The 57,671-nt window shown below is 58.9% G+C and carries 50 protein-coding genes, 1 pseudogene and 1 riboswitch (1 of these 52 running past the window's edge); of the genes and pseudogenes, 29 read left to right on the top strand and 22 right to left on the bottom strand.

The window, feature by feature from the left end:
* Positions 1-290: the 3' end of an IS110 family RNA-guided transposase gene (locus tag AC07UR_RS33690; protein WP_209793366.1), read on the top strand. Its footprint begins 823 nt before the window's first position; 290 of the gene's 1,113 nt are visible here — the last part of the coding sequence; its start codon lies off the left edge, out of view; it ends in the stop codon at positions 288-290.
* A gap of 468 nt (positions 291-758) precedes the next feature.
* The gene (locus AC07UR_RS33685) at positions 759-1,688 is read left to right on the top strand and encodes a nucleotidyltransferase and HEPN domain-containing protein (RefSeq protein ID WP_209793364.1); all 930 of its coding nucleotides are present in this window, start codon (positions 759-761) and stop codon (positions 1,686-1,688) included.
* Positions 1,689-1,824: 136 nt separating this feature from the next.
* On the opposite strand, the gene AC07UR_RS33680 is transcribed toward AC07UR_RS33685, so the two are convergent.
* From AC07UR_RS33680 to AC07UR_RS33600, 17 genes and pseudogenes are all read right to left on the bottom strand, one after another.
* On the bottom strand, positions 1,825-2,877 hold the full coding sequence (locus AC07UR_RS33680) for a sn-glycerol-3-phosphate import ATP-binding protein UgpC (protein WP_209793362.1): 1,053 nt from the start codon (positions 2,875-2,877) through the stop codon (positions 1,825-1,827).
* Positions 2,877-3,725: a sn-glycerol-3-phosphate ABC transporter permease UgpE gene (gene ugpE, locus AC07UR_RS33675; RefSeq protein WP_209793360.1), complete on the bottom strand. Its 849-nt coding sequence runs from the start codon at positions 3,723-3,725 to the stop codon at positions 2,877-2,879. Before ugpE ends, AC07UR_RS33680 begins: the two co-directional genes overlap by 1 nt.
* 9 nt (positions 3,726-3,734) lie before the next feature.
* Positions 3,735-4,616, bottom strand: a complete 882-nt coding sequence (ugpA, locus tag AC07UR_RS33670; RefSeq protein WP_209793358.1) for a sn-glycerol-3-phosphate ABC transporter permease UgpA — start codon at positions 4,614-4,616, stop codon at positions 3,735-3,737.
* A 72-nt stretch (positions 4,617-4,688) separates the two neighbouring features.
* Positions 4,689-5,996: a sn-glycerol-3-phosphate ABC transporter substrate-binding protein UgpB gene (gene ugpB / locus AC07UR_RS33665; RefSeq protein WP_234942097.1), complete on the bottom strand. Its 1,308-nt coding sequence runs from the start codon at positions 5,994-5,996 to the stop codon at positions 4,689-4,691.
* A 927-nt stretch (positions 5,997-6,923) separates the two neighbouring features.
* Positions 6,924-7,919 carry a HupE/UreJ family protein gene (locus AC07UR_RS33660; protein WP_209793355.1) on the bottom strand — a complete coding sequence of 332 codons (996 nt, stop codon included), beginning with the start codon at positions 7,917-7,919 and terminating at the stop codon, positions 6,924-6,926.
* A complete protein-coding gene (locus AC07UR_RS33655) occupies positions 7,916-8,731 on the bottom strand; it encodes a peptidyl-prolyl cis-trans isomerase (RefSeq protein WP_234942096.1) in 816 nt (271 codons plus the stop codon). Before AC07UR_RS33655 ends, AC07UR_RS33660 begins: the two co-directional genes overlap by 4 nt.
* Positions 8,732-8,841: 110 nt before the next feature.
* A complete protein-coding gene (locus tag AC07UR_RS33650; RefSeq protein WP_209793354.1) occupies positions 8,842-10,782 on the bottom strand; it encodes a DUF3604 domain-containing protein in 1,941 nt (646 codons plus the stop codon).
* Between the two features lie 644 nt (positions 10,783-11,426).
* Positions 11,427-11,624 (bottom strand): annotated as a pseudogene (locus AC07UR_RS33645) (hypothetical protein); the annotation flags it as partial.
* Between the two features lie 86 nt (positions 11,625-11,710).
* Entirely contained in the window at positions 11,711-12,328 is a 618-nt protein-coding gene (locus AC07UR_RS33640) for a thiamine phosphate synthase (RefSeq protein WP_209793353.1), read from the bottom strand.
* Positions 12,325-13,098 (bottom strand): thiazole synthase, encoded by a 774-nt coding sequence (locus AC07UR_RS33635; RefSeq protein ID WP_209793352.1) that lies wholly within the window; start codon positions 13,096-13,098, stop codon positions 12,325-12,327. Before AC07UR_RS33635 ends, AC07UR_RS33640 begins: the two co-directional genes overlap by 4 nt.
* A 2-nt stretch (positions 13,099-13,100) precedes the next feature.
* Positions 13,101-13,298: a sulfur carrier protein ThiS gene (thiS, locus tag AC07UR_RS33630; protein WP_115423152.1), complete on the bottom strand. Its 198-nt coding sequence runs from the start codon at positions 13,296-13,298 to the stop codon at positions 13,101-13,103.
* Positions 13,288-14,283, bottom strand: coding sequence for a glycine oxidase ThiO (thiO, locus tag AC07UR_RS33625; protein WP_209793351.1), 996 nt, complete (start codon positions 14,281-14,283; stop codon positions 13,288-13,290). The genes thiS and thiO overlap by 11 nt, the downstream gene beginning before the upstream one ends.
* 221 nt (positions 14,284-14,504) lie before the next feature.
* Positions 14,505-14,636: riboswitch (TPP riboswitch) on the bottom strand.
* Positions 14,637-14,794: 158 nt separating this feature from the next.
* Positions 14,795-14,971: a hypothetical protein gene (locus AC07UR_RS33620; protein WP_199566100.1), complete on the bottom strand. Its 177-nt coding sequence runs from the start codon at positions 14,969-14,971 to the stop codon at positions 14,795-14,797.
* A 594-nt stretch (positions 14,972-15,565) separates the two neighbouring features.
* The gene (locus AC07UR_RS33615) at positions 15,566-16,636 is read right to left on the bottom strand and encodes an ABC transporter substrate-binding protein (RefSeq protein WP_209793349.1); all 1,071 of its coding nucleotides are present in this window, start codon (positions 16,634-16,636) and stop codon (positions 15,566-15,568) included.
* A gap of 48 nt (positions 16,637-16,684) precedes the next feature.
* The gene (locus AC07UR_RS33610) at positions 16,685-17,452 is read right to left on the bottom strand and encodes an ABC transporter permease (protein ID WP_077499093.1); all 768 of its coding nucleotides are present in this window, start codon (positions 17,450-17,452) and stop codon (positions 16,685-16,687) included.
* An 85-nt stretch (positions 17,453-17,537) separates the two neighbouring features.
* Positions 17,538-18,437, bottom strand: a complete 900-nt coding sequence (locus tag AC07UR_RS33605; RefSeq protein WP_209793347.1) for an ABC transporter permease — start codon at positions 18,435-18,437, stop codon at positions 17,538-17,540.
* Positions 18,434-19,546, bottom strand: a complete 1,113-nt coding sequence (locus AC07UR_RS33600) for an ABC transporter ATP-binding protein (RefSeq protein WP_209793345.1) — start codon at positions 19,544-19,546, stop codon at positions 18,434-18,436. The genes AC07UR_RS33605 and AC07UR_RS33600 overlap by 4 nt, the downstream gene beginning before the upstream one ends.
* Positions 19,547-19,826: 280 nt before the next feature.
* On the opposite strand from AC07UR_RS33600, the gene AC07UR_RS33595 reads away from it, so the two are divergent.
* The 7 genes from AC07UR_RS33595 to AC07UR_RS33565 all read left to right on the top strand — a co-directional run bounded on the left by AC07UR_RS33595 (position 19,827) and on the right by AC07UR_RS33565 (position 26,773).
* Positions 19,827-20,525, top strand: a complete 699-nt coding sequence (locus tag AC07UR_RS33595; RefSeq protein ID WP_209793343.1) for a GntR family transcriptional regulator — start codon at positions 19,827-19,829, stop codon at positions 20,523-20,525.
* Between the two features lie 102 nt (positions 20,526-20,627).
* Positions 20,628-21,983: an aspartate aminotransferase family protein gene (locus AC07UR_RS33590; protein ID WP_209793341.1), complete on the top strand. Its 1,356-nt coding sequence runs from the start codon at positions 20,628-20,630 to the stop codon at positions 21,981-21,983.
* Positions 21,983-23,692 carry an acetolactate synthase catalytic subunit gene (locus AC07UR_RS33585; RefSeq protein WP_209793339.1) on the top strand — a complete coding sequence of 570 codons (1,710 nt, stop codon included), beginning with the start codon at positions 21,983-21,985 and terminating at the stop codon, positions 23,690-23,692. The genes AC07UR_RS33590 and AC07UR_RS33585 overlap by 1 nt, the downstream gene beginning before the upstream one ends.
* Complete coding sequence (locus tag AC07UR_RS33580) at positions 23,689-24,459, top strand: SDR family oxidoreductase (protein WP_209793336.1); 771 nt, start codon at positions 23,689-23,691, stop codon at positions 24,457-24,459. The genes AC07UR_RS33585 and AC07UR_RS33580 overlap by 4 nt, the downstream gene beginning before the upstream one ends.
* 38 nt (positions 24,460-24,497) lie before the next feature.
* Positions 24,498-25,193: a winged helix-turn-helix transcriptional regulator gene (locus tag AC07UR_RS33575; RefSeq protein WP_209793334.1), complete on the top strand. Its 696-nt coding sequence runs from the start codon at positions 24,498-24,500 to the stop codon at positions 25,191-25,193.
* A gap of 269 nt (positions 25,194-25,462) precedes the next feature.
* Positions 25,463-25,780, top strand: coding sequence for a hypothetical protein (locus AC07UR_RS33570; protein WP_234942095.1), 318 nt, complete (start codon positions 25,463-25,465; stop codon positions 25,778-25,780).
* Positions 25,781-26,422: 642 nt separating this feature from the next.
* Entirely contained in the window at positions 26,423-26,773 is a 351-nt protein-coding gene (locus tag AC07UR_RS33565; RefSeq protein ID WP_209793332.1) for a hypothetical protein, read from the top strand.
* A gap of 205 nt (positions 26,774-26,978) precedes the next feature.
* On the opposite strand, the gene AC07UR_RS33560 is transcribed toward AC07UR_RS33565, so the two are convergent.
* Complete coding sequence (locus AC07UR_RS33560; RefSeq protein ID WP_209793391.1) at positions 26,979-27,212, bottom strand: Y4oE-related protein; 234 nt, start codon at positions 27,210-27,212, stop codon at positions 26,979-26,981.
* A gap of 442 nt (positions 27,213-27,654) precedes the next feature.
* Between AC07UR_RS33560 and AC07UR_RS33555 the strand changes: the two genes are divergently transcribed.
* The 3 genes from AC07UR_RS33555 (at position 27,655) to AC07UR_RS33545 (ending at position 30,211) form a co-directional block, all read left to right on the top strand.
* Entirely contained in the window at positions 27,655-28,365 is a 711-nt protein-coding gene (locus AC07UR_RS33555) for a response regulator transcription factor (RefSeq protein WP_209793330.1), read from the top strand.
* Positions 28,366-28,551: 186 nt separating this feature from the next.
* Positions 28,552-29,829 carry an 8-amino-7-oxononanoate synthase family protein gene (locus tag AC07UR_RS33550; RefSeq protein ID WP_209793328.1) on the top strand — a complete coding sequence of 426 codons (1,278 nt, stop codon included), beginning with the start codon at positions 28,552-28,554 and terminating at the stop codon, positions 29,827-29,829.
* Positions 29,816-30,211: a hypothetical protein gene (locus tag AC07UR_RS33545; RefSeq protein WP_209793326.1), complete on the top strand. Its 396-nt coding sequence runs from the start codon at positions 29,816-29,818 to the stop codon at positions 30,209-30,211. The genes AC07UR_RS33550 and AC07UR_RS33545 overlap by 14 nt, the downstream gene beginning before the upstream one ends.
* 11 nt (positions 30,212-30,222) lie before the next feature.
* On the opposite strand, the gene AC07UR_RS33540 is transcribed toward AC07UR_RS33545, so the two are convergent.
* Positions 30,223-30,612: a MarR family transcriptional regulator gene (locus AC07UR_RS33540; protein WP_494701969.1), complete on the bottom strand. Its 390-nt coding sequence runs from the start codon at positions 30,610-30,612 to the stop codon at positions 30,223-30,225.
* Between the two features lie 104 nt (positions 30,613-30,716).
* Here AC07UR_RS33540 and AC07UR_RS33535 point away from each other — a divergent pair, with 104 nt between their 5' ends.
* The 15 genes from AC07UR_RS33535 (at position 30,717) to AC07UR_RS33465 (ending at position 42,865) form a co-directional block, all read left to right on the top strand.
* Positions 30,717-31,145: a hypothetical protein gene (locus AC07UR_RS33535; protein ID WP_412728437.1), complete on the top strand. Its 429-nt coding sequence runs from the start codon at positions 30,717-30,719 to the stop codon at positions 31,143-31,145.
* A 94-nt stretch (positions 31,146-31,239) separates the two neighbouring features.
* Positions 31,240-31,857: a lysozyme family protein gene (locus AC07UR_RS33530; RefSeq protein WP_327795904.1), complete on the top strand. Its 618-nt coding sequence runs from the start codon at positions 31,240-31,242 to the stop codon at positions 31,855-31,857.
* The gene (locus tag AC07UR_RS33525) at positions 31,854-32,150 is read left to right on the top strand and encodes a TrbC/VirB2 family protein (RefSeq protein ID WP_209793324.1); all 297 of its coding nucleotides are present in this window, start codon (positions 31,854-31,856) and stop codon (positions 32,148-32,150) included. The genes AC07UR_RS33530 and AC07UR_RS33525 overlap by 4 nt, the downstream gene beginning before the upstream one ends.
* Positions 32,147-32,494 (top strand): VirB3 family type IV secretion system protein, encoded by a 348-nt coding sequence (locus AC07UR_RS33520; protein WP_209793322.1) that lies wholly within the window; start codon positions 32,147-32,149, stop codon positions 32,492-32,494. The genes AC07UR_RS33525 and AC07UR_RS33520 overlap by 4 nt, the downstream gene beginning before the upstream one ends.
* Entirely contained in the window at positions 32,487-34,853 is a 2,367-nt protein-coding gene (locus AC07UR_RS33515; RefSeq protein WP_209793321.1) for a VirB4 family type IV secretion/conjugal transfer ATPase, read from the top strand. Before AC07UR_RS33520 ends, AC07UR_RS33515 begins: the two co-directional genes overlap by 8 nt.
* Positions 34,854-34,873: 20 nt before the next feature.
* The gene (gene virB5 / locus AC07UR_RS33510; RefSeq protein ID WP_412728436.1) at positions 34,874-35,545 is read left to right on the top strand and encodes a P-type DNA transfer protein VirB5; all 672 of its coding nucleotides are present in this window, start codon (positions 34,874-34,876) and stop codon (positions 35,543-35,545) included.
* A 70-nt stretch (positions 35,546-35,615) separates the two neighbouring features.
* Entirely contained in the window at positions 35,616-36,536 is a 921-nt protein-coding gene (locus tag AC07UR_RS33505) for a TrbL/VirB6 family protein (protein WP_209793383.1), read from the top strand.
* 326 nt (positions 36,537-36,862) lie between these two features.
* The gene (locus AC07UR_RS33500) at positions 36,863-37,534 is read left to right on the top strand and encodes a VirB8 family type IV secretion system protein (protein ID WP_209793319.1); all 672 of its coding nucleotides are present in this window, start codon (positions 36,863-36,865) and stop codon (positions 37,532-37,534) included.
* A gap of 29 nt (positions 37,535-37,563) precedes the next feature.
* On the top strand, positions 37,564-38,412 hold the full coding sequence (gene virB9, locus AC07UR_RS33495) for a P-type conjugative transfer protein VirB9 (RefSeq protein ID WP_209793380.1): 849 nt from the start codon (positions 37,564-37,566) through the stop codon (positions 38,410-38,412).
* On the top strand, positions 38,409-39,581 hold the full coding sequence (virB10, locus tag AC07UR_RS33490) for a type IV secretion system protein VirB10 (RefSeq protein ID WP_209793318.1): 1,173 nt from the start codon (positions 38,409-38,411) through the stop codon (positions 39,579-39,581). Before virB9 ends, virB10 begins: the two co-directional genes overlap by 4 nt.
* Before the next feature lie 10 nt (positions 39,582-39,591).
* The gene (gene virB11, locus AC07UR_RS33485; RefSeq protein WP_209793317.1) at positions 39,592-40,587 is read left to right on the top strand and encodes a P-type DNA transfer ATPase VirB11; all 996 of its coding nucleotides are present in this window, start codon (positions 39,592-39,594) and stop codon (positions 40,585-40,587) included.
* Between the two features lie 345 nt (positions 40,588-40,932).
* The gene (locus tag AC07UR_RS33480; protein ID WP_077499011.1) at positions 40,933-41,142 is read left to right on the top strand and encodes a dodecin; all 210 of its coding nucleotides are present in this window, start codon (positions 40,933-40,935) and stop codon (positions 41,140-41,142) included.
* 499 nt (positions 41,143-41,641) lie between these two features.
* Complete coding sequence (locus AC07UR_RS33475; RefSeq protein ID WP_176353305.1) at positions 41,642-41,965, top strand: DUF736 domain-containing protein; 324 nt, start codon at positions 41,642-41,644, stop codon at positions 41,963-41,965.
* 68 nt (positions 41,966-42,033) lie between these two features.
* The gene (locus tag AC07UR_RS33470) at positions 42,034-42,378 is read left to right on the top strand and encodes a DUF2958 domain-containing protein (RefSeq protein WP_209793316.1); all 345 of its coding nucleotides are present in this window, start codon (positions 42,034-42,036) and stop codon (positions 42,376-42,378) included.
* A 340-nt stretch (positions 42,379-42,718) separates the two neighbouring features.
* Positions 42,719-42,865 carry a hypothetical protein gene (locus tag AC07UR_RS33465; protein WP_209793314.1) on the top strand — a complete coding sequence of 49 codons (147 nt, stop codon included), beginning with the start codon at positions 42,719-42,721 and terminating at the stop codon, positions 42,863-42,865.
* Between the two features lie 9 nt (positions 42,866-42,874).
* Here the strand turns inward: AC07UR_RS33465 and traG are convergent, their stop codons facing one another.
* Genes traG through AC07UR_RS33450 form a run of 3 tightly spaced genes read right to left on the bottom strand, consistent with a single transcriptional unit; the run spans position 42,875 to position 45,296 of the window.
* Entirely contained in the window at positions 42,875-44,797 is a 1,923-nt protein-coding gene (traG, locus tag AC07UR_RS33460) for a Ti-type conjugative transfer system protein TraG (RefSeq protein ID WP_209793312.1), read from the bottom strand.
* 12 nt (positions 44,798-44,809) lie between these two features.
* Positions 44,810-45,022, bottom strand: a complete 213-nt coding sequence (locus tag AC07UR_RS33455; RefSeq protein ID WP_209793309.1) for a conjugal transfer protein TraD — start codon at positions 45,020-45,022, stop codon at positions 44,810-44,812.
* A 49-nt stretch (positions 45,023-45,071) separates the two neighbouring features.
* On the bottom strand, positions 45,072-45,296 hold the full coding sequence (locus AC07UR_RS33450; RefSeq protein ID WP_209793308.1) for a TraC family protein: 225 nt from the start codon (positions 45,294-45,296) through the stop codon (positions 45,072-45,074).
* A 175-nt stretch (positions 45,297-45,471) separates the two neighbouring features.
* Between AC07UR_RS33450 and traA the strand changes: the two genes are divergently transcribed.
* Positions 45,472-50,070, top strand: a complete 4,599-nt coding sequence (gene traA, locus AC07UR_RS33445; RefSeq protein WP_209793307.1) for a Ti-type conjugative transfer relaxase TraA — start codon at positions 45,472-45,474, stop codon at positions 50,068-50,070.
* 605 nt (positions 50,071-50,675) lie between these two features.
* On the top strand, positions 50,676-57,671 hold a 6,996-nt coding region (locus AC07UR_RS33440), incomplete at its 3' end, for a peroxidase family protein (RefSeq protein WP_494724413.1).

Raw genomic sequence — 57,671 nt, 5'->3', positions numbered from 1 at the left:
AACGCGGCGGCCTGACGCTGGCCGGAAACCGCCGTGCGCGCCGCGTCCTGGTCGAGGGCGCCTGGAGCTATCGCCATCCCGCCAGGGTGACGGAAACCATTCGCGTCCGGCTTGAGGGTCTGCCGAAGGCGGTGCGGGAGATCGCCTGGAAAGCGCAGACGCGGCTGTGCGGCCGCTACCGGCGCCTGACGGCTGCGGGCAAGAAAAACCCCATCGTCGTTGCGGCGATCGCGCGCGAGATGGCAGCGTTCCTGTGGGCCATCGGCCACCAGGTCGAACCGGTGCGCTGACGATGCGGTGCGCTGCTCCCTTAAAGGTCCAAGTTGCAACCAGCTGCCCCCCAGCGCGGGCGCCGCCTCAATGAGGGGCTTTGCCCGCGCCGGAGCCTCGGCGGACATCAGGGGCAGCACGGAGACGGGATGGGCCGCGGTGGGGAATTCCCGGCGACCCTATGTGGCTGGACATCAGATTCCAACGCCCGACTTCTAGACAGGGATGGCCCAAGACGAATTACGGAAGTGCGGTAACCAACCCGCGGATAAGAGCTGGATCAACCGTCGTCTGAAGGCCCATCCCGTCCCCGTGCTGCCCCATCAGCGGTAACAAAATCGGTGTCAAAGACATGGACGCATAAGTGCGCGTATCACCCTTGACCACGGTCGTAAGAGGGTTCTCACTCCGTTGCCCGCGGTTTAGAGTGTCGCGAATCGTATGCCACAGGTTGACGAATGCAGGGCCCACAACACAGTCACGCGCCGATGAAATCGAGCATCGCTCATCTTCCTGAGCGTAAGCAGCGCGAACTCGCTCGCGTCGTCGAGGTTCTGCATGAGGAATTCGAGGATGCACTGAAAGACGGCTCCGCCGACTTTAAGAAACGCGGCCGCATACTGAAGATCATTTTATTCGGTTCATATGGACGTGGAAATTGGGTGGATGAGCCGCACACGAAAAAGGGTTACCGCTCGGACTACGATATCCTTGTTCTTGTGAACAACAGCAAGTTGACGGATTTCGGGCGATATTGGGCGAAGGCACAGGATCGTCTGCTGCGGCTGTCGGGGATCGAAACACCCACTAGCTTGATCGTGCACTCCCGGCGCGAGGTGAATACCTCTCTCTACGAGGGCCAGTACTTCTTTATCGAGATTCGAAACGACGGGATCGTGCTCTACGAACTAGATGACGAACCACTAGCTCTGCCGAAACCGCTTTCCAAAGTCGATGCCTTGCGGATCGCGACGGGCTACTTCGAAGACCGTCTCCCGCATGCAAGGGTATTTTCCAAGACGGCTCGATTTTGCGTGAGCGAAAACAACCTGAAGGAGGCTGCCTTTCTCCTGCACCAGTCGATCGAACAAGCCTACGCCACGCTTCTTCTGGTACTGACCAACTACAGCCCAGCCTCCCATAACCTGAACTTCCTGCGTGGTCGCGCCGAAGAGCAGCATCGCGAGCTGGCGGAGATCTGGCCGCGCGACCAACAGCGTTTCTCTGCTTGGTTTAACATCGTCAACGAAGCCTATGTAAAGGCACGCTATTCAAGACATTATGAGATTACTGAAGAAGCATTGATGTGGCTCCTGGACCGGACCGAAAAGCTGATCGATCTCGTGGAAAAAGCTTGCCGTAATCACCTCGAGAGGCTCAAAGCAGAAGTCGAAAGCGCTAGGAAGGTCGGAGAATAGAGAACGATATTAGATTGTTGTGCTGCATACTTGATATTCTTCGTTAGTTTCGCGATCGAAGCGCGGGTCGGGGCTAAACAGCGCTGACGAGCGAAGCGGCCTTAGCCGCCACTCCGCTCGTCAAGTCCTCGTGGTGTTAGTCCACGCGCCGGCCTCTATCATCGAACACATGCAGGTCCTTGGCCAGCGCACCCACGGTAACGTGATCGTCGATCTGGCGGACCGAACGTCCCGGAACTCGGAACACCAGGTCCTGACCATTGGCGAATTTGCTGTGCACATAGCTCTCCGCTCCGACGAGTTCGATGCTGTCGATGCGGACCTTGGCGGTGAAATCAAAGTCCGTCGCGTTGGGTTCGCAGACGACCAAATCTTCCGGTCTGATGCCGATCGTCAATGCGCCTGTTGGTTTCGGCACATTAGGTGAGATCCACCAGCCTTCCAGCGTTTCTGCATGTTTTAGAAGGTTCATCGACGGTGAGCCGATGAAGGTCGCCACAAAGGTTGTCGCTGGCTTTTCGTAGAGTTCGATTGGCGATCCGACCTGCTCGATCTGCCCGCCGTTGACCACCACCAGCTTATCGGCAAGTGTCATTGCCTCCATCTGGTCGTGCGTCACGTAAACGCTGGTCGTGCCAAGAGACCGCTGCAACCGTTTGATTTCGATGCGCATCTGTCCTCTCAGCTTCGCGTCCAAGTTCGAGAGCGGTTCATCGAACAGGAACGCAGCCGGTTCGCGCACGATCGCACGTCCCATGGCGACGCGCTGGCGTTGACCGCCGGAAAGCTGGCGCGGTTTGCGCTGGAGATAGGGTTCGATTTCCAGGGTTTTTGCAGCCTTGGAGATACGCCGTTCGATCTCGTCCTTCGGGGTGTTGCGGTTCTTCAGCCCGTAGGCGAGGTTCTGATACACCGTCATATGCGGGTAGAGCGCGTAGTTCTGAAACACCATCGCGATGTCGCGTTCGGCCGGTTCCAGATCATTGACCGTTCGGTCGCCAATGGCGATCTCGCCGGAGCTGATGCTTTCGAGACCTGCGATCATACGCAGAAGGGTGGACTTTCCGCATCCGGAAGGGCCGACGAGGACGACGAGTTCGCCATCATCGATCTGGAGGGAGACCCCCTTGATCGCCTCGATATTGCCGCCATAGACCTTGCGGACGTTGTTCAAGGTAATTTGAGCCATTACTTCTCAGTCTCCACAAGGCCTTTGACGAACCAGCGCTGCATCAGGACAACGACGAGGATCGGCGGGATGATCGCGAGGATCGCCGTCACCATCACGTAGTTCCAGGGGGTCGAGGCGTCGGTGAAATCGACCATGCGACGCAAGCCAATAATGATGGTGTTCATCTTCGCGTCGTTCGTCACCAGCAACGGCCAGAGATATTGGGTCCAGCCATAGATGAAGAGGATGACAAACAGCGCTGCTATGTTGGTTTTTGAAAGCGGAAGCAGGATGTCGCGCATGAAACGAAAGGGGCCGGCATTGTCGATGCGAGCCGCTTCCACCAGTTCGCCCGGGATCGTCAGAAAGAATTGCCGGAAGAGAAAGGTCGCGGTTGCCGACGCCATCAGCGGCAGCGTCAGGCCGGCATAGGTATCAATCAGGCCGAGGTCGACGATCACCTTATAGGTGGGCAGGATGCGCACCTCTACCGGCAGCATCAGCGTAATGAAGATCATCCAGAAGAAGGCCATTTTCAGCGGAAAGCGAAAGAACACGATCGCGAAGGCCGACAGGAACGAGATGACGATCTTGCCGACCGCGATCGCAATCGCAACGACGGTCGAATTGAACAGGAGCCGTTCAAGGCTGACCCCGACCACGCGCTCGACGCCTTCAGACATCGCCTCTGTATAGTTCTCGGTCAGTTGATCGCCGAGTGCCAATGACATTGGCGGACGGATGATCTCGACCGAGGTGCGGGTGGAGGCGACGAAGGTGTAGTAGATCGGAAAGGCGACGATGATGACGCCGATAATCAGCACGAGGTGACCTATGAAATTGGCGATGGGACGTTTTTCAATCATCTGATCGCCTCATGAGTAGTGAACCCGCTTCTCGACGAAGCGGAACTGAAACGCTGTCAACGCCACGACGATGACCATGAGAATGACCGACTGTGCCGCGGAGCTGCCGAGGTCGAGATTGACGAAACCGTCATTGTAGACCTTGTAGACGAGGGTCTCTGTCGCCTTTGCCGGACCGCCGCCGGTCACTGCATGGATAATGCCGAACGTGTCGAAGAAGGCGTAGACGGTGTTGACCACGAGTAGGAAAAAGGTGGTCGGCGCAAGCAGCGGGAAGACGATCGTCCAGAAGCGCCGCGCGCCGCGCGCGCCATCGATCGAGGCAGCCTCGATCAGCGATTTCGGGATCGCTTGCAGTCCGGCGACGAAGAACAGGAAATTGTAGCTGATCTGCTTCCAGGCAGCCGCAACGATCACCAGCGCCATGGCCTGGTCACCGTTCAAAAGCGGATCCCAGGCAAAGCCGTTCCGCCGCAGCATATAGGCAAATGTGCCCATCGCCGGATTGAACATGAAGAGCCAGAGCATGCCGGCCACGGCTGGTGCTACGGCATAGGGCCAGATCAGCAGGGTGCGGTAGACGCTCCTGCCGCGAACCACCCGGTCTGCCGCCGTTGCCAACAAAAGGGCCACGCCCATCGACAGAAGCGCTGTCGCCAGGCTGAACACCACCGTCACTTCAACGGAGTGCAGATAGTCCGGATTTGAAAGCACGGCGCGAAAGTTGGCCAGGCCGACGAAGCCGGATTTGAGGCCAAACGGGTCTTCACGCAGCACCGACTGGTAAAGCGCCTGGCTTGCGGGCCAGAAAAAGAAGACGACGGTGAGCACGATCTGAGGCGCGAGCAGGAGATAAGGCAGGATTTTATTGGGAAAGACGACAGGCTGCAAAGCGACCCCCTTCTTTGCGTGAGGAGATGACCCGCCCCGGATGGTGCCCGGGGTGGGTCTGCTGTTGCGTCGTTAGTTTCCGACGGCAGCCGCGATTGCGGCGTTCGCCTTCTTGGTGCCTTCGGTCAGGGCTGCCTGTGCATCCTTCTGCCCGGCAAGCATCGCTTCGAACTCTTCGTTGAGGATGTCTCGAACCTGCGGAAGATTGACCAGTCGTACGCCCTTGGAGTTTTCTGTCGGTGCCTTGCCCATCATCTGCAGGATTGGCGTTTCGCGGCCGGGGTTCTTTACATAGAAACCCGACTTCTTGGTTTCGTCGTAGGCGGCAAGGGTGACAGGCAGATAGCCCGAGACTTGGTGAAGGCGCGCCTGGATTTCCGTCTTCGACAGGAAATTAAAGAACTCGGCGATGCCCTTGTATTCATCGTCGGACTTGCCACCGAATACCCAGAGGCTTGCACCGCCCGGGATGGTGTTCTGCGGGCCATTGCCCTCATAATAGGGTAACTGGCCGATACCGTAGTTGATGCCCGACTTGATGATGTCGCCGAGCCCGCCGGAGGATTCCGTCAGAATGGCGCATTCACCGGAAGTGAAGAGCTGCTTGGCCTCCGAGGTACGGCCGCCATAGCGGAACGTGCCATCCTTTGCGAGATCGGCAATCGCCTGGAAATGCTGGACGAACAGCGGAGCGTCGATCTTCAGTTCCACGTCGGGAGCAGCCAGCCCGTTTTCATTCGTTCCGTAGGGCACGTTGTTCCAGGCGGCGAAGTTCTCGGTCTGGATCCACGTGAGCCAGGTGGACGTGAAGCCGCAGGCCGAGGCGCCACTTGCTTTGATCTTCTTGGCGGCGTCGAATACCTCCGGCCAGGTCTTCGGCGGCTTCTCTGCATCGAGCCCGGCCTTCGAAAACGCATCTTTGTTGTAATAGAGGATTGGCGATGACGAATTGTAAGGGAAAGACAGCATCGTGCCGTCAGCCTTCGAATAGTAGGCGACGATGCCCGGCAGATACTGATCCTTGTTGAATTCGTAACCGCCCTTCTGAAGCACCTCTGCCACCGGCAGGATTGCACCCTCGGCGCCCAGCATCACCCCACTGCCGGCATCGAACACCTGCAGGATAGCGGGCGCCTGCTTGGAACGAAACGCGGCAATGCCGGCGTTCAACGTTTCTGGATAGGTTCCCTTGAAGACGGGCACGATCTTGTAGGCGGTCTGGCTGTCGTTGAATTCCTTTGCCAGCTTATCGACAACCTCGTTGTTGGCGCCGGTCATGGCGTGCCACCAGGAGAGCTCGGTGGCGGCCACTGCGTTTGAAGCAAAGCCGGCGGAAAATGCGGACGCGACCACGACGGTCCAGTTCAAATGTCTGAACATGATTCCTCCCATTTCTCAAAAGCCAGGTCATCAGGCATGCCCGGCGAAATCGATCCTGCTCGATCGAAGCTTGCGCAACCTTCGCTGCGAAACCAAAAAGTAGTAGAAACGAAATGAAATGAATATGCAACGCAAATATGACGATAGAATTTGCATTCCATCGGGCGCCACGGGAGTGTTTCTAAGCGCCGGTTTTTTGTCGATGCTTTGAGTGAGCCTGTGCAGGCCAAGGCCCTCGTTTCGTTCGCAACGTACAAAAGACCGGCTTGGCGTTGTTCGAGCACTGCGGAGCGCCGCGAGAGCGGGGAGCGGCTTGCCGGGGGTAGTCGGTCCCGGTTCCCGGCCTAGGGCCGGCGCTTGCGCTGAACCTCCTGCGGCGACCCTTTTAACCGGCCAAGCCGCGCGCGAACGGGCTATGGCCGCCAGAGCGGCCGCCGCCTGGTACGCTCATTCTTTTCTGGGCAATGCAACAGCACGACCTGCGTCGGCCATCGCGCGCACCATGCGAGTTTCACGCAGATTTCCAGCCGACGACAAGCAATTGGCTTGTCCTCGCACAGGAACCGTCACGACGCAGGCGATGTCGAGCATGTTGCGGGCTGCATAGTGGATCCACGGCACGACATGGGTCAGAACAAGAACGGCTCAAAATCGTACGCTGAGGTCGAACCGAGCATAGACAGAAACTTCATGGTCGGAAGGGGCGATATCCGATAAGCGATCTGGGCGCGGACAAAAAAATCGCGTCATCTGAGATCGCCCATGCGCGCTAGATAGCGGAGGTGTCCGTCGCCCAAGCGTCGTTGTCGATGGTTGCAGCCCTCTGGACTTGCTTGACGGCGCAGCTTGGCACAAGGCTGTCCTTCTGCACTTAGCTCAGTTCGTCTTGAACACAGCGAGAAGCAGGCCTTCAGGGATTGGCGCTGCTCACGCCCCCAACCCGGCGATCCGCGAAACCAGCCACAGCATCGCGGCGGTACCGATTATGTAGGCGCCGAACTGACGCGCCGGCGCGGGCCGTATCATGCTCAGCGTGCCAGCTGCCCGAAGCACCACCAGCGCCGCGGCGACGAAGATCAGCTGTCCTGCCTCGACGCCCAGGTTGAATGTTAGCAGGCTCAGCGGCACGTCGGATTGCGGCAAGCCGATTTCCATGAGGGCGCCGGCGAAACCGAAACCATGGAGCAGTCCGAACGCGAGCGCCACGACCCAGGGATAGCTCTCGGAGAGCCGCTTTTCGCCCGGCTTCATCTTGATCAGTTCGCTTGCGACGAATGCAATGCTCAGGGCGATCGTCGCTTCCCCCGGTTTCTGCGGCAAACTGAAATATCCGAGCGAGGCTCCAGCCAGCGTGATGCTGTGCGCGACAGTAAAGGCCGTGATCGTCTTGACCAGCATCCAGCGGTCTCGAATGAGCAGCATGAGCGCAAGCACGAAGAGCAGGTGATCGAGGCCTGACAGTATATGGTCGATGCCCAGCAGGAAATAGGTCTGGGCGACCTCGATGCTGGTCTGTGCGCCGGCTACTGTGAAGGAAGGCGCGTCCGGCATGAGGCGCACGACCTCTGTGTCTCCGTTCTCATATTCGATGCGAACGAGCGCTTCGGTCATGGTCGACCTGAGGCCGTCGATGGTGATCTCGCCACCCTTCAATCCGCCTGCACAGGCAACGGTCCTTCGCTCCAGATATGCTCCGTCCACGATCGACTTTGCCGGTTCGGCTTTCTCGATGCACCGCTTCGGCAGACTTGCATAGAGCCCGAGACGCCTGTCGCCCTGCGCCGGCACCTTCCAGACGACGGCGAACTCGTCCGGGGCGGTTTCGCGCATGTCGAGATAGGCCGGCCTGATCTCGTGTGCCATGCCGGGCGTGCCCACTAACATGGGGATGAGCGCTGCCAGCAGGGCGCCAAGCCGCGTCATGGGTCGGATTCCGAACCAACTGGGCTTTCGATGCTTACGGCATAGCGCTTGAGCAGTTCGTTGAACCGCTGGTCTTCAAGTTCTCTGCGCTTGGCGTTCATCCACTCTCGCGCAACGACGTCGCGCACGACGTCGAGCTCCGGTGCTCGGCCGGGCACGCGCTCAGACACCCGGATCAGATGCAATCCGAAACCGCTGGCGACGGGACCCGTCCACTGACCCAGCGGGGCCTTCTCGAGTTCTTCCACGAATTCGGCACCGAAGGTTTGGCCGATCGATGTCTTGCCCGAAAGCGGCAGGTCGGGCGGAAGCAGCGTGGGGTCGCCAAAAAGGACGCGATCCGTGGCCGGCTTGGTCAGCAGCGCTTCGAGGATGGAAGCCGCGTCCTGCGCGATCCTGTTGCCGCGCCGCTGAGGGTTGAGGAACACTTGCTGGAAGGCCAGCATCGAATCGGTCTGGAACGTGGCCGGATTGGCCTTGAGATAGGCGTCCAGCTCCGCATCGGTCGCTGTCAGCCTTTCAGCGTCGGCCGCGTTCAGGAATTCCATCTTCTGACGCAAGCGGCGACGAATGACCGTGTCGTCCCTGTCGAGCCCGAGCTCCAGCGCCTGGCGAACCAGAATTTCTTCCTTCACGTAGTCGTCGATCAGGCCCTTCAGTTCCTCGGCTGTCGGCGGGCGCTGCCACGTCTTTGTGAACACGGTCACCATTTGTTCGATCTTCGGCGCTGTAACGGCAATGGTGTCCGGCTTGTCGTCCGCATCGGCGCCCAAAAGCCCGTAACCCGCGAAGATCAGCAGCGTGAGAGCCAAGAAGTGGACCAGCGGCTCCCTCAGAATGCGCTGCAAGAAGAGCGCGCTAACGCGTTCGCCGGATGCAGGATCCGATCGTCCGGCTGCTGGTTCAGCCGCGGGCATCCCGATCACGGCGTGTACCAGATCGGCGAGGTATACGCGCGTTCGATAATTGTCATCCGCGTGCCCTCCAGCGCCTTCGTTCCGAACCGTTTGGCGTCATAGGCGGTCCACCGCGGCGTCGGTATCTCGATGACGCGTCCGTAGTAGAAGGCCTTCTGTTTCGGATCGAAGCTCGGATCCTTCCAGACCGCGATCAGTTCCGGCGCACCAATCGTGTTGGTCCAGGTCGCGTTCTCGATATCAACGGTGCTGCCGACCGCGGGCACCTTGCCGTCGGCGCCCGGCTTGCGGTCCCCGCCCCAGGCGACGTCATACACCTGCTCATGCGTCGCACCCTTGTCGTCGAGCCAGCCCTTGACGATCTGGTAGCGGTCGAGGTTGGCCCCGATTGGGTCTCGCAGCGCGGCGACGAGGAACGACGGTGCCTTGCCTTCCGGTGCTGCCGTCAGGTCGCCGCCCATGGGAACGCCCTTGGCGTAGCCGATGGCGCCGGGATTGCGTGTCTCGGCATCGGCAGGCGCGAAATCCCAGCCACCGAAGAAGCGCACGGCCATGCGCGGCCCGGTGGTTGCATAGGTTTCCTTGCGTTGCATGGCGTCCCAGATCGACTCGCGGGTATTCTCCGTCGCCCACACAGCGGCGTAGCCCGATGCGCTGACCTCCCAGTCCATCACCGTGATGCCGGTCTTGGCGTCCTTGACAAACGTTGCCGTCAGGCGCTCCGGGCTCGGCTCCTGCGGTGTGGTCTTTCCGAAGAAGTTTTCCTCTTCCATAGCCGCAAGGCCAGTATGCGCATCGGAGCTGCCGATCAGCCCAAACTTGTAGGGGTTCGTGCCGAGTGCGGCTTCGAGCTTGAGGCCGTTCTTCAGCGCGGACCGCGTATATTCGAACTCGAGCATGTCAGGCGTCTTCGGCACGCTGGCATCGAGATTACCGAAAACCCAGGTCTCGAAATCCGCGAACTCGTCATTGGGCGACAGGACCGGGTGAGCCTCGCCGTCCCCCTTCGTCTGCGTTGTCTCGTAGAGGCGTTCCCACCTGGAGCGCTGCTCGACATATTCCTTGTCGACAGGTTTGCCGGTGAAGGATTCGATCAGCGGGAACATCCGGCCGTTGGACAGATTGCCGTTGTGCGCAATCGCCAGCACGTTGCCGCCTGTCTTGTCCTCATAGGCCTGCATCCACTTCCATAAGTCGCGTGGGTTGTCGCTGCCCAAGGGCTTAAGCGTTGTATAGGGCACGACCTGGTCGGCCTTGTCGGCATTGTCGCGAAAGACGACATTGCGATGCAGATTGTTGCCGGCCGTGTTCGAGGTCCACTCGTAGCCGATGAAGGCTGTGAACCGCCCCGGATCGTTGTATTCCTCGGCGGCCTTTATCGTGTCCTGCCACGCATTTTTGTAGGGACGTGTGTCTGGCCCGTAGATCATGCTACTGGGCAGCGTTCCCTTGCCGAAGCTGAAGATGATTTCGAGCGCCGCCGTGGCCCCCTGACCCGACTTGATCATATCGTACCAGGTCTTGGCTTGCGGATCGGCGATGACATCCGGTTTGCCGGCAAAGAGGTCCGGGAACATGCCCATATTGTCGGAGTGGTCGGCCACCACCAGAAAGTCGAGCGGTCGTGACAGCTTGGCAGGCTGGCCGCTCGACGCCGTGATCTCCTCGCCGCGGGCGAAGCGGTAGGCGTCGCGCGGCGTCAAGCGTGCTCCGAAAGCGCCGGCGTCGAACGAGGCTCCGGTGTGGAGATGCGTGTCGCCGAACAGCGGTCGGGTTGGAAAATTGCGTCCCGCATAGGGCGAGTAGACCGGTTTGCTGGAAAATGCCTTTCCGGCCTTCGCACTGTCCAGAGTGCCGATATCGGTAGTCTCTTGGGCCGCAGCGGGCAAGGCAGAGCCCAAGCACACAAACCCCACGATAATCAACTTCGCAGATGTCTTGTTCATCGCTTTTCCCCTTTGCGGCAGCTATACTTAAACCATCCGAGCCGGCTGTTCGTTGATTTGCATCAATGAGCGTCTTGCGACTTCCCTCCATGGTGTGAGAACCACCAAATATGCCGGTGAGTAGGAGCTCATTGTATTATCGGTGTAGTCAGGCATTCTGCGATACATCAGATCGATCTGACGCATGTGCCAGTTATACTGAAACTGCAAAGTTAGTATAACCGCCGGAAACTCCACTGGGAATGGCGTTATGCTGATCTTGATGACTTAGAATGGCGGGCACAATCTTGTTTTCAAGAGCAGTCGATCGATGATCGCGGCTCCGGCGCTAAAGCAATCCGCATGTTGGCCGTGATAGGCGACGTTACGGTTTGCTATCGCCGTTTCAAATCCCTCGCGTCCACTCTGAACGCATTTGCACCGCTGTCGACCTCGCTGAGGCGAGGTGCGATGCGATGGATCTTCTATTCGCTCGAGCTAGGGGAGCGGCTTGCCGCGGGTGGTTGGTCCCGGTTCCCGCCTGCGGCCGACGCTTGCGCTGAACATCGGGTAATCGCGATGCGATCCGCCCTTGGCCCTTTGTGGCTAGTGGGGTCGGTTGCCCCCGATAAGATGGAAAAGCGGGCTCACGATTGGAACCGGACCTAAGCATCGAGTGAAGAGCAACCATGGACCAATACATCCGCTGGCTGGGTGGTCGGCCAATTAGACCGCCCGCGCCAAAGAAGCGGGTAACCCGCAAGTGCCGAGAACTTCCGTGCTAAGTCGCAAGCGATCGCCGGATCAACGTGCATTTCGCCGAGTAACGAGATCTGAAGGTTCTTGTATGCCTCGGAAAAGAAGAGAAGGCCGACGCATTGAATACGCTGGCAGGGCATTTGTGGACGATGCCGGGCCGTGGCCGCGGGCCGGGAAACGAAGATCTCGTTCAAGCTGGTGCCATGCGCCATCGTGAGGTTGCAGCGATCCAGTGCCTTGTCCTGTCCTCCGGATCCTGGTTACGTGTAATGTCGGTGACGACCGCGGCACAATCCGCCCCATGGGTGAGGACGCCATCAATGCGTTCAAGGTTCAGTCCACCGATCGCAACCAGCGGGGTCGACCCGATTTTCTCCTTCCATGCGGCAAGGCGAACAAGCCCCTGCGGCGCCCATTGCATCTTTTTGAGAACGGTTGGATAGACCGGTCCCAGCGCGACATAGTCGGGCGCGACTGACAGCGCCCTATCGAGTTCGGCCTCGTCATGTGTGCTGATGCCGAGCTTCAGTCCGCCCCCACGGATCGCGGCCAAGTCAGCTCGCTCCAGATCTTCCTGGCCGAGATGAACGAAATCGCAGCCTTCGTCGATCGCCGCGCGCCAATGGTCGTTGACGACAAGTTGGCAACCGTGTCTGGCGCATATGGTCCTGGAAGTGCGAATGTCGCGACGAACCTCGCTATCGGGTCTCTCCTTGATGCGAAGCTGGACCAACTTGACCCCGATTGGAACGAGGCGTTCGACCCAATGGGCGCTGTCGACAATGAGGTAGAAGGGATCGAGCCTCATGAGAAGACCGCCTTTCCGATCACCGGGGTGGAGGGGACAGCCATGTCTCTCGGTTCGAGCATGCCGGCTTCGAAAGCCAACCGCCCGGCCTCGATAGCCTTGGCAAAACCCAATGCCATCACGGCCGGATTTCCGGCACCGGCCACCGCCGTGTTCAGGAGCACGGCATCGAACCCGAGCTCCATCACCGTCGTTGCATGTGAAGGGCGGCCGATGCCCGCATCGACAATCAATGGCACATCAGGGAAATGCGCGCGCATCGACCTCAAGGCGGACAGGTTTTGCGGCCCCATGGCACTGCCGATCGGAGCACACCAGGGCATCAGCACGCGGCAACCAGCTTCCAGCAGGCGTTCGGCAACAACCAGATCGTCGGTCGTATAGGGAAAGACCTCGAAGCCTTCGTTCGAAAGGATCCGTGCGGCTTCGACCAGCGCGAACACATCCGGTTGCAATGTGTCATGATTGCCGATCACTTCGAGCTTGATCCAGTTCGTCTTGAAAACCTCGCGCGCCATCTTGGCAGTCAGCACCGCCTCCTTGGTGGTGTGGCAGCCGGCGGTGTTGGGCAGTATTTTCGTCCCGAGGTCGCGGATCAGCTCGAAAAACGCACCTCCCCCTTTGCCGCCGGCCGTCTCTCTCCTCAAGGAGACCGTGACGATTTGTGTCTCTGAGGCCCGTACGGCGTCGGACAGTACGGCTGGCGATGGATAGCCCGCCGTGCCCAGGAGCAGTCGAGTGGTGATATCCGTGTCGTAGACGTGCAGCATGCTCAGCCACCTTTCATCGGCGAGAGAATTTCGATGCGATCATGGTCGCGTAAGCGCCATCCATCGCGGTCGGCCGCGTGAACGAGTTCGCCGTTGACAGCGGTTGCCAGCCAGCTTCCTTCATAGTCGAGTGCTGCCATCAGTTCGGCGAGCGTCGAGCAGGCGATCTCCTGCTCCTCGCCATTGACGTTAAGGTTCATCATAGAACTCCGATCTGTGGTCCGGGTTGAGCAGAAGTTCCGCAACGTCATGCGCTAGGGCCGGCGAGAGTAGGAAACCGTGTCGATACGTGCCGTTCAGGGAATAGATTGAGCCGGTTCTCGTGATCCTCGGCAGATTGTCGGGGTAGGCGGGGCGAATACCAGTTCCAGTTTCAGTAATCTGCGCCTCGCCGAAGGCCGGGTGCAGGGCGTAGGCGGCGTTCAAGAGCTCCATCAATGACCGTGCCGCGATAGGACCGGACAATTCGCTCTCAATCATTGTTGCCCCGACCATGAAGACGCGCTCACGCCGTGGAACGACATAGATGGGGTGTCGTGGATGCAGGAAGCGCACTGGACGTGACAGTTGAATGTCGCCGGTGCGCAGATAGAGCATCTCGCCACGCACGCCCCGCAGAGCCGCGTCATCCGGGAGCCTGGCACGCCCGGTGCAATCGATAGACCAAGAGACACGGTGGTCGACGGTGGCATCGGTCGCCTGGCCGAAGTGAAAACGCACCCTCATGGCCACTAAAGTGTCATGGAGAGATGACAGCGCCTCTCTTGGATCGAGATGCGCTTCCTTCGGGAAGTAGAGTGCACGCGAGAAGCGGCCGGCCAGATCCGGTTCCAGTGCGGCGATCTCGTCGGCATCAAGCCATCTGTACCCGGTGGTTCGTGTCGAAAACCGATCGAGCTCGCGAGTGTCACGTGGGGCGGCGACGACAAGTGTGCCCTCCTGCGTGACTTTGTCGGGCAGCGCCGCCTGCCACCACTCAATGGCTGTCGCACCGAGGCGTTCGACTTTTTCGTCGGCACCTTCGCGCTCACACCAGGGTGCCAGCATGCCACCGGCAAACCAGGATGCACCGGCGCCAATGCGTTCGGCCCGCTCGACAATGTCGACCTCAATGCCGCGCCGCGCCAGTTCGTAGGCCGTGACGAGACCGACGACTCCCGCTCCCTTAATGACCACCGGTTGCATTCGCCTTCCGCTCGATCCGATACTTGGGTGTCGCGGTAGGGTCATTTGCCCATTCGCCGCTGCGCTAACGGACGTCGGTGTTGCCGTCTATATCTGCGGTACGGTTCGTGTGCGGCATATGAAAAAACCATTCGCTGGCTCCAACTTTAACGTTTGGAGACCCAGATCCTGGAGCTGGAAAGATAGAGACACGTCCAAGCGATCGCAAAGGAGCTGTCGCAGCGCCGTCGTTCCCACCGTCCCTACGCCAGCATGAACTGGATCAGGTTCAACGGGTCATTGCGCTGCGGTCGAAAAAGCCGATCCGCCCAGCAATATCTCAGCCCCCTGTCAGGACCCCCCTGGTGAATGAACCGAGTTCAAAGGCCAATGCCCTGCTTTGTCAAGTGTCGTTTTGGTGGTCATGTTGACAACCTAGGTCGCCAGATTTTGTAGCGGTCAGCGCAAGGAACGCATCGTCATGCCTGACGCCGTCATCATGATCTGCAAGGAGGGCGCCTGCATGGCGAAGCTATTTCAGGTGCTTCGGCGGCTCGTCATTTTCATCCGGGTTTGGGTTGGGAATCTCGTCGGGAAGGACGTCGGGCTCTGGTTCCTCGATAGGAGGCTGCGGCATGTCCGGCGGCAGGCCTGGGGGCAGGTCGGGAGCGGGCGGCGTCGGGATAGGTTCAGTCGGTATCGTGCTCATGTTGGTCTCCTCATTTGGAAGGCCAACTTATCCCGCGCCGGTTTTGTTCCGCTGGATGGCTGCATCATGCGCAAAGGACGACCTGACGGATCTGCCGATCCGGCGGCGATCGGCTCGATCATTGAGTTTGGGTATCAGACTGATTTGTCTGCGACGACCCTGTGAACATTGTCGTCGCAGGTCGAAACGCCCAGACCAGCAGGATGCTCATCGAGACGAACAACAAAGAGAAAACAAGACGATTTGACATGGCGCTTTCCTTCACATTTGGAGCTCAGTGAAAGCAGATTTCAGCATTCGTCGCCGTGTCAGGTCGAGCAAGTCTGGCATGGAGACGCGCAGGCGCGATAATCAAGGCGTCGCGGCTGTGCAGGTGACGTGTCCTGTCGCCGCATCGCGCGTCTTTTGGAGTGTCGCGAGACCGGGGTAGCAGCCGCCGCAAGGAGCCATATGGGATGAGACGGGGAGGTATTCCGGCTTGCGCGTGCCTTTATCAGCTCTCCGGCGCGCCGCCAGATTGCGCGACAGCCCAGATCTTTCCCGGGAGGATCCGAGCTGTCGGTTTCATGCTTGCGGCTTTTTCATCGTTATGGGCTAGCGAAGCCACTCGTTCCAGCGTTGCAGCAATTGCGCCGCATTGGCGTTGATCCATTCAGCGTCGGGGACAACCATAAAGTCCCGAACCTCGTTCGCATGCGGCATCGTCTTGCGCACGTCCTCCGACATCAAGGCGATTGCGTCGGTGCTTGGCGGCGTGCACGAAAGCACTTCGCAAGCCATTGCCTGCGCCTCCGGCGAATTCAGCCAGAACGCCATCAGTTTTAGCGCGTTGTCACGATTCTTTGCTCCTTTGACGAGCGCAATGCGGTCGCCGACCAGAAACGATGCCTTATAGGACCATCCAATCGGTAAACCTTCGTTCTGCATCGCCTTGGCGCGCGTCAGCCAAATCTGCCCAATCGAATAGTCGCCATTGCGAAAGCCTTGCACACTCTGATCGCCGGTTTTCCACCACACTGAAACCGCGGGCCGGATTTCGTCGAGTTTTTTCAGAGCCCGTTCCACGTCGAGCGGAAACAGCTCTTCTCGGCTGACGCCATCGGCAAGCAGCGCCGCTGCCATCACACGCCAGGGGTCGTCGAAATTGGGAAATGCCCGCTCGCCGGAAAAGGTCTTGCTATCCCACATATCGGCCCAGGTCTCAGGTGTCGGTCCGCCATCGCCGGTTCGATAGGCGAGCAACGTCGCCGTCGACTGCAACAGCGCGCCGCCGGCAGCACAGGCGTTTGGGCCGAGATCTTTTCGTCCGGCAAACTGTTTGCAGAAATCCGTCAGGTCCTCCGTGACCGCCTTGTGGGCCGTCGATGCCGCCTGGATCTCACCGTCGAGATAAAGATCCCAGGTGACATTCCCAGTCTTCACCATCGCCGCGACTTTGGCCCGCATTTCAGCATTGGTCGCAACAACCGTCACGACCTCAATCCCGGTCGCCTTTGTGAAGGGATCGAACCAAGCCGCCTTCAGCGCGCGGTCGTAGGCACCGCCCGTCGAAGCGATGACAACCTGCTCGGTTGCAAGCGATACCGAGGACCAGGATAAAAGAAACAAGGCGCTTGCCGCCACCACTCGGTGAGCTCTCGTCCAACGCAGCGGAAATGAAATCATGGCAGTTTCCTTTGTAGGGTTGGCAGGGGAAATGGATCGCGCACTTGCTCAGCCGCGCTTTTGGGCATTGGCCAAGTGAATGGCGCCCATCAACATGAGGGAAACCACGACCAGCACCGTCGAAACAGCCGCGATGACGGGCGTGAGGTTGAAGTCGATATCTTCGAACATCTTGCGACCGATCGACTTGCCGCCGATATCCGAGATGAAGAACGCGACCGTGGCTTCATCGAACGAAGCCAGAAAGGCAAACACCGCCCCAGCCGCTACCCCCGGTGCAATATTGGGCAAGACCACAAGGACGAAAGCCTGCAGCCTGTTGGCGCCGCAGTTCAACGCCGCCAGTTCCAGCGCCGGGTCGAAGCGTTGCAGCGCCGCCGTCACTGTGATCATCACGTAAGGTGTGGCAAGCACCGTATGGGCGATGAGAAAGCCGAAGAAGTTGCCCGTCAGCTGCAGCGGCGAGAACACCAGATAGAGGGCGACGCCAAGCACAATGTGCGGCACGATCATCGGCCCGAGCGCAAGAGCCTGAAGCGCCGAACTGAAGGGGAGACGCCCGCGCACGATCGCCAGGGCGGCCATCGTGCCCATAATGGTAGCGGTCGCAGTCGTGGCAAGTGCGATCTTAAGGCTGAACCATGTTGCCGCCATCCAGTCCGGATCGCTGAAATAGGCCCGGTACCATTTGAGGCTCAACCCGCTCGGCGGGAACTGAATATAGTCCGTTTCACTGAGTGACATGGGGATGACGATGAGGGTCGGCAGCAGCAAGAAGAAGAGGACGCAACCGATCACGGTCGCGAGTACGATCATGCCGAAGGCCTTGGCAAAGGCGTGAAAGGTTGCCGCCGCGTAGTGGCCGCGGATCAGCGGCAGCCGATTGGGTAGAGGTGCGAGATCAGTGGACACTGTGCAATCCCTTGCTGAGCGAGAGTGTCTTTCGAAACAGGAAAACGAAGATCAGCGTCACGGTCAAAAGCACCGTCGACAGCGCTGCGGCAAACGGCCAGTCGAGCAGCACAGTCGTCTGCTGTCCGATCAGGGTCGCCATGAGCATCGATCCGGGACCGCCCACCAACGCCGGCGTGATGTAAAAGCCCAGCGCAAGGACGAAGCACAAAACGCTGCCGGCAAAGACACCCGGCAGGCTCAGGGGCAAGGTGATGCTGATGAACGCGCGAAACGCGCCAGCTCCCAGATTCCGCGCAGCCCTGTTATAGTCGGGCGGCAAGGTCCGCAGGGTTGAATAGATCGGCAGGATCATGAACGGCATCAACACATGCGTCATTGCGACGATCACCGCACCCTGCGTGTAGATCAGCTTCATCGGCCCGTCGGTGATACCGGCATCGGCGAGAAGCGTATTGACGATACCGTTGCGCTGGAGAAGCACCACCCAGGCATAGGATCTGACCAGAACCGAGGTCCACAAAGGTATGAAGACGCAGGCCGCAACCACCATGGCGATGCCATGTCTCAACCGTGCCATCAGATAGGCGACGGGAAAGCCGAGAAGAAGGCTTGCAATCGTCACAATGAAGGCAACTTTGACCGTACTCGCCAACACGCCGAGATAGAGCGGCTCGGCAACAAGACGCCGATACTGCTCAAGGCTTCCTCCCTCAAAACTCAAGCCAACAAGCCGGGTGACGGGATAGACGAAGCCGATGGCCAGAGCCACGAAGAGGGGCGCCGCCAAGCACACCGAAACGTCACGCGAATAAAACCGCGCGGATGCCGCAGTCGACCGTCGCTGGCGGGGAAAAGCCGGCTGCGGAACTTCGGAAGGACCGCTCATGCCGCGTGCCTTTCCGTGTTCGCAAACAAGTGGATGGCGCCATCATCAAGCAGGAGGTCAACCGTATCCCGCTCTTGAAACGGCAGCCCGCCTTCGGCAGGTAACTGTATCTGCAACAAAACGTCCGGGCGGCTTTCCAGCCGAACCACGAGAATATGGACCGAGCCGACGAAGACGCAGGTCTGAACGACCGCCGCAAGGCAACCCGAACCACCTTCACCGCGCCTGGCAACGCGGACCCGCTCTGGGCGTATCGCGAGCTTTATGGTTTGCCCGGCCATTGCGGTTGCCGGCAGACCTTGCGCGCGAATGGAGAGAACCGTGTCGTCTGAAAGACGCACCACGGCCGTGCCACCTGCGTTCTCGATGCAATTGCCTTCCATGAAGTTCATACGTCCGATGAAATCGGCGACAAATGCGGAATTCGGATGCCGGTAGAGATCCGTCGGCGTGCCGAACTGCTTCAACTCGCCGCCGGCCATCACCGCCACCCGGTCCGACATGGTCAGTGCCTCGTCCTGGTCATGCGTTACATAGACAACTGTTGCGCCCAGTCGCTCTTGCAGGCGCTTGATTTCGAACTGCATCGCCTCCCGTAGCTTTTTGTCCAGCGCGCCCAGTGGTTCATCCATCAATAGAACGGGCGGTTCGAATGCCAGCGCCCGCGCCAGGGCAACGCGCTGTTGTTGGCCGCCGGACAATTGCTGGGGGTAGCGCTCGCCAAAGCTTGATAGCTGCACGAGCTCGAGCATCTCCTCGACCCGCGTGGCAATCCGCGTCTTGTTTGATTGCCTTTGCATGCGCAACGGGAAAGCAATGTTCTGTCGAACCGTCAGATGCGGAAACAAAGCGTACTTTTGGAACACCATGCCGATGCCACGACGGTTGGGAGCAACATGCGTGACATCGCGCCCCCCAATGACGATCTTGCCGGCGCTCGGTCCTTCAAATCCCGCGATCATGTTTAAAGCCGTCGTCTTGCCGGAACCGGAAGGACCGACAAGCGAAACAAACTCACCCGCCCCGATCTCAAGTGACAGGCTCGTGACCGCCCTGACACTGCCGAAATGCTTCTCAAGCCCAACAAGAGACAAATATTGACCAATCAACTTTGACTTCCTTTCAACTGTTCCGGCGACGATCTAAGACGCCGAACCTCATGGAAGGCCGCGAGGCGGCCACGTACGGATAAGTCCATCGAGCGATCCTCTGGCGCTGTCGGGACGAACAATGCTGATGAAGAATCCGCGCCAAGCTGGCAGGCGGCACCGGTGACGATAATCAAGAAAGCTGCTAGGACTCGTTGATGCGACAAAAGCTTTGCAGAACTTTCACATTTCAATTTTGTTGCATCAAAATATTGCATTGTCAACTGAGTGAGGAGCCCGAATGGCGGCCGATGTGAAAGACCTGACCAATCCTGATCGTTCGGTAGAGAACCTTGGTGATGCCGCATATCGCCAAATGAAAGAGCGCATCATCCGTGGCGTCTACCGTCCTGGCCATAAGTTGACGGTGAGGGCTGTTGCGCAGGAGTTGGATGTGAGTACCACTCCTGCGCGTGACGCTATCAATCGGTTGGCCAGTGAAGCCGCGCTCGTCTATGCCGGACCAAAGACGGTTGTCGTGCCTGTCCTTGACGCAGGCGCCCTCAAGGAGATCACGCTTATTCGCCTGGCGCTCGAGGGCTTGGCGGCGCAACAGGCTGGCGAACATGTTGCCGACGATGATGTCGAGGCTCTTGGATTGCTGCAAAAGCAGATCAATTCAGCGCTCGACGCCGGGCGATATGCGGACGCCCTTTGGCATAACAAGGAGTTCCACTTTGCGATCTATCGCCTGGCAAAATTGCCGCATCTTGTCTTGATGATCGAGACACTTTGGCTGCGCATCGGCCCTTCCTTGCATAACCTCTATCCGGAGTTCGCAAAGGAGCGCTTTGGCGTTCACAACCATGAGGTTGCTATGGAGGCGCTGCAGGAGCGGGACGGCGCCAGCGTCAGGGCTGCGATTGAGAATGATATTCGCGACGGTTATCGGCGTCTGAAGCGGGCTTGTCGTGAGAAGGCGACCCTTCCTGCATCCTAGATAATTTGTTGTATGGATCTGATGGTCGATATTTTTGTTGCAACAAAAATGTAAAGCTCGTACAAACAGCGAGCCGAACGTGTTGCTCAGAAAGACCAAGCCATGCCAGTTCAAGAAATTCATGCCGCACAGGCTTTGCCTGCGCGGACTAAATCCTCGCGTCTGTACCGCCGCGCAATGCCGGTCTTCCCCGGCGGTGTGACCCGCGCAACGGTCGAGAAAGACCCCATTCCTTTTTACGTCGCGTATGGAGAAGGCGCCTATCTGGTTGATGTCGACGGAAATCGTCTGCTCGATCTCAACAACAATTTTACGACGCTCATCCACGGGCACGGTTTCGAACCGGTTTGCCGGGCCGTCAGCGATCTCATGCGGACGGGCACGTGTTTTGCCAATCCGACACAACACGAGATCGGGCTTGCTGAGCTACTGGTCGACCGTATCCCTGCCATGCAGCAGGTGCGCTTCGTCAACAGCGGCACCGAAGCGGTGATGTTTGCAATCAAGGCCGCTCGCGCATTTACAGGTCGACCCGGCATTGTCAGGATCGAGGGGGCCTATCACGGCGCCTATGACTGGGCGGAGGCGGGACAAGCCGTGGCCTCGAACCCAGACGACCGGGCCGCGACACCAAGGGCCCTGCCTGCCTATCATGGCACGCCTGAAAGTGTCGCCGATGACGTCCATCTCATTCGTTTCAACGATGTCGAAGGACTGGAGCGACGCCTATACGCCTTGCGCGACCGTGTCGCCTGCGTGTTGATCGATCCGATGCCGAGCCGCGCCGGCCTCGTTCATCCCACGACGACCTTCATCGAGGCGCTCACTTCGGCCGCCCGCAAGAACGGCATCCTCATCATAGCCGATGAGGTACTCAATCTGAGACAGAGCTACTCAGGCGCGTCACCGCGTTATGGCTTGACGCCCGATCTGGTCACCGCAGGCAAAATTATCGGCGGTGGCTTTCCAATCGGGGCAATCGGCGGGCGCGAGGAGATCATGCGGGTTTTCGGTACCGAAGACGCAAGGCCTCTTTTGCCGCAGGGAGGCACGTTTTCCGCCAACCCCGTCTCAATGGTCGCCGGTCGCGTCGCGATGGAGGCAATGACACGGGAAAACTTCGATCATTTGGAAGCGCTCGGAGAGCGGCTGCGCAGCGGTCTTCTGAGCAGCCTCAACCGGACCGGTGCACCATTCTCTGTCACCGGGGCTGCTTCGCTGTTTCGCATACATCCCAAACGTCATGCGCCAACCGAGTTTCGAGAAGCGTTGTTGAGTGATGCGGAGGGCCGCGTGATGAAGGGACTGGCACGGCATTTCCTTCAACACGGCATCCTCCTTCCCCATGGCGCCGCAGCGTGCCTTTCGACACCCATGACCAACAGCGACATCGACCGCGTTCTTACTGCCTTTGATGATTTCCTCGATGTTCACGCCGCCAACGAGAGGGCGCAATAATGACCGATACCGCAACTGAAACTGTCGCCGAGCGCATTGCCCGTATCCTTTGCCGCCACAAGGTCGAATTCATCTTCGCCCAAAGCCTTCCCTCGGCCGTTATTCTCGCGGCGGAGGCAGCTGGCATCAAGCAGATTGCCTATCGGCAGGAAAATATGGGTGGGGCGATGGCAGACGGATATGCCCGCATATCCGGTAAAGTCGCCGTCGTTGCCGCACAGAACGGTCCTGCCGCGACACTTCTTGTCCCACCACTTGCGGAAGCGTTGAAAGCCAGCGTTCCGATCGTTGCGCTCGTTCAAGATGTCGAATGCGATCAAACGGACAGAAATGCATTCCAGGATTTCGACCAGATCGAACTCTTCCAATCCTGCGCCAAATGGGTCCGGCGCGTTCATGTCCCAAACCGAATTGACGACTATATCGACGCCGCCTTCACCGTCGCTGCGTCTGGCCGCCCGGGGCCCGCGGTCTTGCTCCTGCCCGCCGATCTGCTGCGTGCTCCAGCGGCTCCCCCTGCCAGCCCAAGATCAAAATGCCTTGGGCACTGGCCACTTGATCGCACCCGCCCACCGGAAGAGGTGCTCGATGAGGTCGCACGCCTGATTGCATCGGCGAAGGCGCCAATCATCGTTGCAGGTGGCGGCGTGCATGGGGCAGGGGCCCCAGAAGAACTGACAGCCTTGCAGCACGAAGCAAGCCTGCCCGTGATCACAACAAATATGGGCAAGGGGGTGGTCGACGAGTTTCATCCGTTGTCTGCAGGTGTCCTTGGGTCATTAACCGGCCCACGCTCGCTCGGGCGTCATTCCCTGCCACTGATTGAGGAGGCGGACCTGGTAATCCTGGTCGGTACGCGAACCAATCAGAACGGAACAGACAATTGGCGGCAGATCGCAAATTCCGCGACTGTCGTGCATATCGATGTCGACCCGATCGAGATCGGCCGGAATTACGAGGCTGTGCGGCTAGTTGGTGACGCGGCCGAGACGATTACGGCCCTTCGTACGGCCCTTGGTCGCGTCGACCTTGCCCGTCGCAATCGCGAACGTCCGCGATTGGAAGAACGCATAGCGGCGATCTGGTCTGCATTTGAACGTGATCGCCGGGACGTTGCGACCGCGACCTCCAGGCCCATCCGACCAGAGCGGGTAATGGCTGAACTTCAGTCCGTTTTGACCCCTGATATGACGATCGTCGCTGACGCTTCCTATTCCTCGATGTGGGTTGTCGGGCAGTTGCGTGCTCCGGGCGCCATGCGCTTTATCACGCCGCGCGGACTCGCGGGCCTTGGTTGGGGTGTGCCACTCGCAATGGGAGCCAAGGTTGCCCGACCTCAAAATCCGGTCATTGCCCTCGTCGGTGACGGCGGCTTCGCCCATAGTTGGGCCGAGCTTGAAACGATCGTGCGCATGCAGCTTCCGGTGATCACGATCCTATTGAATAACGGCATCCTCGGCTTTCAACGGGATGCGGAGACCGTCAAGTTCGGTCGCTATACGACGGCTTGCCACTTCGCCGACGTCGATCATGTGCAGATCGCAAGAGCTTGTGGTTGCCCTGCGGCCCGCGTTGAGGATCCCGATGATCTGACCGATCTGCTTGAACGCAGCATCCGGGCGCCGACGCCCATGCTGATTGAGGTCATGACGGACCCGGAAGCACATCCTCCTCTTTCTCTCTTTGCCAACATGGATGCGGCAGCATGACAAACGCCGCTAGGATCGCCGTGGTCACTGGCGGCACGACAGGTATTGGGCTGGCGACAGCCCGATATCTTCTCCAACGCGGGTACAGAGTTGCGATCTTCGGTCAAAACGAAGGCCATGTGGAGAACGCCAAAGATTGCCTTGGCCGCGAATTCGGTGCTGACCGCATCTTTGCGCGCACGGTCGATCTCGGGCAGCCAGCTCAAATCACCACATTCTTTCGTGAGCTCGAACAAGGCTGGGGAAGTGTTGCTGTTCTCGTTTGCAACGCCGGCGTCTCGCCAAAAGGTGTCGACGGTCCGGCGCCTTTCAGCGAGGTGTCGCTCGACGAGTGGAACTTTGTTCTCTCCGTCAATCTGACCGGTGCGATGCTTTGCTGCCAGGCGGTGCTGCCAGGCATGGTGCGTCACGGCTTCGGGCGTATCGTCTTCATCGGCTCGGTTGCCGGGCGAACACTTCCGCGCATCGCCGGCAGTGCATATGTTGCCTCTAAAGCAGCGATTGCCGGTCTCGCGCGATCCCTCGTCTGGCCCTATGCCGCCCACGGCATCACAGTCAACGTCGTTGCTCCGGGCAGGATCGCGACAGCCATGGCGGGTGCGAGCGGCAACCAAATCAACCGTGCGGCTATCACCCGTATTCCCGCCGGCCGAATGGGCGACCCCCACGAAGTCGCTGCGGTCGTCGGTTTTCTTGCCGACGACGAAGCCGCCTTCGTCAACGGGGCAATCCTGGACGTCAATGGCGGGGAGTACGCGCCAGCGTGAGCCTGTAGTCGGGAATTTCTTGCGCAATGGAGCGAGTTATGAACGGACGAATCCTTATCCATACGGAAGACGCGGAGCTTTACCTTCTCCTTAAGCACATCCTCACGCTTGAAGGTTTCGAGGCTGAAAACACCAGCCGTTTGAGCGAGCTTCTGGCCCGTGTCCATCAAGCCCCACCGCTGGCGGTCATAATCGACTGCTCTGGTCCAGATTTGGATCCATTTGCGTTCTGTGCGCAAATCAAGGCCGCCACAACGCCGAAGACAAGGATAGTGTCTCTCGAGCAGACGACCGACGGCAACCACGGTCGCTCGCTTGCCCCGCCCACGGTGGACTGCAGGCTGCATCGCCCGTTCAATCCGCAGCGGCTGCTTGCATTTCTGCGCGATTTGCGTGCCGATGCGCCGGCGCAAGCCGTGACGAAATCGGCAGCAATATTGCGCTACGCCGATATCGAAATGAACCTCAATCGGCTTCGCGTCGAGCGCAATGGTCACCCGGTTCTTCTATCAGCTCTCCAGTTTCGGCTGATGTTGTGCCTGATGCGGGCGCCCGACGTTGTCCACACCCGCGATGATCTTATTTCGGCTGCCTGGCCGCCCGAAGCAGAGGTCGAACCACGTACGGTTGATATCCACATTGGACATATCAGGCGCGCAATGAAGCGGGAGGGGGCTGACGTCATTCGAACCGTTCGCTCGGTAGGCTACGCGCTCTATCTGCCATCCAATTAACCGCGGGGTTGATCGAGCGCTTTCGCTAACCGTGCCCATTGTGGGGCTCCGGCAGCCGAATCCGGGCGTGTTTTCGGAGCGCGGCTCGACGTGGGTCTGAAGAGCCGTCGTCATTTAGTGATGGTGTCGACAGCCGCGTGGTCGGCCAGCGCCAAATCGCATGAGCCCACAATCGCGCAGCCTCCCCCATGCGATTGTGCATGCGCACCCGTTCATTAGCGGTTCAGCCTGATTGGCTCAAAGTGATAGCTGGTTAGGAGGAGTTTGCGATGAAAAAGCTCTTGTCAACCCTCGCAGCAATCGGCTGGGTCGCGGCTTTCGCAATTCCGGTAAGCGCGGCTCCGATTTTCGTGCCAAGGCCCGAACAGGTGCAGACCAACACGACCATTGAACAGGTCAACCATTGGCGTCACCGTCATTGGCGGGCGGATCGACGATGGGACCGCCGTTGGGATAGACGTCACGCTTGGCGGTCCTGCGGCTACTATGGCAGGTGCTACCCCCGCCATTACGGCTACTACGGAGGTTACCGTGACCATTACCGCTACCATCGGCGGTCGGGCGTCACGATTTACTTCAATTTTTAGACGGTCGTGCCAGCAGTCCGCCGTTCCCCAAGGGACAGGCTACGGACGTTGCAGATCGTCAGCAAAGCGATGTGACTTTAACTCTGCCGCAATTGGTATGGATCCTTCTTGCAGGAGGATGCCACGATGTCAGTGGAATGGCCGATGTTCATACTGCAGTGTGTTGTTGTGATCGGCCTCGTCGGTGCCCTGTTCATCAGGGCAGACTAACCCTGCGGCAACAGCCATTCTTGCTTCGCAACTTGCTCAGGTCCGCCACTTGGGCATGCGCTGTGCGTTGTGGAGCAGCTCTCGGGCAGTGGCGAAATGACCAAACAGGTACCGCAGTCGCTTCTCTTGCTCGTAGCAGAGCCGATGTCGTTTGCAGAAGTCGGTCACTGACCAAACCTTGGTCGCGGCTTCCCCGACAAGTTTATCGCTTTCTACGCGCTCCATCTTTGCCTCCCTACGATCTACATCAGGCCATCTTACTGAAGCCTAATGTAGTGGGGAAGAAACTAAGACGTAGCCATTTTGAGCTATTTCAGGTTGATAGCGCGACTTTTGTCGCCTCTTCGGCATGTGTGTGGCCGCTCTCCTGCTTGCAGGATCGAGCGGCCACCATCGTGTTATTGCGCCGGTGTTGTCGTTGAAGGTTGGGTCGTGGATGGCTGCGTCGACGGGGTCGTTGTCGAAGGCTCGGTCGTCGACGGCGTTGCTGTAGACGGCTGCGTCGTCGTAGACGGAGTTGTGGACGGTTCCGTCGTCGTTGCCGGCGGGGTTGCCGTTTCTGTTGTAGTATCATTCGTCCCTGGTTTTAAGAACATCACCGCCAAGATGATGATCACAGCGGCGACAACGAGGCCGATTGCTGTATTCCGGTTCATTCTTGCTCCTCCTGTGTATTTCTTAACTCTAATATATAGAGCGCGGCGCGTTGTTTTCAATTCAAAGGGAACCGTTGTGCTGGCAGTTGGATGCCTGACAGTACTTTCCACCTGCACCCCTGAATAACGCGGGCATTGTAAGAGCAGTTGAAGCGGACTGCCGGTTTCGCAATGAGCGTCGATTTGTAAAGGAGAAATCTAGTCTTCTCCTTTGCAGTCGGATGCGGCATTGAACGGCCAGACTGACTTGGATGAGAACCGCGGCCTCCGCCTGCATCAACATTGTTCGACGCGGCGTTCCTGCATGTGCACCAGTTTGCTTGGCGCTTGCACTAATTCGCCTGCCGATCTTTCAGCGTTATAAAAACGCCAAACCAGAATTTGTAGTCATCGGCACGCTCTTCAGTCCAGGCGTCCAGCGCACAATAGGCAGTCGCTGTCGCGGCCTGCGAACCATAAAGATCGATTGCGGCGGTTACCGCTTCCTCGGTTGTGAAGTTATCCCAGATACTATCCCTGCCGGACGTATGGTGGGTGCCGGACGAACGAACGAGAATTTTGGACAAGCTCAACCTCCCTGCTGTCCGGCAGGTGAAGATGATGTTGCCGGACGTTGGAACTCAATCGTTGAGCCACAGAAGCCGCTGAGCGGTTCTTATCGTGTCGTCCCTGGCAATCCTGTTCGACAGCGCGCGCTTGTCCTCGTCGGCAATCGATGGCCCGAAGATAGGGGGTAAGGTCGGGCGTTGGCAACACCTTTTAGGTGCATATTGGAGCAGGGACTTCGCGCCAGCGAATTCGAAGGCTGCAGCGACTTTAACCTTTGTTGCATCAAGTTTGGCGGATTGATTGAGTTTTCTTGAGGAATACGTTCGATAAATGCTGATTCAACAATAAAAAATGGGGGGTATAACGTGCTGCACGACATGGTAGAAATTTAGTTTGTGATATCATAAATGTGGAGCCGAAGATGAAAAGTCAGCAAGCAACGGTCGCTGAGGCCGCGCGATGAAGCCACTGATCCTTATCTGCCCGCGCAATGTCGACATCTATCTCCTCCTCACGCACATCCTAAACGTTGATGGCTTCCGCACCGCGCTGACGAGTGAAGAGGAGATCGGCGAAAAAGCGGCGGCCTTGATGCCTGATGCGATTATCCTGGACACAGGGGCTGATGCGGCATCGACCTTGAAGGCATGCGCGACGATCAGATCCGACGAGATCACCGCCGCAATCCCAACGATCGCGCTGGTCGCTGCGAGCGACGAGCGGTACTATCTTGATCTGCTAAAGGCCGGAGTGGATGAGAACTTCGTTCGCCCAGTGTTACCAAGTAGGCTATTGAATTATTTACACTCTCTTTCAAATCTGAAAGCCGGCCTGCCGCCCGAAAAACCCTCCATGCCGGATACATTGGCGGTGGGAGAACTCACCATTCAGCTGGGCCGCCGCCTGGTTATGTATGACGGCCGGGAGCTCCAGCTCGGACCAATCGAGTTCAAGTTGTTGAGCCGACTTCTCCAGGCGCCTGGAAACGTCTTCTCACGCCAGCAGCTAATCGATATCGCGTGGCCGGCAGACCACTATGTTCATTCACGCACCGTCGATGTGCATATCGGCCACCTGCGCCGTTCGCTGCGGCGTCTAACCGGCCACAATCTCATTCGCACTGTCAGGGCGTCAGGTTATGCGGTCGAACTCAGGCACGCTCGACGTTGATAGTTGCTTTCAAATATGCAATTTATTATGAATGTATAATATAGCATCGTTTGTTGTTGTGTAATTTTATTTATCGCAATCTAGTTCTTTATTCTCAAATGTTTTGGAAATATTTATGAAATGCTTCGTTGAGTAGGGCGAGCGCACAGGCCACTCTCCAGTCAATTCTTGTTCTGGAGATACGAAATGTCCACAAACGCTCCAATCAGGCCAAATGACGCAAGCAAGAGCTCCAGTCGGAATACCGACGGACTCATTCGTCACTCGCAGAGCCACTTCGACGCTGCACATTTCCACGGGCTCATGGCGCTCTATGCGCGTCCCGCCACCGGTCGAGCGGTCGTTTTGCCATATGACAGCGAGAGGCGGGTCGTCGATTTCGTTCGGTGCTCCTATCTTGGGCTGGACAACCACCCCAAGATTATCGATGGGGCCATCGAGGCGCTGATTAGCTACGGTGCATTGCATTGGTCATGCGCAAGAACGCGCCTCAATTTTGCGATTATCGGCGAACTCGAAGCGGCGCTTGGTGAATTGTTCGGCGCGCGGGTGATTGCTTTCAGCACCGTGTTGGCCGCGAACATGAGTGCGCTGCCTTTGATCGCCTCTGGTCACCTGACTGGCGGCGTCAAGCCCCTAATGGTTTTCGACCGCCTCGCGCACGCAACACTTGCCTATCACAAGGGAACATTAGCTGGCGAAACTCAGGTCGAAACGATTGGGCACAACGACGTCGAGGCACTTGAAGCGCTCTGCAGGAAATATCCGGCGGTCGCCTACATTTGCGACGGCGTCTATTCCATGGGAGGCTCTATCGATCTCGCCCCCCTAAAGCGCCTTCAGGAACAATACGGCCTATTTCTCTACGTCGACGACGCCCACGGCATCTCGATCTTCGGAGACAATGGCGAAGGCTATGCCCGATCGCAATTTGGCGACGCGCTCGGCGAACGCACGATCATAGCAGCATCCCTGGGCAAGGGGTTTGGCGCCTCGGGTGGCTTGCTCATGCTCGGAACTGCCCATCAGGAACAGCTTTTTCGCAGGTTCGCCGTTGCCCACGCATTTTCAGCATCCTTGAATGTGGCGGCGATCGGGGCTGCCTGCGCCTCCCAAGCACTCCACCGCACCGCGGAACTAAAAACCCTGCAGCTTGAGCTGCAGTCACGAATTGCGCTCTTCGACTGCCTCGTTCCTACGGCGCAAAGAGGCTCGTCATTGCCGATAAGGACTGTCGAGATTGGAGACGAGCTGAGAGCAATCGCAGCGGCGCGAACCTTGTTGGACAGGGGCTTTTACACCTCGGCCATCTTCTTTCCGACAGTTGCCAGGGGACGCGCGGGATTGCGGATATGTCCGACGGCTGGGCATAGCGAGGGCGACATCAAGGCAATCGGTGCAGCGATCGCCGCGGTACTGGACGAGTTGGGGCAGGCGGAGGTCGATTCAAATGGCGACGTCTGACGCAAAGTTCGCGCTGCCTACCGCTGCCAGCGAATTGTGCATTGAGGTTCCGGGGGCGGCCTACGTTGTCAGGCGCCTGGCCGAATGCCCCGCGCTGGGGGATGCGATCCACAAGGAAGATGGCGATCTCGTCAAGTTCATCGCCGGAGGACGCGTCACAATGCGCACTCACGGCAAACGATTGTCTCTCATCGTTGAAGCAAGCGGTGTCCTCATGCGAACTGCGATCGAAGACATTCTGGCCGTGGAGCTGAGCAATATCCACCCGGCACTCCCAACCATGCTTTTGTGGCACGCCGCCAGGTACCACGGCCGTCAGCCGCCGTGGGAGCCTGGGCAGAGCCAAGCATCTGGTCCAACTCATGGAGGGCGTTCACTGTGACGAATTTCCGTTCATTCCCCACGGGCGACGCTCGCCGCCTTCAGGCTTGCAAAAAGCGCATCCGATATCTCGAATTCGCGGGCTTTGCCTCGTCCAAGGGCGTTCTTGGACCATCTTTCCGTCAAAAGTCCGCGGCCAACCAGCTGATCGATCGGTTCCGCCGCACCGCCCCGGGTCAATCCAGTCTTTTCCGTGATGTTCGTAAGCGTCAGCGGAATGTTGGCGAGGTGCAAGGTGTAAAGCAGGCTCAGCATGCCCAGCTGCTTCAGGCGAGCTTGTGGGGTCTCCCCTTCGACCGGATTGTCCATAATCTCGCTCATAGCGAGGGTCGAAAACGTAATGCTCTGCATGCGCGTATCGAATGAGGTCGAGACGGGTTTACCTGTCATTTTTGCCAGCACTGAAACAATTGGAAAGGCGCTCCTTATGGGGCCGTCTGCCGACTAGGCGAGGATTTCGCATGTTTTTGAGCATTCCTAAGATCGTCCTATCCGGCTGTTTGTCGATGGCAACATATTCCGTATGCGTGACCAAGTCCTATGCAGATAATTGGGCCTGTGAAGTTCTTCTTTGCCTGTCAAACCCAGGCGGTCCCACCGAGTTTGCCGAATGCCGCCCCCCAATCCATAGACTTTGGAAACATTTGGCAAAAGGGCGGTCCTTTCCCGTTTGCAACGGCGTCGGTTTTCGTGCGTCCCGTCCAGGTTACGAGCCCCATTATTGCGATGCGGGATACCGCTTGATCCAGCGGACGAACGATCGTGGCCGAGAGGTGACGTGCATATCACTACGGCCGATTCCGGTACGCGGTCAAAGCTGCAAATCACTCAGCACCTGCACGGTGTTTCAGCTGAAGCCGCCCCATCTGCGTGAACGACCGCGCTTCGTCGACGTGACGATTGATGGCCATATGTCCCAGCGCGTTTGGTTTTGATCCCATGCCGGCCCCGTTTGTCGAATTGGCTGAGACCTGTGCTCCGGCGATGCCGAGCGAACTCCTGGCGGCTGTAGCCAGCCTAGAAAGCGGAATGGCGCCCTTGTCGATCCGCATCAACAGCGATTACCCGCGTGGCGCTCCCCCACGCAATGTGCGTGAGGCGACACAAGCTGCCACCGCGCTCATCGCCAAGGGGCAGGGTATAGATCTCGGGCTTGGCGGCATAAGCCCGTTTGACCTTGCCACCATGGGGATGAGCATCGCCGATGCTTTTGACCCTTGCCAAAATCTCAAAGCCACAGCTCGACTGCTGTCGCAGTACCGAGCTGCGGCAATCCGCGCCGGCCACGAGGGTGAAATGCTCGATGCCGTCATGCTGCGCAGCTACTTCGGTCGAGGTGATGAGAGCACCGGCGAGATGGTCGGGTATGACCGGCTGGTTCAAAATGAGAAAGAGCGCCTCAAGCGGCACTTGGCCGAACTCTCCCTGAATGATGCCAGCCAGCAAGATCTGTCCTCTTACGAACCAAGAGAGCGCGACAGCACGGCATCGAGCCCCCCTGAAGACTTCCCCTTCGATAGGGACGCAGAAGCACAGCTGCCGCGGCGAAGGTCCATAGCCGCGGCTGGACCGGCCTGGGATGTGTTTGCTTCGAAGGGGGCCTCTTCGGTCCTGGTTTTTGGAAGAAAAAATGGGAGTTTGAAATGACGTCGCGTGCTGATCTCAAGACGACCGCTGTGTCGGTAATGATCGCGGCAACTTTGGTTCTGGCTACGATCGAGCCAGCCTTTGCGCAAGCCGCCGGCATTGAGAATGTGCTTCAGAACATCGTCGACATGCTGACTGGTAACATCGCGCGATTGCTTGCGGTCATTGCCATTATTGTCATCTGCATCTCCTGGATGTTCGGGTACATGGACCTGCGCAAGGCGGGGTTCTGGATCATCGGTATCGGCGGCATCTTCGGTGCCACCGAACTGGTCAACACAATCGTTGGATGACGCCCGTGCCAGGATCGACCGTGATTGAAGAAGACACGCTGTTCCTTGCTTGCACTCGCCCCATCATGGTTGCCGGTGTGACGATGGAGGCCATGGCGATCAATATGATGCTGACGACGACCTTGTTCATCCTCGCCGGCTCGATTGTCTATGCCTCCGTTGGCGCGATCTTCCATCTCCTATTCAAGGCACTCGTCAAACACGACCACAATATGTTCAGGGTCATGCTTGCTTGGGTAGAGACCCGAGGCAGGGCTCGCAACCTGCGCCTTTGGGGTGGTTCGACTGTCACACCCCTACGCCTTCATCGCCATTACGACGGGAGGGACCTCAACCTTGACTAGACTTGCGAAGTTCAAAGCCCGCGAATTGCAACCGGAAACCTTCATCCCCTATATTCGCCACGTCGACGAAACCATCATTGGCCTTGATTCCAGAGCGGTGATGACGGTCATTGCGCTTGAAGGCATAGCTTTCGAGACTGCCGATCCGCTGGATATCAATGCTCTGCACCGTGATCTTAACACGCTCTACCGCAACATCGCTGACGAGAGACTGGCGCTGTGGACCCACATCATCCGCCGGCGCGACAACAATTACCCGCTAGGGACCTATGAGAATTCCTTCTCCGACCGCCTCAATCGCAAATACCGCGACCGGATGGTCGACGAGGATCTCTTCCGCAACGATCTCTACCTGACGCTGATATGGCATCCGGCCCGTGATGCTGCCAGCCAGATCGCGTCGCTGCTCACTCGGCTTGGGAGGGCACGCGCCAGAGGATTCGAGTTTGATCAACAGTCCCTGAAACGACTGGTTGATGTCACGCTCGACGTGACTGCCGGCATGGCGCGGTTCACACCACGCGTTCTGTCAATTTATGAGCGCGACGGCATTCTCTTTTCCGAGCCAAGTGAGGTGCTCCATCAACTCATTGGCGGCAGGCGTGAGCCGATCCCGCTTACGCAGGGGCGCATCGCGTCAGCCATCTACTCGGACCGGGTCATCGTCGGTCGGGAAACTGTCGAGATCCGCCACGAGGCAACAAACCGTTTTGCCGGCATGTTCGGGTTCAAGGAGTATCCGGCCCGCACCCGCACTGGCATGCTCGATGGTTTGTTGACGGCGCCATTTGAACTTGTTCTCAGCCAATCCTTCGGGTTTTTCTCCAAAGCCGACGCCAAAGTCATCATGGGGCGCAAGCAGAACCAGATGGTCAGCGCCGGCGACAAGGCAGGCTCACAGCTTGAAGAGCTTGTTGATGCTCTCGACGAACTGGAATCGAACCGCTTTGTCCTCGGTGAACATCATCTGACGCTCGCGGTCTATGCATCATCCATAAAGGAACTCGCGGATAACCTCGCCAAAGCGCGCTCGCATCTCACCAATGGCGGCGCGGTCGTTGCCCGCGAGGATCTCGGGCTTGAGGCGGCGTGGTGGGCTCAGCTACCGGGTAATTTCCGCCATCGAGCCCGATCCGGAGCGATCACATCCAAGAATTTCGCGGCTCTTTCTCCGTTTCACTCCTATCCGGTGGGCAAGAAGCAGGGCAACGAATGGGGACCGGCCGTCGCTATGTTGAAGACCGCTTCGGGCTCGCCGTTCTATTTCAACTTCCACCATGGCGATCTTGGCAACACCTTCGTCTGCGGTCCGACGGGATCGGGTAAAACCGTCATCGTCAATTTCATGCTGTCGCAATTGCAAAAGCATGATCCGCACATTGTCTTCTTCGACAAGGATCGCGGGGCCGACCTTTTCGTGCGCGCAGTCGGTGGGACTTACCTGCCGCTGAAAAACGGTATCCCGAGCGGATGCGCGCCGCTCAAAGGTCTTGAACTCACGCCGCAGAACAAGGTTTTTCTGTCGCAGTGGATCGCAAAACTCGTCGTCTCGAACACCCGTGCACTCTCGGTCAGCGATACCCGCGATATTGCTGCTGCCATAGACGGATTGGCCGACCTGCCACTCCATGAGAGGACCATTGGGGCATTACGGGCTTTCCTCGACAACACGGACCCCGAAGGCATCGCGGCAAGACTGCGTCGCTGGGAGCGGGGAGGTCCGCTTGGCTGGCTGTTCGACAACGATGTCGACGACATCGGGATAGGTGCAAAATTTCTCGGCTACGACATGACCGATTTTCTCGACAATGAGGAAATTCGCACGCCGTTGATGGCCTACTTGTTTTATCGGGTCGAGCAGTTGATCGATGGTCGGCGGATCATCATCGTCATCGACGAATTCTGGAAGGCCTTGGCTGACGAGGCTTTTCGAGATTTAGCCCAAAACAAGCTCAAGACAATCCGCAAGCAGAACGGATTGATGCTCTTTGCCACGCAAAGCCCTCGCGACGCGATCAATTCTCCGATTGCACACACGATCATCGAGCAATGCCCGACACAGGTATTCATGCCGAATGCGCGCGGGAGTTATGCCGACTATGTCGACGGGTTCAAACTCACGGAACGCGAGTTTGAGCTGATATCGCGCTCGCTCTCCAACGAGAGCAGACGCTTTATCGTCAAGCAAGGCCACAACAGCGTGGTCGCAGAACTCAATCTTGCAGGCTTCGACGACGAGCTCGCGGTCTTGTCCGGCCGCACCGCAAATGTCGAGCTCGCAAATCGCATCAGGGCGCAGGTAGGAGACGAACCAGCTGCCTGGCTCCCGTTATTCCAGCAAACGAGGAGCACGAGATGACGTCGAGGAAGACTATCACGATGGTTGCAGCGGCTGTGTCCCTCTACGCGTCGGGGGTATCTGCCCAAGGCGTCCCGGTCATCGATAACAGTGCGATTGCCAAGCACATTGAGAGCATCGCCCAGTTGGCCAAACAGCTTGAGACGATGAAGGCGCAGCTGGATCAGGCGCAGCAGCTTTACGGCTCGTTGAACAAGCTGACTGACATGGCCGATATCGCAACTGTTCTGAACGACCCGGCGATCCGAAAGGCGCTTCCCCAAAACTTCACCGCCATTGAAGGCTTGCTAAAGGGCGCAACTGCTGATGCTTACGGCGGCTCCGCCACCAAATTCCTCAACGACAACAGCTTATACCAGACCAATGCAAACGACTTCTACGCATCTGAGCTCGCGCGCACACAGACCCGTAACGCCGGTCAGATGAGCCTCGGTCAGCACATCTATGACGCCGCGACGAAGCGCATCGGCGGCATTGACCAGCTGCGTGAACGGATCTCGCAGGCTGGCAGTGCCAAGGAGATCGCTGACCTCCAGGCACGGCTGTTGGCCGAGACTGCCTTCCTGGAGACAGACGCGCTGCGCATGCAGGCGCTTAGGATGATCCAGCAAGCGCAGGTCCAGGTTGATCAGCAGCGCCAGGCCGAGGACTGGCGCAAACGGCTGGACACGATGGGAGCCGCGCTCAAATGAGAAGGCGGATACCCATCATTGCCAGAGACCAGCGCGCGCGGATCAACAAGGGGCTTGGAGGGTAGGGCGGATGTATCAGGTCTTTGCTTTCCTCGACAATCAGTTCGAGGCTCCTCTGGAGAGTTTCATTTCTTCTGGAACATCCAATATCAGTTCATGGGTGGCAGGGCCCTTGACCGTCGCTCTGGTGCTTTATGTCGTCCTCTACGGCTATCTGGTTCTGAAAGGCTCTATCGACGCGCCCGTCTTGGAGTTTGCATACCGCGCGATCAAGCTCGCAATCCTGGTCATGCTCGTGCGCAATGCTTCGGACTATAGAACCTATGTCACTGACGTGTTTTTCACCGGCCTGCCGCGGGAAATCTCTACGGCGCTGAATACCGGCACCATACCAAGTGCATCGACATTCGACGCGCTGCTCGACAAGGGCCAGGCATCTGCCAACGAAATCTGGTCACGAGGCTCCTGGCCACTTGATATCGCGACGGCGTTCGGCGGCTTGCTGATGATCGTCATCACCTTCGTGGTCGCTGCCATAGGCTACATTGTCTCCCTATACGCACGCGTCGCACTCGCAATCATCCTGGCGCTCGGTCCCATCTTCATCGCATTGGCCCTGTTTCAGAGCACGCGGCGCTTCACCGAAGCCTGGATTGGCCAGTTGGTCAACTTCGTCATTCTGCAAATCCTGGTCGTCGCGGTCGGCTCGTTGTTGATTACGACCCTTGATACCTCTTTCACTGCGGTGGAAGCCTATGGAGACGTATTGATGCGACCGATAGCGATCGGAGCAATCGGGATCGCAAGCCTCTATGTCTTTTATCAGCTCCCGGGGATTGCAGCTTCCCTTGCGGCCGGCGGTGCATCGCTGACCTATGGCTACTCGGCGGCACGCGACGCCCATGAGAGCACGCTCACGTCGGCCGCCGCCGCCGTTCTGCGAACGTTTCGCGCCGGCGTGCGACGCTTGCCGACCGGCAACACATCGTGACCGGGCCAAAGCGGTATCAGCAAGACACCTCAACACTGCCGAGACACTTCAGACAAGGAAGAACAAAAGATGGTGGTCGACACGCTGCGAACAATCTGCGTACTTCTTACATTGGCTTTGGCCAGCGGCTGCAACACGCTGTCATCTGCTCTCCCGAAATGCGACGGATATGCCAAACGGCCACTCAACCGTTCAATGTGGCAATGGCAAGACGGCATGCGGGGAGGGACAGGACCACTCGGCTACTCCTTTGAACACCGGGGTCCCCCTGCCTTCGAGCATTATGACGAACGGTCCTCCCATCGAAATTGCGCAGGGCTGCGTCAATGATTACCCCGGATGGTCTCAAGGCGTATTTCGACAAGGCGCGCCGTTTCGATCAGGATCGATTGATAAGCCTTGAGCGTTCGGCCCGAATTGCATGGTCGATCGCCATCGCCGCTGGCGGCATTGCCGGTATCGCAATTTTTTCAGTGGCCGCACTCACGCCCTTGAAAACGGTCGAGCCATTCGTCGTTCGGGTCGACAATTCGACCGGTATTGTCGACGTGGTATCAGCTCTGACGTCGAAGGCCGGAAGTTACGATGAGGCCGTGACCAAGTACTTTGCCGCTCGTTATGTCAGGGCGCGCGAAGGCTATGTGTGGTCGGAAGCTAAAGAAAACTTCGACACCGTCTCACTCTTGTCGGCGCAGTCGGAGCAGACGCGTTTCGCCGCGTTCTACCGCGGCAGCAATCCAAACTCTCCGCAAAATGTTTACGGCCGCGGTTCGACCGCGAAAATCACGATCAAGTCAATCTCGATGATCAATGCAAACGTCGTGTCGGTACGCTATCTCATGACCGTTACCCGTGGCGAGGATGTGCGCACCACCCATTGGGTCGCGTCCATCACTTACTCCTATATCAACGCTGCAGTCTCCTCGACCGATCGGCTCGTCAACCCGCTTGGTTTCGTCGTTAGCGAGTACCGTGCAGACCCGGAGGCAATCAATTGAAGACAGTTATATTTTCTGTATCTGCCGCTATGGTCTTCGCCACGGCCGCGTTGCCACCCGCGCGAGCGCTGGATATTCCACGCGGCGCCGGGCAAGACAGTCGTGTCCGCTTTGTCAATTACCAACCCTACGACATCACCCGCATCGTCGGCACGTTGCGTTCCTCGGTGCAGGTTGAGTTCTCGGCCGACGAGGAGATTGCGCATGTGGCGCTGGGCAATTCGGTGGCATGGGAGGTCGCGCCGGCCGGCAACATCCTGTTCCTGAAACCCCGCGAGAACCAGCCGATCACAAACATCTCCGTCGTCACGGCAAGAAGAGACGGTTCCAAGCGCAGCTACCAGATGGAACTCACAGTGCGAGATGGCTCTGTTGCTTCCGGCGAGAACACCTATTTTTATGTAAAATACCGATATCCGGGCGATGAGGCGGTGCGCAGACGCCTGGAAGCGCAGGCTCGCGACCGTGCTGCCAAAACCGGCGCTGCAAATGCCGTTTTGGCGATCGACGAGCAGTATGGACCGCGCAACTGGCGTTACTCGGCGCAAGGAGCTGTGGCGCTCGAACCGGACGCGGTCTACGATAACGGCAAGGTGACGACGTTTTCTTTCTCCACCCTTCAGGAGATGCCGGCGATCTACCTGGAGAACTCGGACGGAACCGAAAGCCTCGTCGCGAAATCGGTCTCCGGCGAACTCGTGCTGGTTCATGCGGTCAGCCGAAAGTTTATCCTGCGTCGTGGCGAAGAGGTGCTTTGCGTCTTCAACGAAGCCGACACCCACGGCAGCGCCAACCCAGACACACATACCACATCTCCATCGGTGGAGCGGATTATCAGGATTTCCGCCGACTTGCCGAGGCAAGGCGCTCGGCAATGACTGAAGACCCTCAACTGACGATTCCGGGAGAACGCGCGCATGCTCAGTTTGCGCACAAGATCGAGGGCAATCCGGCCTTAAGGCGCAGCGCCGTAGTCGCAGCCGTGCTCGCCTTCATCGGTTTCGGGCTCTGGTCGATGCGCTTGGAAACCAGCGACACGAATGCCAGGCATGAAGAGCGGCTGGTTATTCGCCAAACGACAGACTTCGAGCCAGTTAGGGAGGAACCAAAGAAGGCTGAGCCATTGCTCGAAGTCAAGTTGCCGACCCCATCGATCGACGAGCCGCCGCGGGAGCCAGCAAAGGACGAACTGCTGGAATCCGCCCAGAGGGCACCTGTCATGGCCTTCAGTGTGCGACAAGGTATGGATCAGCGGCCCCAGGATGGGCATTCACCGTCGGATCCGTCATCGGCCTACCTACCCGTTAATGGTCCGTTTGACGGTGAGGTCAGCGAGAACGAAGATCAGCGATTCGAGCGATTGCTAAAGCCCACACGGCTCGAAGACACCCGTGCCGGATATCTTGGCAACCGCAACTATATCGTCGCGTTGGGCACCTCGATCCCCTGCATACTCGAGACGGCGCTATCGTCCAGCCAGCCGGGCTTCGCCAGCTGTTTGATCAATCGCGACGTTCTCTCCGATAACGGCCGTGTGGTGCTCATGGAGAAGGGCACACAGGTTGTGGGCGAATACCGCGGTGGCCTCCGTCGCGGACAAAAACGGCTCTTCGTGCTTTGGAACCGGGCGAAAACACCGACCGGCGTTATCATCACCTTAGCGTCGCCCGCAACCGATGCGCTCGGACGAGCAGGGTTTGACGGCGATGTCGATACCCATTGGTGGGAGCGTTTTGGAAGCGCGCTTTTGCTATCCGTCGTCGGGGACGCCACCGGTTGGGCAGCAAGCCGATTACAGGAAAGGGACGTCGAAGCTGAGGCGACGACGAGCGCCGGCAGTCAAGCGGCAGCGATCGCCGTGGAGCAGTCCATCAATATTCCGCCGACATTGACCAAACGACAGGGTGAGCGTGTGTCGATCTTCGTTTCGCGTGATCTCGACTTTTCCGGGATCTACGATTTGCGTGTGACCGATCCTCGCAATCAGGTCCTAGATCATGCGGTCTTCGGGGACGTCCGCACATACGACCGCGTGATAGCGAAATGAGTGTGGGCGCGTGACGGGATCGCCCGACGCGTCTGTCGTGCGCCAGCTCCTGTCGCCGATCGCCGGGTTGTTGCAAAACCCCGCTCTCTATGAAGTCGTCATCAACCGGCCCGGCGAAGTTCTGGCCGAGGGGCCGGATGGCTGGTCGCGCTATGACGTTGCGGAACTGACCTTCGACAGGCTGATGCGCCTTGCACGCACTGTTGCCAGCCATTCACATCAGGCGATCGACGAGGCGAGGCCAATCCTTTCGGCAACCCTTCCGGGCGATGCGCGCGTCCAGGTCGTTATCCCGCCGGCAACGGCAAAAGGCACGGTTAGCATCACGATTCGCAAGCCCTCGTCGGTGTCGCAGTCGTTAAGCGACCTAGATGCGGCCGGGCTTTTTGCCGTCACCGCTGCGGCGGATGATCGTGCGAACCCCCAGGACGGGAAGCTGATCGAGCTTTATGAGACGGGGAACTATGCGACGTTCTTAAGGCAGGCGGTGCTCGCCCGGAAGAACATCATAATTTCCGGGGCAACCGGATCGGGCAAAACCACGCTCTCGAAGGCGCTGATCCAGCACATCCCGATGACAGAACGCATCATCACGATCGAAGATACGGCCGAGCTGGTCATCCCACAACCCAACCACGTTCGGTTGTTCTATTCGAAAGGGGAGCAGGGCCTTGCGAAGATCGGCCCCAAGGAACTGCTCGAGGCGAGCCTGCGAATGCGTCCCGATCGCGTCCTACTGCAGGAACTGCGCGACGGCACCGCTTTTTATTACATCCGAAATATCAACTCTGGCCACCCTGGTTCCATCACCACAGTGCACGCGGACTCGCCCGCTCTCGCGTTTGAACAGCTCACCCTCCTCGTTAAGGAATCGGACGGCGGGCAAGACCTCGTACGCGACGATATCCGCAGCCTCCTGACGATGCTGGTCGATGTCGTCGTCCAGTGCAAACGGGTCGAGGGGACGTTCCGGGTGACGGAGATATGGTTCAGTCGCTCAGTATAGGTCCTCCGCCACAGCAGCCAGGTGCGACGGTCTTTGCCCATATCTCCAGGCCCCCTTGTCACCAGGCCTTGCCGCAGATCCCTTTAGCCTGCGTGGCGCCGTGCATGCCGGGTCAACGGCGTTCGATTGATTTCTTGGCCTGGCGCCAGCCTTCGCCTCTCACATTGTTTGACAACAATTGGGTATTGCCGGATCGTTAGTGTTTAGCGGTGAATTTCCATGCAGGCAGTCGCCTGAGGCAGCATGTTCGGCGTGAGGGTACGCGTTTGATTGGGCAATCCCGTCGGGCGGGCTCGCGGAGCCCTTTGAAACCAAACTTGGTCTAACTTAACTTGGGAGGACAACGTGAGCGACCATGTCTATAAAAAGGTGGAACTGATCGGTAGTTCGAAAGTCTCGGTGACCGAGGCTATCGAGACCGCGATTATGCGGGCGTCGAAAACCATGAGAAATCTGGAATGGTTCGAGGTGGATCAGATCCGGGGACAGATCAAGGATGGCGCGGTGGCGCACTATCAGGTGGTTGTGAAGGTCGGATTTCGGATTGACGATTGACACGCTCGGCAAATTGCCTCGTCCGACACACGAAGCTGTCTCTGCCTGTTGATCAGCAATTCGTGGAGCCACGGACGCCAGCGAGGCGAGCAGTCCTTCGGTCAAGCTGGAAGGCCCCATCGGCGTGAGCACCTCCGACACGTGGCGCTTGGCGGATCCTGCGAACCTCGGCCGGCATTCTTTGCTAATGACGAAGCGCGCGGCGGCCTCCTGACCATGCATGATCTGCGGCTCTAATGCTTTGAAATTCCCACCTCATGCGACCTGCGCTGCCGGTTCTTGCCCGTCGGCGGCGATCACGGCACGGACCACGCGTCTCCCTGATCGCTCGCGTCGGAAACCAATCCCGTTTTCGATGTCGCCTTTCTAAGGGACCGGCCGCATCCCGCGTCAACCCGCAAGGGGTTTCCCTCCGCTTCGCTGCGGTGACACTTGCGGCTCAGCCCCTTCTTCGGGCGCCATCGGGAATGGTTCCCGAGCAACCGAAGGAGACAGCATCATGGCAACCACGATCGCAACCCTCACCGAAAAGGCCGACGGCACCCTCGAAGGTCTGTTCGCCACCATCAAAGTCAACGCGCCAATCGCTCTCATTCCGAATGCCCAAAAGGCAAGCGAAGGCGCCCCTGACTATCGCATCATCCACCGCCGCACTGGCTTCGAGATCGGGGCCGGCTGGTACCGGAACTCGCAGCGCACCGGCGAGGAATACCTCTCGGTCAAGCTCGAAGCCCCTGAGATCGGCGTGATCTTCGGTAATGTCGCACCTGCACCTGGCGGCGAGACGAACCGCAAGGTCATCCTCTGGAATGATCCAGCCTGAGCGTCGCACGCCGGCCCCGCGGTGATCGCGGGGCCGCTCCGTCCAACCCATCATCCTGGAGATTACCAATGCGCCTCATTACCGATGAAATCAGCACGTCCTTGATCGCCAACGGTCAGCTCTTCCAACGCAATCCCGACTTTGATCCACTTCCGGTCGTCAAGCTGTTTACGCCCGATGCCGCGGCCACCTGGTTGATCGCCTCTGCCGACCCGGAGGACCCGGATCTGCTCTTCGGGCTGTGCGACCTTGGCGTCGGGTTCCCCGAACTCGGTTCCGTACTTCTCTCGGAGATCCAATCGGTTCGCGGCCGCCTTGGCCTGCGCGTCGAACGGGACCTCACCTTTAAAGCGGACCGACCAATTTCTGCCTATGCCAAAGCCGCAACCGCAGCCAGGCGGATTGTCGCCTAGCTGGGTCGACAGCCAGAAGGGACCGTAGCCGTCAGGCTACGGTCCCGGTTTCTTTGTCATCATCGCCGAAAAGGTACAATCGCGTCACGTCAGAAGGCAACCCAGCAACTCGTCGGCATGAACTGGGTGGCATACCCAACCCACCCTGTCTGCTCAGAAACTTCAGCCTGCCATGAGGGGCCGGAACGCTTCAAGGCCGCACGGCCCCTCCAATTTTGCCGCAAGCGACAAAATCGGTTCCTCCGCGCGCCGGCTCCGCCGGTCGCGTGCCGCGAGCCTTGACCCCTTCCTGCCCCTCATGACCGACGGCGTCATCTTTCACAAATCCAAGGAGATTACGATGACGATCGAACAGCACATCGACGAACTGCGGGCCGAACTGAAAAATTGCCCCGACGCAGAGGAGCGCCACCAGATCGAGGTCGAACTGGAAACGGCACGACAGGAACTCCTGCGTCTCAGCGCCGATGACCCAGTTCCTGAATAGGAGCTGTGTTCAGTTCGCCGCTGCCTTAACGAACCGATTGGGTTCGACCGCCGCGTTCATGTCTTTTCTCCGGAAATAGATCGCCCGCCCGCAACGCAAGGGTCTATGACCCTGGACAATGATGATCTGCTCGTCCTTGCGCATCGACTGGATGATTTCGTGCGGCATGATCAGTGGCCTGCGCTGAAGGCTGACACTTTCTGAACGCCTTGACGCTTTGTCGGAACTGCTCCCACCGATGTTGCGGGACCGACCCTCGACTTCAATAGTCATTTCACCGCATTGAGCCGAAACATTGCGGGCCGTGTCGAGTGCCTTGATTGCCGCATAGGACGCAAAGGCGCATCCATCGATCCAGGAGGTCGCGCCGTCACGGCCAAAGTGCTTTTCCAGCTGGCCCACCGATTGATACATCAGCATAAGCGTTATGCCGTATTTCCGGCCGTAGTCACGGGCATCCTCGAGCACACGCATGTAGCCGAGCAGATCGACCTCGTCGAGCATGAAGAGAGCGCGGCGATTGAAGGCCCCGTCGGCCTGGATCATGGCATTGATCAGTGACCCGACGATGACGCGCGCAATGCCCGGATAGCTGCGCAGGATCGAGGCGGGAATGTTCAGGAAAACGTCGATTCCGCCTTTGACGAAGTCGTCCGATTTGAACGCTGTCCCGCAGACGAGTGCTGCATAATCGTCAAGCGATAGCCATTGTGTATCCTTCGATGCGGTGGAATAGACGCCACTGAAAGTTTGTTCGGTCATATTGGTAAAGACGCCGAGCGTCTCGCGGACAAAGGCCGATTGCGATGTTTCCTGAATGTCGCGCAACATTGCCAGAACTGACGGTTCTGGCTCGGAAACGATCTGGCGCAGGCTGCGAAGATCGCGACGGCCGGCGTAATCCGCAGAGAGCATGACGTGCGCCAGCAAACCCGTCAGAAGATTGTGCGCCTGGTTCTGGAAATATGAGCCCGTCGACGTTTCGATCCGCGCGCTTTCCGACAAAAGCATGTGAGCAACCGCGACGATATCCTCTTCTTTGGATCTCGAGTTTTCGATCCAGTCGAGAACGTTGAATCCCCAAGCGGGATTGGATGGCCCAAGTACGATACAGTTTCGATTGAGCTTCGATCGGCGATAGCCAACGACCATCGGCGCTACCTCGGTCGAGGGGTCGAGGCAAATCAGCGGTCCTGTATAGCGCAAGGCTGTCGGAACAACGTTGCTCGTGGTTTTGTAACCGCCGGAGCCAGCGAAAAACAGGATATGTGTGGAATCGAAATCCTGCCGAAAGGTGAGCAGCGGTCCCTTGCCCCCTTTGCCCCACGTCGAACGGTCGTCCGGCCGAAAGGGGATACCACGGATCGTATCGAGGTCGACCCGATAGCGCTCGCCAATGACGATCTCGCCATCAGGCGGAAACCGAGCAGCGGCAGCTGACATCGACAGCCAATCAGCGTCGCCGAAGGTGCCCCGCCGGGCCCGTTTGACCGATCCGCCAACCACTATGGATAAACGGGCCGAGATCGCGACGATGGCAAAGCCGCCGGTTGCGCCTGCGACTGCATAGAGATCGAGGTAGGACAGTGCCGTTGCCCAGGTGATCATTCCGGACTGAACGAACGGGGACAGGCGGGCGTATTCCCTCAGAGCGTAAAATGCGCCAATGCAGAAGAACGTTATGACACTGACGAGCGCGATCGGTCTGCGCCGATGCAGGGGCAAGACGGCAACAGTAATGAGTCCAGAAATTGGTCCAAAGAATAGGTTCGCGATCGGCGACGCACGCATGAACCAATAGGCGTATTCGGGCGCAAGCATAGTCACCATGGTCGGCCACTTGTATGCGGTGATAAACAATGTCCCGATGCTGACTGCAATCGGCACGAATGCCAACATGGCGATCGGGCTGAACCGCCGCTTCGCTACCATCCCGGTCCCCTCTTACAGCTTTATGCGTGCGCGGGCCTCCGCCCGAAAAGCCTCGGCGCCGAGTGCACATAACCGAGTATGCTCAATCGTCCCGACGGGAACTTGGCTCGCCTCAATGAGCGCGCCGAGCAGGAACGCCCGATCGGCATTCTTTAGACCTGCCTTGATGATTAATCCGCCGAGGATGGTCCTCTCGTGGATTTCGCGCTTGTGCCCTTGCGTCATCCTGCTTTGCCGCTTTCGTTCGAGAAATACGATCCGTTGATTGACCCTTTTAAGCGATGGGACCATCGACCCGTCGGTGCCGCTCACGAAATCGCGCGACGATCTCTGTGAAGATGGCGTCGAGTTCGCCGTCCGGGATATCGAGTTCAGCCAGACCGGCCTTCTGCGCCGCCCGGGCGAAGCGCTCGCTCGCTTTGATCAGCAGGTTCTTGCGTTTCGCCCGGAGTGTTTCAATCTGTGTGTCGATGTCAGAGATGGTTGTTTTTGCGCGCATGTCTCGTCCTTCCTTCGTCAGCCTGAGCCTCGATTATACTAGTATAAATATGATAGTCAATTTCTGCAGATTGCGGTAAGTTTACCGGAGTTCTGGGTCAATAGTCGCTCCAGAAAAAGCGAATGGCGCAATATACGTCGCAGGAGCGACCAGCTCAGAAGAGGAGTTTCCTGATTTGGCTATCATGTTTATGATGGTGCAGGTGATCGGCCGAGGTGATGGACGCAGCATCATCTCTGCAGCGGCCTATCGTCATCGCACCAAGATGATGGACGAAAAAATAGGTAAGGAGTTTCGCTACCATGGTGGGCGTGCGGAGATGGTGCATGAGGAGCTTGCTTTGCCCGACGCGACACCCTCATGGCTGAGGGCCGCGATAGATGGGCGCACGGTCGCCAGCGCTAGTAACGTGCTCTGGAACGCGGTCGACCGTTTTGAGACGCGCTGCGATGCACAGCTTGCCCGTGAGATCATTCTAGCGCTTCCGGTCGAATTAAGTCGCGAGCAGAACATAGAACTTGTCCGCGACTTCGTGCGGCAGAACCTCACGTCGCGAGGAATGGTCGCCGATTGGGTTTATCACGACAAGGACGGCAACCCGCATATCCATATCATGGTAACGCTGCGGCCTTTGGCGGAGGTGGGGTTCGGGCCGAAGAAAGTTGCGATCATTGGTGAAGGCGGCCAGCCGGTACGCGTCAACACGCCTGACCGACCTGAGGGAAAAATCATTTATCGACTGTGGGCAGGCGACAAGGAGGTGCTGAGGAAGTGGAAGGTCGCCTGGGCGGAAACCGCAAGCCGCCATCTGGCGCTTGCCGGCCATGATTTCCACCTCGATGGCCGTTCCTACGATGAACAAGGACTTCGCGGACTGGAGCAGCGGCATCTTGGTCCGAATCGTGCTGCGCTTGTTCGCAAAGGCATCGAAAATTACTTTTCACCGGCGGCATTGGCCAAGCGCTATGAGATTGCCGACCGACTGATGGACGATCCGGCTCTGTTGCTGAAGAAACTCGCCAACGAGCGATCGACCTTTAGCGAGTGGGACATCGCCCGCGAGATTCATCGCTACATCGACGATCCGATTGTCTTTGCCAATGTTCGCGCCAGACTGATGTCATCGGACGATCTCGTTATACTGCAGCCACAGCGGCTAAATGGCGAAACCAACAAAGTCGAGCAGCCGACAGTGTTCACTACGCGCGGTCTGGTGAAAACCGAGTATGAAATGGCACGCTTGGCCACCGCGTTGTCGAAGATGAGCGGCTTTGGTGTCTCAAGCACCAGAGTTGCTGCCGCCGTTGCATCGCACGAACGCTCTGCCGCGGGTGTTCGCCTCGACGCAGAGCAAATTGACGCCGTCCGGCATATTACCGCCGAAGGCGCAATCGCTGCAGTCGTCGGTGTGGCCGGTGCCGGTAAATCGACATTGTTGAGTGCTGCCCGCGCTGTCTGGGAAACAGAGGGTCGGTGTGTAGTCGGTGCGGCACTCGCCGGAAAGGCTGCTGAAGGATTGGAGGAAAGCTCGGGCATTCGGGCTCGCACAATCGCCTCTTGGGAGCACGCTTGGCAGCGACGAAACGACCTTCTCCAAAAAGGAGATGTGCTAATCGTCGACGAGGCCGGAATGGTGTCGTCACAACAGATGGCGAGTTTGTTGAAGCATATCGAGGAAGCGGGCGCAAAGGCGGTACTCGTTGGTGATCCTATGCAACTCCAGCCGATTCAGGCGGGCGCGGCTTTCCGGGCGATTGTCGAGCGCATCAGCTTTGTGGAACTAGCTGGTGTTCGACGGCAGAAAATGGAATGGGCGCGTGCTGCCTCAAAGCAATTTGCCCGCGGTGAAGTGAAAGAGGCGCTTGCCGCTTATAGCGAACGCGGACATATCGTTAGCGCTCAGACCCGTCAGGCTGCCATAGAGCGCATTGTCGTAGACTGGACAACTGCACACCGCGGATTGGTAGCGAAATCGGCAGCCGAAGGTCGCCAGCCGCATGGCAACGAGTTGGCTGTGCTCGCGCATACCAATGACGACGTAAGGGTGCTGAACCGTTCTATTCGCGAAGTGCTTTCGACGGATGGATTGTTACCGGACGGCAGGCCGTTCTTGACTGAGCGCGGTATGCGGGAATTCGCGGTTGGCGACCGTATCATCTTTCTCGAGAATGCCCGGTTCGTTGAGCCACATGCCGCGCACCTAGGTGTTCAACACGTGAAGAACGGCATGCTCGGGACTGTTCGTGCAACAGTAGCCGGTAGGCAATCGGTGGCGCTCACCGTTCGGCTCGACAATGGACGCTCTGTCGTTTTTGCCGAGAGTACCTATCGGAATGTCGATCATGGCTACGCCGCGACCATCCATAAAAGCCAAGGCTCGACCTTTGATCGCGCCTTCGTGCTCGCCACTGGGATGATGGACCAGCATCTGACGTATGTCGCGATGACCCGCCACCGTTACCGCGCAGATCTGTATGCCGCGTCAGAGGATTTCCAGCGGAGACAGGCATACGAAAGAGGGCCGCATGCCGATTACACCTACGGCGTTACCGGCGAGCTCGTCGAGACAGGTATCGCAAAGTTTCGCGCACGCGAGGGTGCCGGTCCAAGTCCTTATGCTGATCTGCGTCTGGAAGATGGAGTGACGCATCGCCTGTGGGGCGTCAATCTACCCAAGGCACTAGAGGATGGCGGAGTGAAATTCGGCGACTCCGTAATACTTCGAAGGGACGGGACAGAAAAGGTCACGATCAAGGTTGCGGTCCTCGGTGAGAATCCTGCCAGAACGCGCTTCGAAGAGCGTGTGGTCGAGCGCAATGTCTGGACAGCGAGGTTGATTGAGAGGGCAGGGGATCGACAACGTCGGATTGCCAGGGAAAATCGTTTGCCGGCCCTGTTTCCTGAGCTGGTTGAACGGCTCTCCCGTTCGGGTGGGAAAACGACCACGCTGGATTATGTGACTGAAGATGCATATCGCTCACTGGCAGAAGACTTCGCGCAGCGCCGCGGAATTGAGGCTATTTCGCGCTCAAGCCTGGTCAAGACAGCTATTAGTGCGCTGAGTTGGGTTTCCGATCAGCGTCGTAGTGTGGTCCAGCTATGGCAACGAGCCAACGTCGCAATTGAGCTTGCGACTGTCCATTCCGAACGCATTAGCGCAAGGTGCGGTGCAGCCGAGCGGCAATCGATTGAGATAGAGGCGGATGGTGATAGAGAATTGCTCTCAGCAACGACCTCGTTCTCGCGGCCACTCGTGGAGGATGCACGTCTCGCCCATCTTGCGTCTGCGGCTTGGGCGGAGCGTGAGGCGGTGATCATGCCTCTACTCAAGCGGATTTACCGCGATCCGGCGGTCGCGCTTGCGCGATTGAACGCGCAAACCTCGAATACCATCGGGAATCCGCAACTGATCGCAGATGGGCTTATTCGCTCTCCGAAAGAACTTGGGAAGCTGCGTGGTGGCCAGAACCTTGTCGATGGCCAAGCTGCCCGGAAGGAGCGGGTGGCGGCAAAATCGGCTTTGTCAGAGCTCGCGCTTTTGGCACGAGCTCATGCGGCGGAGTTTCGCAGACATGAAGGGCGCTTTCTAAACAACGAACGAATGCGCAGAGCGTGTGTGGGTTTCGCTATTCCGCCGCTCTCCAATAACGCGAGAGCGCGGCTTCTAGAGATCGAAGCAGCCGGGGACCGCGGAGGGTATGAAGCCTATCGGTCCGCGTTCCGGATTGCTGCGGAGGATCGCTCAATCGTCCAAGAGGTCAAGGCCATCGATGAGGCCCTGACCCGTCGGTTTGGATGGCTTGCATTTTCCGACAAGGCAGATGACGTCGCTAAGCGCGACGCGACGATGCGGATGCCGGAAAACATGTCTAAGGAGAAGAGGGCCGAACTGACAGATTTGTTTGAGGTCGTTAGACGGTTTGCAGCAGTGCAGCGTACAGTCGAGAAACGCGAGCCCGGTCAACTCATTGTGCCGGCAGCATTTACTCCACAGTCCCCCGTCGCGCGCTTGCCAATGTTGCCCGCTGTAACCGAATTCGAGAACTGCGTTGAGGACGAGGCGCGGTTGAGGGCCGTGAAAGCTGAACATTATAGACAGGAGAAGGCGATATTCGGCCGAGACGCGGTGCGGATCTGGCGTGATCCAGGTGCTGCGGTTGCGACGATCGAAGGCATTCTAACGATGAAAGTTGATCCCGAACGCATTGTCCGTGCCGTTGTCACTGATCCCGTCGCCTATGGCACATTGCGTGGCTCTAGCAGGATGTTGGATGGGCTCTTGGCAGCCGGACGAGAGCGTCGGGCAGCTTTGCAGGCCGTCAAGACCGCTGCCGCCTGCATTCGTGCCATGGGGCGCTCTTACGCCGCCGCCTACGAGGCTGAGTTGTTGGCAGTGAGCACTGAACGAACCCGCATGTCCGTCGCTATTCCAGGATTGACGAAGGAAGCTGAGAGAGAACTCCGACACTTGACTAAACACACGGCGAAGAACGCAGCCCACCTAGAACGGAGGGTTCGGGCGCTTAGTCCGGAGGTCCGTGCGGAGTTCCAAGCCGTCAGTAAGGCACTTAATGCACGTTTCGGACCGGGAGCACTCGCCCACAGCGAGAGAGGTGCGAGCAACTTGGTCCCGAAATCGCAAAGAGCGGCATTTGAGGCGATGCGCCATCGTTTACACAGCCTTCAGCGGGCCACTAGCGCCTACCAAGCAGAGGAGGCAAGCGTCGTCCGGCAGCGCCGTGCGATCGAACACCGCGCGCCCGCGATAGGTTGAGGGAGTATGTAAATTGGCTGTAAGACGACTTCGACGTCGGATTGAATTCCAAAACCCGGAATGGCTGGCGCAATCAACGCTGAGCGAAAAGGCGTAGCCGAGGCTTATTGCCGCCCAGAGCGGCAGGAGCCATGTCAAACTCGTGACAAGAATGCCGGCGACCAGTTCAGCATTGCGGTCTGACGTCTTGTCGAGGGGCGTGGCAGCAGCAGGGCGGAGACCATTGAACGCCGCAGTATCAAGCGTGGTTGCGCCCAGGGTTAGGCTGCATTCCGCTCGGACCAGCACGACATATTGACGTTGACCATCGACCCTACCGTCGAGACAGCGAGGCGTACGGCGAAAGTTCCGCACACTTCTTACTGGATCGCGCCATTCACGCAAAGCCGGCATGCGAAATCTTGCTCAGACTAAGGTCCGAGAACGGTGGGGACCAAAGTATTCTGGTTGGGCCGTCCTTTAGTCGCGAAAATCACGCGACCTTGTTCTCTACGCCGACCGAGGCTTCGATGCGTTAATGCCGGCCAGTATCAGTGACGCGACCTCTGTTGGCGGAAAGACATGTGTCCTTCCGGGGGGATCGCTGTGTCTCGACGGAGGGGAAAATGGCCGCGTTCAAGCTCAATCTTCAGGACATGATGTTCATTCTGCGCCAGATCAAGATCGCAGAAGGCAACTCGACCGCGCATTCAGGCGCGAATGCGCAGGACCTTAGGGAGATCTACGTCGACGCGGCCGGCAATGTCGTTCCGGCAGGCACGCCCGGTGCGCAGCTCGCGATCCCCGACCCCCATGTTCCGAACGGCCTTCGCACCGTCGACGGCACCTACAACAACATCGTGCCCGGCCGCGAGACCTGGGGGTCCGCTGACCAGGCGATGCCGCGGCTGCTGGACGCCGAGTATCGCAACGACACCGATGGCGACAGCATCGATGTCAACGGACCAGCGCCCGGCGGCATCCTGACCGGCGGCAACTATGGCGCACCCAACACCAATGTGGTCGATGCCGATCCGCGCATCATCTCGAACCTCATCGTCGACATGTCGATCAACAATCCGGCAGCCATCATCGCGGCGCTGACGTTTGCCGGTTCGGAAGACCCGCAAGGCGATATGGAGCGTTTGCTTGCAGCCCGGGTTACCCAACAGCAGGCCGATGACGCCCTTGTGGCTGCGCAAGGTGACCTCGACGCCGCGAATACCGCCCTCGATCTGGCTGTCGCCAACTACACGCCGGGCAACCCCGCCAGCATCGACGCCATTCAGGACGCAGCGAGTGCCGTGACCGCCGCCGAGGAAGCGCTGGCATTGGCGGAAGTGGTCGCCCAGGATCCGTCCGCGGCGCTGGAGGCCGTTGCAGCTGAACTGGGGCTGGTCATCGGTGACGAAGGCAACCTGTCCATTCCCAACGTGGCACCGGACGAAGGCCTTTCCGCGCCCTTCAACGCCTGGATGACCTTCTTCGGGCAGTTCTTCGACCATGGTCTCGACCTGATCACCAAGGGGGGCGCGACCGTCTACATACCGCTCCAGGCTGATGACCCGCTGGTACTGGGAACGGATGGCGTGGCTGGAACCGCCGACGACCTGCCGGCGCATCTGCGCTTCATGGTTCTGACGCGCGCGACCCCTGATGGCGATTCTCATACCAACACGACGACCCCGTTCGTCGATCAGAACCAGACCTATACGTCGCATGCCTCGCATCAGTTCTTCCTGCGTGAATATGCGACCGTCGGCGGTGTGCCTGTCGCGACCGGCCGCCTGCTTGACGGGTCGGCGAACGGGCTGCCCACCTGGGCCGACATCAAGGCGCAGGCAGCAGACGTGCTCGGCATCCAGCTAACCGACGCCGATATCTTCAACATTCCGCTGATCCGCACGGACGCCTATGGCGAGTTCATCCGCGGACCGAACGGATACCCATTGCTGGTCACCGGTCTCGGCGGCGACGGAATCCCCAATACGTCCGATGATCTCGTCACCGAGGGCGATCCCTTAAATCCTGTGAACACTTTTGCGGCAGGCGCGCTGCGTATCGGCCATGCCTTCCTGGACGATATTGCCCACAATGCCGTCCCCGTTTTTGATGCTCAGGGCAATCTGGTCGCCGATGCCGACGGCGAAACCGGCAATACGGTGGCGTTCAATCCCCAGACCGGCCGCAATACCGAGTATGACGACGAACTCCTCAACCGCCACTTCATCACCGGTGACGGCCGCGGCAACGAAAACATCGGTCTGACGACCGTGCACCACATCTTCCATTCCGAGCACAATCGCCAGACGGACATGCAGAAGATGACCATTCTGCAAAGTGGCGATCTCGCCTTCATCAACGAGTGGCTGTCTGTCGATATCACTCAGGCGGACCTTGACGCGTTGCCGGCCACATTCCCGGCCGACCCGCTTGAGCGGGCGGAACTTCTCGATTCCTTCGGCTGGGACGGTGAGCGTATTTTCCAGGCCGCCCGCTTCGCCACGGAAATGCAGTACCAGCACCTGGTGTTCGAAGAGTTCGCACGCAAGATCCAGCCGGCGATCGACCCCTTCGTCTTCAACAGCGTCACCGACATCAACCCGGCGATCTTCTCCGAATTCGCCAACACGGTCTATCGCTTCGGCCATTCGATGCTGACCGACGAAATGCCGCGTCTTGATGCAAATGGCGTTGTCATCAATCCGGAAGTCGGGCTTATCGAAGCCTTCCTCAATCCTGTCGAGTTCGACCTCGACGGCACGATTTCGCACGATGCGGCCGCCGCGGCGGTCGTGCGCGGCATGACTGTCGAGCGCGGCAACGAAATCGACGAATTCATCGTCGGATCGTTGCGCAACAATCTGCTCGGTCTTCCGCTCGACCTGGCGACGATCAACATCGCCCGCGGTCGAGACACCGGCATACCTTCGTTGAACGAAGCCCGCGCCCAGCTTTATGCGGCAACCGGCTCGACCTTCCTCACGCCCTATGACAGCTGGGTGGACTTTGCCGCCAACCTGAAGAACCCGATCTCGGTGGTCAACTTCATCGCGGCATACGGCCTGCATGATCTGGTGGACGATGAAGCAACACTTGCCGGCAAGCGTGCCGCTGCAATGGCAATCGTCTTTGGCGAAGAGCAGGTGATTGCGGATGCCAACGCACCGGGCGGAACGCGCACGATCCTCGTGCCCGCCGATCGCCTCGACTTCCTGAACAGCACCGGCGAATGGACCATCGGCAACAGCGGTCTGAACCTGATCGATCTGTGGATCGGCGGTCTGGCCGAAAAGAAGATGCCGTTTGGCGGCATGCTTGGCTCGACCTTCAATGCGATTTTCGAAGCCCAGATGGAAAACCTGCAGGACGGCGACCGGTTCTACTACCTGACCCGCACGCAGGGCCAGAATATGCTGAACCAGCTCGAGCAGAATTCCTTCTCGAAGATGATGATGGCCAACACCGAACTGGCGCAGCCCGGGGCCGACGGCATCCGCGGCACAGCCGACGACATCATCGAACGCCACATCGGCGTCGACTCCTTTGCGAAGTACGATTTCGTGCTCGAGGTCAACCAGGCCAACCAGGCTGGGCCGGACCCGGAAGGCAACGACCCGGCGCTCGAGGCGATCGGGCTCGGCAAGGTCGTGCGTGATGATCCCCGCACAGCGGCAATCGAAACGAACTACCTGCGCTTCACCGGTGGCGAACATATCGTTGTCGGTGGCACCAATGGCGCCGACACCATCATCACGGACTTCGGCGACGATGCGATCTGGGCCGACGACGGCAATGACCGCGTTGAATCCGGCGCCGGCGTCGACCTCGTCAACGGTGGCGGCGGCGACGACATCCTGACCGACAGCGGCGACACCGGCGACTTCATCAAGGGCGAGGAAGGCAACGACGTCATCGCCAACTCCAACGGCATCGATATCCTGATGGGCGGCGACGGCAAGGACGTCGTCTTCGTGGGTGTCGACGATACAGAAGTGTTCGGCGGCGCGGGTGACGACTTCATCCTCGGTGGCGAAGGCGTCGACCTCTTGATGGGCAACGAAGGTGACGACTGGATCGAGGCAGGCGGGGGCTTCGACACCACGGCCGGCGACAACTCCGAACTGTTCTTCAATTCGGCGATCAAGGGCCATGACGTCATGTTCTCCGGCAACGAGGAACACGACTTCGACGGTGAATCCGGCGACGACATCATGGTCCAGGGCGAAAGCGTCATGCGCAACGAAGGCATGTTCGGTTTCGACTGGGCGATCTTCAAGGGCATGGCGCTCGATGGTTACGCCGACATGCGCATCCCGATCTTCACCACCGAGGCGGAAGACATCCTGCGCAACCGCTTCGACAAGACCGAGGCTCTCTCCGGCTGGGATCACAACGACACCTTGCTCGGCGATGACCGCGTTCAAGGCGACATTCTGCCGGGCGACACGGTTGCGACCACGGAAGGCATCTTCTTCAACGACGAGCTGTCCCAGGCGGGCGTCAACCGCATCGAAGGGCTGCGCGCCTTGCTCGGCAACCTCATCACTGCCGCGCCCGTCGGCGCGACGGCAGCCCAACTCGAGGCACTGTCGGCCTTCAACTCCGGGAACATCCTGCTTGGCGGTGGGGGCTCCGACAGTCTGCGCGGCAATGGCGGGGATGATTTCCTCGACGGTGATGCCTGGCTGAACGTGCGTATTCGCATCACAGCGGCTGGGGCCGAGAACACGCCGCTGAACCAGATCGGCACTGTCGACAGCCTCAAGCATGTCTTTACCGGCACGGAAAACCCCGGTGGTTCGCCGGTTCCGGCGGGCTGGGTTGGCAAGTCGCTGTTCGACCTGATGATCTCCCGCACGATCGTGCCGACTCAGTTGCACATCGTTCGTGAGATCGTTGAGGACGACGGTATCGGCGATGTCGACACCGCCTTCTTCAACGACACGTTCCTCGACGCCAACGGCAACGCGAACTACACGGTTGTCCGCAATGCCGATGGCTCGACGACGATCTCGCATATCAACGTCAGCAACGTCATCGATCCGCTGACCGAGCGCAATCTCGTCTCGGACGGCATCGACAGACTGCGCAACGTCGAATGGGCGGAGTTCTCCGACGGTACGCGCATCTTTCTCGCCAACGAAGCGCCGACGGATATCCGCTGGAACGCCATCAACCCGAACAATACCGATCTGCCCACAGGGGCGATCGCGAACCTGGCGACGGTCGATGACGACAGCACGGCCTGGACCTATTCCTTGCAGCCCGGAAGCAGTCCTGGCTTCACCGTTTCACCGGCCGGCGTTGTCAGCCGCGTCGGTGCGATGGTGGCCAACACCACCTACACGCTGGTCATCCGCTCGACCGACGATTTCCTCAACACCTATGACGAGACGTTCACCATCAGCACGGGCAGCAACGGCGCCGACAATCTGACGGCCCTTGCGACGGTGGGTGATGACGTTCAGTACGGCGACGACGGCAACGATACGCTCGCCGGCGGCGCAGGCGACGATTCGCTCTTCGGTCAGGACGAGGATGACGTACTCTCAGGTGGGCTGGGCAACGACCTGCTGCACGGGGGGACCGGCGATACGGACACGGCGTCTTATGCCGGGGCCAGTGGTGCGGTCACCGTCAACCTGACGACCGGAACGGCCACCGGTGCCGACGGCAACGATACGCTGATCGACATCGAAAACGTCATCGGCAGCGCCTTTGACGATACGATCACCGGCGGTGCCGGCGCCAATGCGCTGACGGGCGGTGCCGGCAACGACACCTACGTCATCGCGGCCGGCGACACCGTGGTCGAAGCAGTCAACGGGGGTACCGACACGGTCAACAGTTCGGTCACCCATACCTTGGCCGCCAATGTCGAGAACCTCAACCTGACCGGCGCCGGCAACATCAACGGTACCGGCAACGCCGCGAACAACATCATCGTCGGCAATACCGGCAACAACACGCTCGACGGCGCCGCTGGTGCCGACACCATGAGCGGCGGTGCCGGCAACGACACCTACGTCGTCGACAATGTCGGTGACGCGGTCGACGAAACCGCTGTCGGTTCCGCCGGAACGGATACGGTCCAGACGACGCTCGCCAACTACACACTCGGTGCGAACGTCGAGAACCTCACCAAGAACGGTGCCGGTGCTATTACCGGCGTCGGCAATGGGCTTGCAAACAACATGCTCGGCAACAACGGGGCCGATACGCTTTCGGGCGGTGATGGCAACGACATCATCGACGGTGACGACGGCAACGACAGACTGCGTGGCGGAGCCGGCAACGATACCTTCAACGACAACAGCGACAACGATGTCTACGTCTACGATACGATCAATTTCGGCGACGACACAATCAACACGTTCGATGCTAACCCTGCCGGCGGTGGCCAGGATTTCATCGACCTGAGCGGCCTCGGCATCACCGCAGCCAACTTTGCGACACGCGTTCTGGAAACACGTGTGGTCGTTCCCGGGACGGACGATACGTTGTTGACCATTCGGGATGCCACCGGCACGACCACGATCGGTACGATCCTCGTCGATGCCGTTGATCCCAATGACATCACTATCGCCGATTTCATCCTCGCCGATACACCGGCTCCGGCTGCCATCAACGGTACGATTGCAGGCAACGCCCTGACCGGATCGACCTTTGCCGATCAGATCAACGGCCAGGGCGGCAACGATACGATCAATGCCGGCGCGGGCGATGACACGATCACCGTCGATGTCGGCGAGGGTCGTGACATCATCAACGGCGAAAGCGAAGATGCGAATGGCGATACCGTGGTCGTCAACGGCGACGCTTCCAACGAAACCTTCCGGGTTTACACCCGCACCGAATGGGCAGCCGTCGCCGGTAACAACGTGGGCAGCCTCAACGCGGCGACGGAAATCGTCATTACCCGCAACGGCACGAACTTCGCTTCGGTCATTGCCGAACTCAACGACATCGAAGAGATCGTCATCAATACGGGTGCAGGCGACGACACGGTCCTGACGATCGGCGATTTCTCGCCCACCGGCCTCAGCGTCAACACGATCACGATTGATGGCACGGCTGGGGACGACACGGTCGATATCAGCAGCCTCCAGTCAGCCCACCGCATCCTGTTCCGTTCCAATGGCGGCAACGATACGATTATTGGAACACTGCGGCCTCAGGACGTGATTGAGTTGGTGGAGGGCGCGAACCTCGAAGATTACACGGCCACCGAAGCCGATGGCATGACAACGCTGACCAACGGCACGCACTCGATCACCTTCTCCAGCGGTGTTCTGCCGACCCTGCAGGTTCACGGAGGTTCGGACGACGATGACGACGACACTGATGATGATGATGATACGGTCGGCGGCGGTGACGACGACGACGACGATGATGACGCTGGCGGCGACGACGACGGCAGCGACGATGGCGACGATGACGGCGACGGTTCGGGTGATGGCGACGGTGGCGAGACGCCGTTGCCGGTTGCGGCCCGCACGCTGATCGGGACGTCGGCCGCGGATGTTCTCCTGGGTGGTGGTCTTGCCGACGTGCTTCTGGGCGGCGGCGGTAGCGACATCCTGTCGGGGGATGCCGGCAGCGACGTGCTGCGCGGCGAG

It is taken from the genome of Ensifer sp. GW821-FHT05G01 (genome assembly GCF_059419585.1).
This window is presented reverse-complemented; position numbering and strand designations above follow the sequence as displayed.

Bases quoted from the DNA above. Each gene is read 5' to 3' on its own strand.
- AC07UR_RS33685 (WP_209793364.1), top strand. From the start codon at position 759: ATGAAATCGAGCATCGCTCATCTTCCTGAGCGTAAGCAGCGCGAACTC.
- AC07UR_RS33555 (WP_209793330.1), top strand. From the start codon at position 27,655: ATGAAGCCACTGATCCTTATCTGCCCGCGCAATGTCGACATCTATCTC.
- AC07UR_RS33680 (WP_209793362.1), bottom strand. From the start codon at position 2,877: ATGGCTCAAATTACCTTGAACAACGTCCGCAAGGTCTATGGCGGCAAT.
- AC07UR_RS33585 (WP_209793339.1), top strand. From the start codon at position 21,983: ATGACCGATACCGCAACTGAAACTGTCGCCGAGCGCATTGCCCGTATC.
- AC07UR_RS33535 (WP_412728437.1), top strand. From the start codon at position 30,717: ATGGCAACATATTCCGTATGCGTGACCAAGTCCTATGCAGATAATTGG.
- virB5 (WP_412728436.1), top strand. From the start codon at position 34,874: ATGGTTGCAGCGGCTGTGTCCCTCTACGCGTCGGGGGTATCTGCCCAA.
- AC07UR_RS33545 (WP_209793326.1), top strand. From the start codon at position 29,816: ATGGCGACGTCTGACGCAAAGTTCGCGCTGCCTACCGCTGCCAGCGAA.
- AC07UR_RS33455 (WP_209793309.1), bottom strand. From the start codon at position 45,022: ATGACGCAAGGGCACAAGCGCGAAATCCACGAGAGGACCATCCTCGGC.
- AC07UR_RS33650 (WP_209793354.1), bottom strand. From the start codon at position 10,782: ATGAACAAGACATCTGCGAAGTTGATTATCGTGGGGTTTGTGTGCTTG.
- AC07UR_RS33640 (WP_209793353.1), bottom strand. From the start codon at position 12,328: ATGAGGCTCGATCCCTTCTACCTCATTGTCGACAGCGCCCATTGGGTC.
- AC07UR_RS33580 (WP_209793336.1), top strand. From the start codon at position 23,689: ATGACAAACGCCGCTAGGATCGCCGTGGTCACTGGCGGCACGACAGGT.
- virB10 (WP_209793318.1), top strand. From the start codon at position 38,409: ATGACTGAAGACCCTCAACTGACGATTCCGGGAGAACGCGCGCATGCT.
- AC07UR_RS33530 (WP_327795904.1), top strand. From the start codon at position 31,240: ATGGCGCCCTTGTCGATCCGCATCAACAGCGATTACCCGCGTGGCGCT.
- ugpB (WP_234942097.1), bottom strand. From the start codon at position 5,996: ATGTTCAGACATTTGAACTGGACCGTCGTGGTCGCGTCCGCATTTTCC.
- AC07UR_RS33550 (WP_209793328.1), top strand. From the start codon at position 28,552: ATGTCCACAAACGCTCCAATCAGGCCAAATGACGCAAGCAAGAGCTCC.
- AC07UR_RS33620 (WP_199566100.1), bottom strand. From the start codon at position 14,971: ATGAGCACGATACCGACTGAACCTATCCCGACGCCGCCCGCTCCCGAC.
- thiS (WP_115423152.1), bottom strand. From the start codon at position 13,298: ATGAACCTTAACGTCAATGGCGAGGAGCAGGAGATCGCCTGCTCGACG.
- AC07UR_RS33590 (WP_209793341.1), top strand. From the start codon at position 20,628: ATGCCAGTTCAAGAAATTCATGCCGCACAGGCTTTGCCTGCGCGGACT.
- AC07UR_RS33615 (WP_209793349.1), bottom strand. From the start codon at position 16,636: ATGATTTCATTTCCGCTGCGTTGGACGAGAGCTCACCGAGTGGTGGCG.
- AC07UR_RS33605 (WP_209793347.1), bottom strand. From the start codon at position 18,437: ATGAGCGGTCCTTCCGAAGTTCCGCAGCCGGCTTTTCCCCGCCAGCGA.
- AC07UR_RS33465 (WP_209793314.1), top strand. From the start codon at position 42,719: ATGACGATCGAACAGCACATCGACGAACTGCGGGCCGAACTGAAAAAT.
- AC07UR_RS33500 (WP_209793319.1), top strand. From the start codon at position 36,863: ATGATTACCCCGGATGGTCTCAAGGCGTATTTCGACAAGGCGCGCCGT.
- AC07UR_RS33610 (WP_077499093.1), bottom strand. From the start codon at position 17,452: ATGATCGTACTCGCGACCGTGATCGGTTGCGTCCTCTTCTTCTTGCTG.
- AC07UR_RS33475 (WP_176353305.1), top strand. From the start codon at position 41,642: ATGGCAACCACGATCGCAACCCTCACCGAAAAGGCCGACGGCACCCTC.
- AC07UR_RS33575 (WP_209793334.1), top strand. From the start codon at position 24,498: ATGAACGGACGAATCCTTATCCATACGGAAGACGCGGAGCTTTACCTT.
- AC07UR_RS33660 (WP_209793355.1), bottom strand. From the start codon at position 7,919: ATGACGCGGCTTGGCGCCCTGCTGGCAGCGCTCATCCCCATGTTAGTG.
- AC07UR_RS33450 (WP_209793308.1), bottom strand. From the start codon at position 45,296: ATGCGCGCAAAAACAACCATCTCTGACATCGACACACAGATTGAAACA.
- virB9 (WP_209793380.1), top strand. From the start codon at position 37,564: ATGGTCTTCGCCACGGCCGCGTTGCCACCCGCGCGAGCGCTGGATATT.
- traG (WP_209793312.1), bottom strand. From the start codon at position 44,797: ATGGTAGCGAAGCGGCGGTTCAGCCCGATCGCCATGTTGGCATTCGTG.
- AC07UR_RS33595 (WP_209793343.1), top strand. From the start codon at position 19,827: ATGGCGGCCGATGTGAAAGACCTGACCAATCCTGATCGTTCGGTAGAG.
- AC07UR_RS33635 (WP_209793352.1), bottom strand. From the start codon at position 13,098: ATGCTGCACGTCTACGACACGGATATCACCACTCGACTGCTCCTGGGC.
- ugpE (WP_209793360.1), bottom strand. From the start codon at position 3,725: ATGATTGAAAAACGTCCCATCGCCAATTTCATAGGTCACCTCGTGCTG.
- AC07UR_RS33520 (WP_209793322.1), top strand. From the start codon at position 32,147: ATGACGCCCGTGCCAGGATCGACCGTGATTGAAGAAGACACGCTGTTC.
- AC07UR_RS33570 (WP_234942095.1), top strand. From the start codon at position 25,463: ATGAAAAAGCTCTTGTCAACCCTCGCAGCAATCGGCTGGGTCGCGGCT.
- AC07UR_RS33470 (WP_209793316.1), top strand. From the start codon at position 42,034: ATGCGCCTCATTACCGATGAAATCAGCACGTCCTTGATCGCCAACGGT.
- AC07UR_RS33525 (WP_209793324.1), top strand. From the start codon at position 31,854: ATGACGTCGCGTGCTGATCTCAAGACGACCGCTGTGTCGGTAATGATC.
- AC07UR_RS33505 (WP_209793383.1), top strand. From the start codon at position 35,616: ATGTATCAGGTCTTTGCTTTCCTCGACAATCAGTTCGAGGCTCCTCTG.
- thiO (WP_209793351.1), bottom strand. From the start codon at position 14,283: ATGCAACCGGTGGTCATTAAGGGAGCGGGAGTCGTCGGTCTCGTCACG.